This window comes from Pseudomonas sp. 1D4, from assembly GCF_001728925.1.
Taxonomy (GTDB): domain Bacteria; phylum Pseudomonadota; class Gammaproteobacteria; order Pseudomonadales; family Pseudomonadaceae; genus Metapseudomonas; species Metapseudomonas otitidis.
This window is the reverse complement of sequence record NZ_LXJQ01000031.1, coordinates 1-57,671: the sequence shown is the minus strand read 5'-3', so window position 1 is coordinate 57,671 and position 57,671 is coordinate 1. Positions and strand designations below refer to the sequence as shown.

General features: G+C 66.0%; 48 protein-coding genes, 2 tRNA genes and 2 pseudogenes (1 of these 52 running past the window's edge). 27 read left to right on the top strand and 25 right to left on the bottom strand.

Translation table 11 applies throughout. The annotated features are described in order from the left end of the window. The 3 genes from A7D27_RS16555 to A7D27_RS16545 all read right to left on the bottom strand — a co-directional run. Positions 1-23: the 5' end (the start) of an amino acid permease gene (locus tag A7D27_RS16555; protein WP_069562325.1), read on the bottom strand. The gene continues 1,363 nt to the left of window position 1, outside the view; 23 of the gene's 1,386 nt are visible here — the first part of the coding sequence; the start codon lies at positions 21-23; its stop codon lies beyond the left edge, outside the window. 91 nt (positions 24-114) lie between these two features. Then, positions 115-1,587 carry an aldehyde dehydrogenase family protein gene (locus tag A7D27_RS16550; protein WP_069562326.1) on the bottom strand — a complete coding sequence of 491 codons (1,473 nt, stop codon included), beginning with the start codon at positions 1,585-1,587 and terminating at the stop codon, positions 115-117. A 222-nt stretch (positions 1,588-1,809) separates the two neighbouring features. Continuing rightward, positions 1,810-2,316, bottom strand: coding sequence for an MFS transporter (locus A7D27_RS16545; RefSeq protein WP_139131182.1), 507 nt, complete (start codon positions 2,314-2,316; stop codon positions 1,810-1,812). A gap of 569 nt (positions 2,317-2,885) precedes the next feature. On the opposite strand from A7D27_RS16545, the gene A7D27_RS28380 reads away from it, so the two are divergent. Beyond that, the gene (locus A7D27_RS28380; RefSeq protein WP_165676019.1) at positions 2,886-3,023 is read left to right on the top strand and encodes a hypothetical protein; all 138 of its coding nucleotides are present in this window, start codon (positions 2,886-2,888) and stop codon (positions 3,021-3,023) included. A gap of 195 nt (positions 3,024-3,218) precedes the next feature. On the opposite strand, the gene A7D27_RS16535 is transcribed toward A7D27_RS28380, so the two are convergent. Together A7D27_RS16535 and A7D27_RS16530 are read right to left on the bottom strand one after the other, a co-directional pair. After that, positions 3,219-3,935 carry an SDR family oxidoreductase gene (locus A7D27_RS16535; protein ID WP_069562329.1) on the bottom strand — a complete coding sequence of 239 codons (717 nt, stop codon included), beginning with the start codon at positions 3,933-3,935 and terminating at the stop codon, positions 3,219-3,221. A 4-nt stretch (positions 3,936-3,939) separates the two neighbouring features. After that, on the bottom strand, positions 3,940-4,425 hold the full coding sequence (locus A7D27_RS16530; protein WP_069562330.1) for a DUF2165 family protein: 486 nt from the start codon (positions 4,423-4,425) through the stop codon (positions 3,940-3,942). 488 nt (positions 4,426-4,913) lie between these two features. On the opposite strand from A7D27_RS16530, the gene A7D27_RS16525 reads away from it, so the two are divergent. Then, positions 4,914-5,495: a plasmid pRiA4b ORF-3 family protein gene (locus tag A7D27_RS16525; RefSeq protein ID WP_069565473.1), complete on the top strand. Its 582-nt coding sequence runs from the start codon at positions 4,914-4,916 to the stop codon at positions 5,493-5,495. Between the two features lie 272 nt (positions 5,496-5,767). Here the strand turns inward: A7D27_RS16525 and A7D27_RS16520 are convergent. From A7D27_RS16520 to thrS, 9 genes are all read right to left on the bottom strand, one after another. After that, a tRNA-Pro gene (locus tag A7D27_RS16520) sits at positions 5,768-5,844 on the bottom strand. 84 nt (positions 5,845-5,928) lie between these two features. Further along, the gene (locus tag A7D27_RS16515) at positions 5,929-6,285 is read right to left on the bottom strand and encodes a MerR family transcriptional regulator (RefSeq protein WP_044401789.1); all 357 of its coding nucleotides are present in this window, start codon (positions 6,283-6,285) and stop codon (positions 5,929-5,931) included. Further along, complete coding sequence (gene ihfA, locus A7D27_RS16510; protein ID WP_044401787.1) at positions 6,266-6,568, bottom strand: integration host factor subunit alpha; 303 nt, start codon at positions 6,566-6,568, stop codon at positions 6,266-6,268. Before ihfA ends, A7D27_RS16515 begins: the two co-directional genes overlap by 20 nt. Before the next feature lie 3 nt (positions 6,569-6,571). Further along, positions 6,572-8,950, bottom strand: coding sequence for a phenylalanine--tRNA ligase subunit beta (gene pheT, locus A7D27_RS16505; protein WP_069565472.1), 2,379 nt, complete (start codon positions 8,948-8,950; stop codon positions 6,572-6,574). 37 nt (positions 8,951-8,987) lie between these two features. Next, the gene (gene pheS / locus A7D27_RS16500; protein ID WP_069562333.1) at positions 8,988-10,004 is read right to left on the bottom strand and encodes a phenylalanine--tRNA ligase subunit alpha; all 1,017 of its coding nucleotides are present in this window, start codon (positions 10,002-10,004) and stop codon (positions 8,988-8,990) included. Between the two features lie 93 nt (positions 10,005-10,097). Continuing rightward, positions 10,098-10,454 (bottom strand): 50S ribosomal protein L20, encoded by a 357-nt coding sequence (gene rplT, locus A7D27_RS27270; RefSeq protein ID WP_044874620.1) that lies wholly within the window; start codon positions 10,452-10,454, stop codon positions 10,098-10,100. Positions 10,455-10,480: 26 nt separating this feature from the next. After that, positions 10,481-10,675 (bottom strand): 50S ribosomal protein L35, encoded by a 195-nt coding sequence (gene rpmI, locus A7D27_RS16490; protein ID WP_044401775.1) that lies wholly within the window; start codon positions 10,673-10,675, stop codon positions 10,481-10,483. 61 nt (positions 10,676-10,736) lie between these two features. Further along, on the bottom strand, positions 10,737-11,288 hold the full coding sequence (gene infC, locus A7D27_RS16485; RefSeq protein ID WP_170832300.1) for a translation initiation factor IF-3: 552 nt from the start codon (positions 11,286-11,288) through the stop codon (positions 10,737-10,739). Continuing rightward, positions 11,288-13,210 carry a threonine--tRNA ligase gene (thrS, locus tag A7D27_RS16480; protein ID WP_069565471.1) on the bottom strand — a complete coding sequence of 641 codons (1,923 nt, stop codon included), beginning with the start codon at positions 13,208-13,210 and terminating at the stop codon, positions 11,288-11,290. Before thrS ends, infC begins: the two co-directional genes overlap by 1 nt. Positions 13,211-13,571: 361 nt before the next feature. Between thrS and A7D27_RS28375 the strand changes: the two genes are divergently transcribed. Continuing rightward, on the top strand, positions 13,572-13,733 hold the full coding sequence (locus A7D27_RS28375; protein ID WP_165665163.1) for a hypothetical protein: 162 nt from the start codon (positions 13,572-13,574) through the stop codon (positions 13,731-13,733). A 76-nt stretch (positions 13,734-13,809) separates the two neighbouring features. Here the strand turns inward: A7D27_RS28375 and A7D27_RS16475 are convergent. Beyond that, a tRNA-Val gene (locus A7D27_RS16475) sits at positions 13,810-13,886 on the bottom strand. Between the two features lie 183 nt (positions 13,887-14,069). Between A7D27_RS16475 and A7D27_RS16470 the strand changes: the two genes are divergently transcribed. Next, positions 14,070-15,353, top strand: coding sequence for an FAD-binding oxidoreductase (locus A7D27_RS16470; RefSeq protein WP_069562336.1), 1,284 nt, complete (start codon positions 14,070-14,072; stop codon positions 15,351-15,353). 61 nt (positions 15,354-15,414) lie between these two features. Here A7D27_RS16470 and A7D27_RS16465 read toward each other — a convergent pair whose 3' ends face one another. Next, positions 15,415-16,098, bottom strand: a complete 684-nt coding sequence (locus A7D27_RS16465) for a PA2778 family cysteine peptidase (protein WP_240924554.1) — start codon at positions 16,096-16,098, stop codon at positions 15,415-15,417. A 271-nt stretch (positions 16,099-16,369) separates the two neighbouring features. Between A7D27_RS16465 and A7D27_RS16460 the strand changes: the two genes are divergently transcribed. From A7D27_RS16460 to A7D27_RS27930, 6 genes and pseudogenes are all read left to right on the top strand, one after another. Beyond that, positions 16,370-16,639: a hypothetical protein gene (locus A7D27_RS16460; protein WP_069562337.1), complete on the top strand. Its 270-nt coding sequence runs from the start codon at positions 16,370-16,372 to the stop codon at positions 16,637-16,639. Between the two features lie 185 nt (positions 16,640-16,824). Next, positions 16,825-17,823, top strand: coding sequence for a GlxA family transcriptional regulator (locus tag A7D27_RS16455; RefSeq protein WP_069562338.1), 999 nt, complete (start codon positions 16,825-16,827; stop codon positions 17,821-17,823). Between the two features lie 14 nt (positions 17,824-17,837). Continuing rightward, positions 17,838-18,088: pseudogene (locus tag A7D27_RS16450) on the top strand (DUF1272 domain-containing protein). A 12-nt stretch (positions 18,089-18,100) separates the two neighbouring features. Continuing rightward, the gene (locus A7D27_RS16445) at positions 18,101-18,610 is read left to right on the top strand and encodes an HPP family protein (RefSeq protein ID WP_069562339.1); all 510 of its coding nucleotides are present in this window, start codon (positions 18,101-18,103) and stop codon (positions 18,608-18,610) included. Positions 18,611-18,618: 8 nt separating this feature from the next. Continuing rightward, entirely contained in the window at positions 18,619-19,785 is a 1,167-nt protein-coding gene (locus A7D27_RS16440; protein WP_069562340.1) for an MFS transporter, read from the top strand. Positions 19,786-19,869: 84 nt separating this feature from the next. Continuing rightward, entirely contained in the window at positions 19,870-20,253 is a 384-nt protein-coding gene (locus A7D27_RS27930) for a hypothetical protein (protein ID WP_139134112.1), read from the top strand. 28 nt (positions 20,254-20,281) lie between these two features. On the opposite strand, the gene nfuA is transcribed toward A7D27_RS27930, so the two are convergent. The 6 genes from nfuA to A7D27_RS16405 all read right to left on the bottom strand — a co-directional run bounded on the left by nfuA (position 20,282) and on the right by A7D27_RS16405 (position 28,585). Further along, the gene (gene nfuA, locus A7D27_RS16430; protein ID WP_069562342.1) at positions 20,282-20,866 is read right to left on the bottom strand and encodes a Fe-S biogenesis protein NfuA; all 585 of its coding nucleotides are present in this window, start codon (positions 20,864-20,866) and stop codon (positions 20,282-20,284) included. 147 nt (positions 20,867-21,013) lie between these two features. Beyond that, entirely contained in the window at positions 21,014-23,290 is a 2,277-nt protein-coding gene (locus tag A7D27_RS16425; protein WP_069565469.1) for a fatty acid cis/trans isomerase, read from the bottom strand. Between the two features lie 80 nt (positions 23,291-23,370). Beyond that, positions 23,371-25,521, bottom strand: a complete 2,151-nt coding sequence (locus A7D27_RS16420; protein WP_069565468.1) for an AAA family ATPase — start codon at positions 25,519-25,521, stop codon at positions 23,371-23,373. Beyond that, positions 25,506-26,717 carry a transcriptional regulator gene (locus tag A7D27_RS16415; RefSeq protein WP_069565467.1) on the bottom strand — a complete coding sequence of 404 codons (1,212 nt, stop codon included), beginning with the start codon at positions 26,715-26,717 and terminating at the stop codon, positions 25,506-25,508. Before A7D27_RS16415 ends, A7D27_RS16420 begins: the two co-directional genes overlap by 16 nt. 115 nt (positions 26,718-26,832) lie before the next feature. Then, a complete protein-coding gene (locus A7D27_RS16410; RefSeq protein ID WP_139131185.1) occupies positions 26,833-27,801 on the bottom strand; it encodes a hypothetical protein in 969 nt (322 codons plus the stop codon). 49 nt (positions 27,802-27,850) lie between these two features. Then, entirely contained in the window at positions 27,851-28,585 is a 735-nt protein-coding gene (locus A7D27_RS16405) for a hypothetical protein (RefSeq protein ID WP_069565466.1), read from the bottom strand. 309 nt (positions 28,586-28,894) lie between these two features. Here A7D27_RS16405 and A7D27_RS16400 point away from each other — a divergent pair, with 309 nt between their 5' ends. The 7 genes and pseudogenes from A7D27_RS16400 (at position 28,895) to A7D27_RS16375 (ending at position 37,491) form a co-directional block, all read left to right on the top strand. After that, complete coding sequence (locus A7D27_RS16400; RefSeq protein ID WP_069565465.1) at positions 28,895-29,404, top strand: hypothetical protein; 510 nt, start codon at positions 28,895-28,897, stop codon at positions 29,402-29,404. A gap of 12 nt (positions 29,405-29,416) precedes the next feature. Further along, complete coding sequence (locus tag A7D27_RS16395) at positions 29,417-29,890, top strand: hypothetical protein (RefSeq protein WP_069562349.1); 474 nt, start codon at positions 29,417-29,419, stop codon at positions 29,888-29,890. A gap of 217 nt (positions 29,891-30,107) precedes the next feature. Then, positions 30,108-33,830, top strand: coding sequence for a methionine synthase (gene metH / locus A7D27_RS16390; RefSeq protein ID WP_069562350.1), 3,723 nt, complete (start codon positions 30,108-30,110; stop codon positions 33,828-33,830). Between the two features lie 230 nt (positions 33,831-34,060). Next, a pseudogene (locus A7D27_RS29185) lies at positions 34,061-34,942 on the top strand (cache domain-containing protein); the annotation flags it as partial. Beyond that, positions 34,928-36,061, top strand: a complete 1,134-nt coding sequence (locus tag A7D27_RS29180; protein WP_371914821.1) for a methyl-accepting chemotaxis protein — start codon at positions 34,928-34,930, stop codon at positions 36,059-36,061. The pseudogene A7D27_RS29185 and the gene A7D27_RS29180, both read left to right, overlap by 15 nt. A 125-nt stretch (positions 36,062-36,186) precedes the next feature. Further along, entirely contained in the window at positions 36,187-37,227 is a 1,041-nt protein-coding gene (locus A7D27_RS16380) for an RNA methyltransferase (RefSeq protein ID WP_069565463.1), read from the top strand. A gap of 45 nt (positions 37,228-37,272) precedes the next feature. Beyond that, positions 37,273-37,491, top strand: coding sequence for a DUF2970 domain-containing protein (locus A7D27_RS16375; protein ID WP_069562353.1), 219 nt, complete (start codon positions 37,273-37,275; stop codon positions 37,489-37,491). Positions 37,492-37,494: 3 nt separating this feature from the next. Here A7D27_RS16375 and A7D27_RS16370 read toward each other — a convergent pair whose 3' ends face one another. Further along, positions 37,495-38,577, bottom strand: a complete 1,083-nt coding sequence (locus A7D27_RS16370; RefSeq protein WP_069565462.1) for an ABC transporter substrate-binding protein — start codon at positions 38,575-38,577, stop codon at positions 37,495-37,497. 387 nt (positions 38,578-38,964) lie between these two features. Between A7D27_RS16370 and A7D27_RS29175 the strand changes: the two genes are divergently transcribed. From A7D27_RS29175 to A7D27_RS16335, 7 genes are all read left to right on the top strand, one after another. Further along, complete coding sequence (locus tag A7D27_RS29175) at positions 38,965-42,675, top strand: DUF4132 domain-containing protein (RefSeq protein WP_069565461.1); 3,711 nt, start codon at positions 38,965-38,967, stop codon at positions 42,673-42,675. Continuing rightward, positions 42,669-43,766 carry an AAA family ATPase gene (locus A7D27_RS16360; RefSeq protein ID WP_069565460.1) on the top strand — a complete coding sequence of 366 codons (1,098 nt, stop codon included), beginning with the start codon at positions 42,669-42,671 and terminating at the stop codon, positions 43,764-43,766. Before A7D27_RS29175 ends, A7D27_RS16360 begins: the two co-directional genes overlap by 7 nt. A 3-nt stretch (positions 43,767-43,769) precedes the next feature. Then, the gene (locus A7D27_RS16355) at positions 43,770-46,235 is read left to right on the top strand and encodes a DUF5682 family protein (RefSeq protein ID WP_083265660.1); all 2,466 of its coding nucleotides are present in this window, start codon (positions 43,770-43,772) and stop codon (positions 46,233-46,235) included. Continuing rightward, entirely contained in the window at positions 46,228-47,352 is a 1,125-nt protein-coding gene (locus A7D27_RS16350) for a VWA domain-containing protein (RefSeq protein ID WP_069565459.1), read from the top strand. The genes A7D27_RS16355 and A7D27_RS16350 overlap by 8 nt, the downstream gene beginning before the upstream one ends. Then, on the top strand, positions 47,349-49,358 hold the full coding sequence (locus tag A7D27_RS16345; RefSeq protein ID WP_069562358.1) for an SWIM zinc finger family protein: 2,010 nt from the start codon (positions 47,349-47,351) through the stop codon (positions 49,356-49,358). Before A7D27_RS16350 ends, A7D27_RS16345 begins: the two co-directional genes overlap by 4 nt. 222 nt (positions 49,359-49,580) lie before the next feature. Beyond that, positions 49,581-51,239 carry a nitrite/sulfite reductase gene (locus tag A7D27_RS16340; protein WP_069565458.1) on the top strand — a complete coding sequence of 553 codons (1,659 nt, stop codon included), beginning with the start codon at positions 49,581-49,583 and terminating at the stop codon, positions 51,237-51,239. Continuing rightward, complete coding sequence (locus A7D27_RS16335; protein ID WP_069562360.1) at positions 51,223-51,720, top strand: DUF934 domain-containing protein; 498 nt, start codon at positions 51,223-51,225, stop codon at positions 51,718-51,720. Before A7D27_RS16340 ends, A7D27_RS16335 begins: the two co-directional genes overlap by 17 nt. Positions 51,721-51,821: 101 nt before the next feature. Here A7D27_RS16335 and cysS read toward each other — a convergent pair whose 3' ends face one another. Next, positions 51,822-53,207 carry a cysteine--tRNA ligase gene (gene cysS / locus A7D27_RS16330; RefSeq protein WP_069565457.1) on the bottom strand — a complete coding sequence of 462 codons (1,386 nt, stop codon included), beginning with the start codon at positions 53,205-53,207 and terminating at the stop codon, positions 51,822-51,824. Then, positions 53,207-54,877 carry a glutamine--tRNA ligase/YqeY domain fusion protein gene (locus A7D27_RS16325; RefSeq protein WP_069565456.1) on the bottom strand — a complete coding sequence of 557 codons (1,671 nt, stop codon included), beginning with the start codon at positions 54,875-54,877 and terminating at the stop codon, positions 53,207-53,209. Before A7D27_RS16325 ends, cysS begins: the two co-directional genes overlap by 1 nt. A 120-nt stretch (positions 54,878-54,997) precedes the next feature. On the opposite strand from A7D27_RS16325, the gene A7D27_RS16320 reads away from it, so the two are divergent. The 3 genes from A7D27_RS16320 (at position 54,998) to A7D27_RS16310 (ending at position 57,649) form a co-directional block, all read left to right on the top strand. After that, complete coding sequence (locus A7D27_RS16320; RefSeq protein WP_044401686.1) at positions 54,998-55,492, top strand: peptidylprolyl isomerase; 495 nt, start codon at positions 54,998-55,000, stop codon at positions 55,490-55,492. Beyond that, positions 55,489-56,211: a UDP-2,3-diacylglucosamine diphosphatase gene (gene lpxH / locus A7D27_RS16315; RefSeq protein WP_069565455.1), complete on the top strand. Its 723-nt coding sequence runs from the start codon at positions 55,489-55,491 to the stop codon at positions 56,209-56,211. The genes A7D27_RS16320 and lpxH overlap by 4 nt, the downstream gene beginning before the upstream one ends. Positions 56,212-56,311: 100 nt before the next feature. Beyond that, a complete protein-coding gene (locus A7D27_RS16310) occupies positions 56,312-57,649 on the top strand; it encodes an SPFH domain-containing protein (RefSeq protein ID WP_069565454.1) in 1,338 nt (445 codons plus the stop codon). The last annotated feature ends 22 nt before the right edge of the window (positions 57,650-57,671 follow it).

Here is a 57,671-nt window from a genome sequence, read left to right as displayed (position 1 = left end):
CGGCGCAGGGTGGAGTGCTCCATTTGCGTCGCCTCTCTTGTTGTTGTGATCGCTACACACCCGGGCCGCCATTGACGACTCCGTGCACGCAGGGCGTGCCGGCTCCCGACCGGCCTAGGACTGGCGCCACCTCCAGGGCTGCGCCCCCACGAAACGGGTCACCTGCTTGGGTGCCAGGTAGTTCTGCAGGCCCCAGGGGCCGCGCTGGCGACCATTGCCACTGAGCCGGTTACCGCCCCAGGGCGCCTGGATGAAGCCGGCATGGGCGCAGTTGAGCCAGACCACCCCGGCCCGCAGCCGCTGGCTCATCCAGTCCGCGCGAGCGGGGTCACCCGTGACGACCGCCGCCGCCAGCCCGTAGATGGTGTCGTTGGCCAGGGCCAGTGCCTCCTCCTCGTTGCGGAAGCGCTTCACACTCAACACCGGCCCCAGGCATTCGTGCCGCCACAGCGGGCTGGCCACATCCGGCTCGGCGAACACCGCCGGCTGGATGAAATAGCCACGCCCCAGGAGCGAGGGGCGCAGGCCGCCGTAGAGCAGGCGAGCGTCCTGCTGGCCCTGGGCAATGAGGCTGATCATCCGGTGCAGATGACGAAGCCCGGCCAAGGGCCCGATCTGCACGCCCGGCTCCATCCCCGGCCCCACACGCAGGGCCTGGGTGCGGGCCACCAGGCATTCCAGCAGCGGCTCGAACAGCGCCTCCTGCACCAGCAGCCGCGACAGTGCGCTGCTGGTCTGCCCCTGGTTCCAGAACGCGCCGTACAGGGCCCACTCCACGGCCGTCTCGATGTCGGCGTCGTCGAACACGATGAGCGAGGACTTGCCGCCCAGCTCCAGGCTCACCGGCTTGATGTCCGGCGCCGCACTGGCCATCACCTGGGCGCCGTTGGCCAGGCTGCCCGCGAATGTCACCTTGTCCACTTCCGGGTGCTGCACCAGTACGGGTCCCAACTCCGCGCCGTAACCCAGCAGTACGTTGAGCACGCCGGAAGGCAGCCCGGCCAGATCGGCTGAACGCGCCAGCTCCAGGGTGGAGAGCGGCGTCAGCGAGGACGGCTTGATCACGCAGGTTGCCCCTGCCGCCAGCGCCGGTGCCACGCACCAGGCCGCTGCCAACAGCGGGAAGGTGAAGGGGGTGAACAGCGCCACGACGCCTACCGGTTCGTGCATCACGCGGCACTCGAAACGTGGGTCGTCGATCTCCAGCGCCAAGCCCTGGCGCTCATCCAGCGCCCGCGCCAGGCCCGCGTAATAGCGGAAGCAGGCGGTGGCATCGACCACGTCCTGCAAGGCATCCGGGTAGGGCTTGCCGTGGTCCTGCACCTCCAGCAGGGCCAAGGCCTCGGCACGGGCAGCCAGGTCGTCGGCAATGCCGTCCAGCAGGGCGCCACGCTCGCGCCCGCTGGTGAAACGCCAGCGGCTGTCGAAGGCCCGCCGTGCGGCACATACGGCCTGGTCCACTTCTCGCGGGCCAGCCATCACCAGCGTCTGGATCGGTGCCTCCGTGGCCGGGTCCACGCTGGTGAAACGGCGGCAGGCAGCCGGAGCCAGCCAGCGGCCATCGATGTAGAGCATTCCCGTACCCATGGTTCTCCCTCGTCAATGCCGCCCATCCAGGGTGGCATACAAACCGCTGCACATATGCCACACCAGACCTGCACCTCTGGCGACGCTACCCCGCCGGCCCTATCGCCACCGTGCCGAGCGGCGAGGCGCAACACATCAAGGTCGCACCATTGCCAATGCCGCCGCGCGACGCGAGCCCATCACCCCGAGCGCCAGGCTGGCCACCAGCACCGGCACGACAATTCACAGGAAGAACCCCTGCAGGCTGCCCGTCCAGACGAACAGCCAAGCCCCCAGCATCGACCCGACGATGGACCCGGCCCGGCAGGCGGACAGCGCCCAGCTCACCCCCGTCACCCGCGCGCTGACCGAGTACAGGGGGGCGGCGACGATGCTCAGGTTGGCCAGCAGCCCGCTGAGCCCGAAGCCGGCGATGAACACCATCGCCATCAATTGCGTCGCGCTGCCCAGTTGGGTGCCGATCAGCCCCAGCGCCACGGCCGAGAACGCTGCCTGCAGCGGCAGCACCCAGCGTGGTCCTACCCGGTCCAGCAGCAGTGCCATGACGATGCTGCCCAGCACCCCGCCCATGGGAATCATCGACGCCACGTGAGCCGACTCGCTCGGTCCGTAGCCGCTGGAGCGCAGGATGGTGGGAAGCCAGTTGGTCAGCAGGTAGAACACGAACAAGCCGCAGAAGAAGGTCAGCCACAGCATCAATGTGCGCAGCGCCTGGCCCTCCTCGAACAAGGTGGAGACCGGCGAGCTCGGTTGTTCGGGCAGATCTCCTATCAGGTGAGCCGGGCACGGCAAGGGACACACTAACAACGCACGCGCACACAGCGGTACGACTTGGACAGTAGCCAGCTTCGGGCACCGCTGTAAGCCTTGCCTCGGCAGACCACACCGCGTTTCGCGCTAAGGCCACCAAAGGCGCACAGCAAGGCGCCGCCCCGTGCAAAGTGGGAATGGGGAGGACAATCGGAGCTGTAGAACCCGGTGCTGCCATGGCGCGGTAGGCACTGCATAGGTGTCGGGGCCGCAGGGCCGGATACCGGGAGTCGCCAACCCCTCCATCAGCCCATTGAGGAACAACCCCAGCAGTTGCACCTGGCTGGTGACTCTCAGGCTCTCGTGCTCGTGCAGGAACACCAACTGCTGATCCGGCGGCACCACTTCCATAAGCTACGTAGCCCAGCACGCAGCTGCGGCTCGTCAGCGGGGCGGGTGAGATCGATCACTTCCGCTAACAAGGGAAAGGACGGAACGGCTGCCTTCGTGCTTGAAATGCTGAGGCTCCGCGCCGACAAGAGCCTCATGTGGAAAGCACCCTCAACGAAGGCGATGCAGTCATCGTGGATTGCAGCATGAAAGTTTTTGCTGGAGACGGTGTCTACCTCGTCGCCTGGACCAACCGCACCGTCATGCGTCGTCTGCTTTTGGCAGGGAGTGAGTAACTGAAGCGCATCGCAGACAACACCAGGCACACGCCGAGGGCCAGGGCACTCGGGGACGTGATGGTGCACACCAAAGCCCTGGTGAACATGCGGCTGTAAGCGCTCTGAGCAAGACAACCTGGCCGGTAGGGTGGGCTTCAGCCCACCGGCAGCCATCGAACATCCGCCCGTGCCCCTCCAGCACCAGTACTCAGCTCAAAAACGTCCGTCCTCGATTGCCGGCAAGATCAGTTCCCGCACGAAGGAAGCCGCTGACAGCCGCAGCAGCGCGTTGACCATGGTGACCACATCGTGCACAGGCACTAGTTGCCCCTCCCCTCGCGCGGCCGCCTCTTCCATTGGCACAACCAGTGGGTCGTCAGTGTTCAGGTAACCCAACTGCAGCACCGTCACCGCCAGCCGCTGGTCGCGAAAGCCCTCGCGCAACGCATCGGCCATCCCGTTCAACGCGAACTTGGAGGCACCGAACGCTACCTCGGGCCGCCCGCTGCGGTGCAGGGCGGAGGTGGAGCCGGTGAGGATAAGCTGTGGCCTGGCAGAGCCGAGCAACCTTGGCACCAGGCGCTTGAGCAACAACAGCGTGGCGGTGATGTTCACTTCCACCAACCTCGCGAGCGTCTCATCGCTGTCGCTTAGAAAGTCGTACCCCTCGCTGAAGGCCTGTGGCTCCCAGATGCCGACGTTGCAGATCAACACATCGAGCTCCGCCGGTGCCTGAGCCTCAATAGGCACTACAGCAACCTTCGGCTCGGCCAGATCAGCCTCGATCCACTGGATGTCGACACCCGCGGCGACCGCCAGCCGCTCTGGCCGACTGCGCGACACGCCCACTATCCGGTCCCCCGCCTTGCCCAGCCCCTCCACCAATGCACGACCCAGGCCCCTGCTAGCGCCTATCACCATCATCTTCATAAGGTCAGCTCCAGCGCAGATTGAGCACGAGGAAGTTCAGCAATACCCAGATCACCAGCATCAGGTGCGTCAATTGCAGGCCCTCCTGGCGTATCCAGTAGGCGAACCAAAGCCCACCCAGCAGCATGGCGAAGAGCGACGCCAAGGCCATGCTCAGCGCCAGGTTCAACCAGGGTCGAGCGGCCTCCAGGCCACCGCCGAGCAATAGGAGATAGCACCCCAACCACACGGCGAGAACGGCTACCCCCTGCAGCCCCACAATCACCCCCAGCGCTAGGCGATGCAGCTTCGGCGAAACCAACGCCCGACTGAGCAAGGGGGTGTCGACCACCGGCGGCTGCCTCAAGGGCACCATCGACAGCGTCGCCCCGACCGCCTTCACCGAGCAGGCGAAACCGTGCAGGTTGTTGATCAGGGCAATGCTCAACCACAGCGCAACCCCAAGGAAGCACGTGGTTTGAAAGATCATCAATGAAGTCTGGGTGTCCATTCCGGGTCCTTGTAGGTTGCAAAAGACGCTTGCCGCACTCTGGGTGGCAGGCAAGAACAGGCAGGACGATAAAACCTCAAGTTAAGTTGAGGTCAAGAGCGAGCGAACAGGGAAAGTAGACCCGCCGGAGGTCCGACGAGCTATACGGCACATGGGGTGGGCTTCAGCCCAACAACAGCCATCAAACAGCCGCATACGCTCCTCAAGCACAAGCACCCAGCTCAAAGCGAACACCCCCAGGTTGCCCAACAGGACCCGTTCCCACACGAAGGACGCCGCCGACAGCCGTAGCAACGCGTCACCCCATCGCCCGGTATCAATCCCCCTCGCCTCGCATCCGAATGTGCAGGCCTTGCTTCCCAGAAAACCTTGCTTAAGCCCGTAGCCTGGTCGACATTCCCTAGTCTGCAATCAAGAGCGGCTCCCTGACGAGCCTCGGAACACGTACGGACAGCTCCTGCTCAAAGCCAGGGCAACAGGAAGAATGAATGGCAGCGACTCCATCGATGTATGTGCTGCATGTTCAGTTGGCTCCCCTGATGGTGCTTCCACCCGTCTGGCGGCGGCTGGCGGTAACGGGGGATTGTTCGCTGCGACGGCTGCACCACTTCATCCAGGCAGCATTCGGCTGGGAGAGCCGCCATCTGCATGAGTTCGCCAATGGCATCGACCACTACCTGCCACCTGACCCAGACATAGGACTGCCGGAAGCCGGAACAGCGGACGATCGCCGAGTGAAGGTGCGGCGTGCGCTTAAACCAGGGGACCGGATGCAGTACATCTACGACTTCGGGGATGAATGGCTGCATGTGATCGCAGTGGAATCTGTCCGGCCGTGCAAGGATACGGGGGCCTGGTGCGAGCTGCTGGACGGAGCCGGCGCATGTCCGCCGGAGGACGTAGGCGGGCCACATGGGTACATGGCGTTCTTGCAGAGCATCCACTCCCCCACCAGCCCTGCTGGTCGGGAGGCACTGGAGTGGGCGGGTGGCTCGTTCGATCCGGAGCTGTTCGATCTCCGGGCTGCGAAAGCAGCCGTGCAGCGGGTTTGTAATAATCAGTGGGGGTGATATTCGATCAAGCCGATGCAGCTGGGCTTGGGCTTATCTACAGAAGGCCATATAGATCCATCCACAGCGAAGACATAGGAGTCGTCGTGGCCGGCCGTATTAACCGGCCCCTGTACTTGATCTACCACACATGGGCTTACTTATCGTTAGCAGCGGACTTCACTAGCGCGAAGAGTTCTGCAACGCTACCTGTAATGCAAAGCTCCCTTGGTACAACAGACCAAACAAACGAAAAAGGCCCAAGTCTTTCGACTTGGGCCTTTCTCTAAATATGGTCGGGACGGAGTGATTCGAACACTCGACCCCTTGCACCCCATGCAAGTGCGCTACCAGGCTGCGCTACGCCCCGACATTTGTTGCTAGCTCCGTTACCGGAACGACGCGAACTATACTTTAAGCTTTTGAATTGTGGAAGGTTTTTTTTGGGTTTTTTTCACTTGCGCAGTACGACGAGGACGTCTTCAAGCTCGGCAATCATCTGCCGTATCAGCTGCTTGTACTGGGTAGTGTCATCCTTGGCTTCGTCACCGGAGAGACGCTGACGCGCTCCGCCGATGGTGAAGCCCTGATCGTACAACAGCGCCCGAATCTGCCGAATCATCAGCACATCCTGGCGCTGGTAGTAGCGGCGGTTACCCCGCCGCTTGACTGGGTTGAGCTGGGGGAATTCCTGCTCCCAGTAACGCAGCACATGGGGCTTGACTGCACAGAGCTCGCTGACCTCGCCAATGGTGAAATAACGCTTGCCAGGAATAGGTGGCAGTTCGTCGTTATGACTTGGTTCCAGCATAAGCTTCAACTCTGGCTTTCAGTTTTTGGCCCGGACGGAACGTCACGACACGGCGTGCCGTGATCGGGATTTCCTCGCCTGTCTTCGGATTGCGTCCGGGGCGCTGGCGTTTGTCGCGCAGGTCAAAGTTGCCGAAACCGGACAATTTCACCTGTTCGTTCTGCTCCAGCGCCTGACGGATTTCCTCGAAAAACAGTTCGACCAGTTCCTTGGCTTCCCGTTTGTTCAGGCCAAGCTCTTCATACAGACGTTCAGCCATCTCAGCTTTCGTCAGAGCCCCCATACGCTACTTCCTTAACGTGGCGTTGAACCTACCTTCCAGCGAGGTGACGATGTTCTGGGTTGTGGTGTTCACCTCATCGTCGTTAAGAGTGCGCGATGGATGTTGCCAGGTCAAGCCGACGGCCAGGCTTTTTCTAAGCGGATCAATACCTTTACCGTGATAGACGTCAAATAGCCTGAGGTCCGTCAACCACTCCCCAGCGGCTTCGCGAATCGTATTGAGGACGGCTTCAGCGGCAACTTCACGATCAACCAGAACGGCCAGATCACGACGCACTTCGGGGAAGCGCGACAGCTCGCTGAACATCGGCAGGCGTCCACTCATGACCTCAGCCAGCACGAGTTCGAAGAGGTAGACGGGCTGGTCAAGATCAAGGCTCTTGGCCAGTTCGGGGTGAATGGCGCCGAGGTAGCCAACCAGCTTGCCATCTCGTTCGATGCGAGCGGTTTGCCCCGGATGCAGCGCCGGGTGCTCGCCCGGCACGAAGCTGAATGCGCCCAACGCGCCCGCCGCCCCCAGCAGCGCCTCGACGTCGGCCTTGACGTCATAGAAATCCACACCTTCACGGCCATGGGCCCAGGCTTCCGGCAGGCGTTTGCCACAGACGACACCGGCAATCATCGCTTCCTGCTTCAGCCCTTCAAGCTGGCCGACGAAGCGAAGGCCACTTTCAAACAGGCGAACACGGCTCTGCTGACGGTTGAGGTTATGCTGCAGCGCCTTGACCAAGCCTGGCCACAGCGACGAGCGCATGGCAGCCATGTCATTGGAGATGGGGTTGGCCAGCATGAGCGGCTTGGCACCAGGATTGAACAGCTCGAACAATTTGGGATCGATGAAGCTGTAGGTGATCGCTTCCTGGTAGCCACGGGCAACCAGCAGGCGACGCAAGGCCGGCAGCTCGATTGCAGATTCGGCACGAGCGCGAGGCGCGAGGCGCGCTTGCGGGTAGCGAACCGGCAGGCGGTTGTAGCCATAGAGGCGACCAAGCTCTTCGATCAGGTCCACTTCCAGGCTGATGTCGAAGCGGTGACTGGGCACCGCGACCTTCCACTGACCCGGCGCAACGGAGGTGACGCCCAGACCCAGTGCGGTAAGCAAGCGCTCGACCTCGGCGGCATCCATCTCCATGCCCAGCATCTGGGCAATACGCTCGGCGCGCAGGATGACAGGGGCAACGCTCGGGAGATCTGCCTGACTTACAGCCTCGATGATCGGGCCAGCTTCGCCACCCACAATCTCCAGCAGCAGTGCTGTGGCGCGCTCCATGGCCTGGCGAGCAAGCTGCCAGTCCACACCACGCTCGAAGCGATGCGAGGAGTCGGTGTGCAGGCCATAGGAGCGGGCCTTGCCAGCAACGGCGATGGTGTCGAAGAAAGCAGCCTCGAGGAACAGGTCGCGGGTCTTGTCGCTGACGCCGCTGTGCTCGCCCCCCATTACCCCTGCGATAGCCAGGGCACGGCTGTGGTCGGCGATGACGAGGGTGTCACCACGCAGGCTGACCTCCTGGCCATCGAGCAGGACGAGCTTCTCTCCCTCCTCCGCCATGCGCACGCGGATGCCGCCATTGATTTCGGCAAGATCGAACGCGTGCATCGGCTGACCGAGCTCGAGCATCACGTAGTTGGTGATATCGACGGCTGCATCAATGCTGCGCACGTCCGCCCGGCGAAGGCGCTCGACCATCCACAACGGAGTGGGCTTGGAGAGGTCGACATTGCGCACCACCCGACCGAGATAGCGAGGGCAAGCCTTCGGTGCCAGCACGTCCACCGGGCGAACTTCGTCGTGAGTCGGTGCGACCGGGCTGACCGCGACAGGAGTGACAGGTGCCGCGTACAGCGCGCCCACTTCACGGGCCAGACCCGACATGTTGAGGCAATCGCCACGGTTAGGCGTGAGGCCCAGCTCGATGACTACATCATCCAGACCGAGGTAGACCCGGATGTCTTGCCCAACCGGCGCATCGGCAGCCAGTTCCATCAGGCCGGCGTTCTCGTCGCTGATCTGCAGCTCACTGGCAGAGCAGAGCATGCCGAAGGATTCGACGCCGCGAAGCTTGGCTTTCTTGATCTTGAAGTCGCCTGGAAGCTCGGCACCGATCATGGCGAAGGGGATCTTCAGGCCGGGACGCACGTTGGGCGCACCGCACACCACCTGGAAGGTCTCGCTGCCATTGCTGACCTGGCATACACGCAGCTTGTCGGCATCAGGATGTTGCTCGGTGCTGAGCACCTCGCCCACCACAACGCCACTGAACGCACCGGCAACAGGTGTGACGCTGTCCACTTCCAGGCCGGCCATCGACAGACGAGCCACCAGCTCGTCGCGGGATACCTGCGGGCTTACCCAGCTCCGCAGCCACTGTTCACTGAATTTCATCCTGCTCTCCTGAGGAATTCGTTACGTGGACTACGACCTAGCGGAATTGCGCGAGGAAGCGCAGGTCGTTGTCGAAGAACAGGCGCAAATCGTTGACGCCATAACGCAGCATGGCCAAACGCTCGACGCCCATGCCGAAGGCAAAACCCTGATATTTCTCGGGATCGATTCCAGACATGCGCAGAACATTGGGGTGGACCATGCCGCAACCCATCACTTCCAGCCAGCCGGTCTGCTTGCAGACGCGGCAGCCCTTGCCGGAACACATGACGCACTGCATGTCGACTTCGGCGGACGGCTCGGTGAAGGGGAAGAACGAGGGGCGGAAACGCACGCCCAGGTCCTTCTCGAAGAAGACACGGAGGAACTCCTCGATGGTGCCTTTCAGGTCAGCGAAGCTGATGCCTTCATCGACCAGCAGGCCTTCGACCTGGTGGAACATCGGCGAATGCGTGATATCCGAGTCACAGCGGTATACGCGGCCGGGACAGACGATGCGGATCGGCGGCTGCTGGGACTCCATGGTGCGCACCTGGACCGGGGAGGTGTGGGTGCGCAGCAACATATTGGCGTTGAAATAGAAGGTGTCGTGCATCGCCCGGGCAGGATGGTGGCCGGGAATGTTGAGCGCTTCGAAGTTGTGATAGTCGTCTTCGACCTCCGGGCCTTCGGCAATGCCGTAGCCGATGCGGGTGAAGAATTGCTCGACGCGCTCGAGAGTACGGGTAACCGGATGCAGGCCGCCAGATACCTGGCCGCGCCCCGGAAGGGTGACATCGATCCGCTCGGCCGCGAGCTTGGCTGCCAATACAGCTTGCTCAAGCGAGTCCTTGCGGGCATTGAGGGCGTCCTGGACGCGCTCTTTGGCGGCATTGATCAGCGCACCGACCTTGGGCCGCTCGTCTGCAGGCAGGTCACCCAGGGTCTTCATCACCTGGGTCAGCTCGCCTTTCTTGCCGAGGTACTGAACGCGAATCTGTTCGAGAGCATTCACGTCTTCGGTTTGTTGCACGGCCTCAAGCGCTTGAGAGACCAGCGCATCCAGATTTTCCATTTACTGACTCCAGATACGAAATAGGGGAAGAGCCAAGGCCCTTCCCCTATTGGTGACGTTCAGCACCGGGATGGCCCGGTGATTGTCGGGGACTTAAGCCAGAACGGCCTTAGCTTTCTCGACAATCGCAGCAAACGCCGCTTTTTCGTTCACTGCCAGATCGGCCAGAACCTTGCGGTCGATCTCGATGGCCGCTTTTTTCAGGCCAGCGATCAGACGGCTGTAGGACAGACCGTTCTGACGAGCACCAGCGTTGATACGAGCGATCCACAGAGCGCGGAACTGACGCTTGCGCTGACGGCGGTCACGGTAGGCGTACTGGCCTGCCTTGATTACCGCTTGCTTGGCAACGCGGAACACGCGAGAGCGAGCACCGTAGTAGCCTTTGGCGAGTTTCAGAATTTTTTTGTGACGAGCACGAGCGATAACGCCACGCTTAACACGAGCCATGAGTGTATTCCTCTAGTCTTGACCGATTAACGAACGCGCAGCATGCGCTCGACTTTTGCTTTGTCCGACGGATGCATCAGTTCGCTACCGCGAAGTTGACGCTTACGCTTGGTGGACATCTTGGTCAGGATGTGGCTCTTGAAAGCGTGCTTGTGCTTGTAGCCGGAAGCGGTCTTGAGGAAACGCTTGGCTGCACCGCTCTTGGTTTTCATCTTTGGCATGTTCGGATACTCCGCATTGAGTGATTACGCATAACCGCAAGGCCTGCCAGTGCCCTGGTGGTTACTTTTTCTTTTTGGGAGCGATGACCATCATCAGCTGGCGTCCTTCCAGCTTGGGATGCTGTTCGACGGTTCCGATTTCAGCGAGGTCGGTTTCGACCCGCTTCAGCAGTTCCATACCCAGCTCCTGGTGAGCCATCTCACGGCCGCGGAATCGAAGCGATACCTTGGCCTTGTCCCCATCATTAAGGAAACGTACCAGGTTGCGTAGTTTTACCTGGTAATCCCCTTCTTCCGTCCCTGGACGAAACTTGATCTCTTTGATCTGTTGCTGGTGCTGATTCTTCTTGGCTGCAGCGGCCTGCTTCTTCTTCTCGAAGAGGTGCTTGCCGTAGTCCATGATCCGGCAGACAGGCGGTACCGCATCTGCCGAGATCTCTACGAGGTCCAGCTTTGCTTCATCAGCAGCGCGAAGCGCTTCATCGATCGAGACGACGCCAATTTGCTGGCCGTCTGCACCAATAAGTCGCACCTCTCGAGCCGTGATGTTCTCGTTGATCGGGGCCTTGGGTGCAGCTCGTTTATCTTGTCTCATTTCACGCTTAATAGTGATTACTCCGATTCTTGGCGACCACGCCGGGAAACCGTCTGCGCGAGCGTGGTGACGAATTGCTCGAGGGGCATGGACCCCAGATCGACGCCTTCACGGGTGCGCACAGCAACGGATCGTGTCTCAACTTCTCTATCTCCGATAACCAGGAGGTAGGGAACCTTGAGCAAAGTATGCTCGCGGATTTTAAAGCCGATTTTTTCGTTTCTCAAGTCGGACTTGGCACGGAACCCGCTTTGGTTGAGAGTCTTTTCGACCTCAAGGGCAAAATCCGCCTGTTTGTCGGTGATATTCATGATCACCGCCTGAGTCGGCGCCAGCCAGGCCGGGAACGACCCTGCATAGTGTTCGATGAGCATGCCGATGAAGCGCTCGAAGGACCCCAGGATCGCGCGATGCAGCATGACCGGGCGCTTGCGGTTGTTATCTTCGGCGATATAGCTGGCATCCAGGCGCTCGGGCAGGTTCGGATCGTACTGCAGGGTACCGCACTGCCAGTTACGGCCCAGGCAGTCCTTGAGGGTGAACTCGATCTTCGGACCGTAGAAGGCCCCCTCGCCCGGCTGGTACTCCCAAGCCAGGCCCGACTCGTTCAGCGCGTCAGCCAGAGCCCCCTCAGCCCGATCCCACAACTCCTCGGACCCCACGCGCTTGGCCGGGCGGGTCGAGAGTTTCATGGAAATATCACTGAAGCCGAAGTCGGAATAGACCTGCAAGGTGAGCTTGATGAAGTCCGCAGCCTCCTTCTTCACCTGCTCTTCGGTGCAGAAGATGTGGGCGTCGTCCTGGGTAAAGCCGCGCACGCGCATGATGCCGTGCAGCGCGCCCGACGGCTCGTTGCGGTGGCAGGCACCGAACTCGGCCAGGCGCAGCGGGAGATCGCGGTAGGACTTCAACCCCTGGTTGAAGATCTGCACGTGGCACGGGCAGTTCATCGGCTTCACGGCATAGTCGCGACTCTCGGACGCGGTGGTGAACATGTTCTCGGCGTAGTTGGACCAGTGACCGGAGCGCTCCCACAGGATGCGATCGACCACCTGGGGCGTCCGCACCTCGACATAGCCGTGCTCACGCTGAACCTGACGCATGTACTGCTCAAGCACCTGATAGACGGTCCAGCCATTGGGGTGCCAGAACACCATGCCCGGCGCTTCTTCCTGGAGATGGAAGAGATCCAGCTGCTTGCCGATACGGCGGTGATCCCGCTTCTCGGCCTCTTCGATGCGCTGGACATAGGCAGCCAGCTGCTTCTTGTCGGCCCAGGCAGTGCCATAGACACGCTGCAGCTGCTCGTTCTTGGAGTCACCGCGCCAGTAGGCACCCGAAATCTTGGTGAGTTTGAAGGCCTTGAGGAAACGCGTGTTCGGCACGTGCGGGCCACGGCACATGTCCACGTACTCCTCATGGAAGTAGAGGCCCATGGCCTTCTCGTCTGGCATGTCATCGACCAGGCGCAGCTTGTACTCCTCGCCTCGTGCCTTGAAGGTCTCGATCACCTCCGCACGCGGCGTCACCTTCTTGATGACGTCGTAATCCTTGTCGATCAGCTCAGCCATGCGCTTCTCGATGGCCGCCATGTCGTCCGGCGTGAAAGGGCGCTCGAACGCGATGTCGTAATAGAAGCCTTCGTCAATCACCGGCCCAATGACCATCTTGGCGCTGGGATAGAGCTGCTTGACCGCATGCCCGACCAGGTGAGCACAGGAGTGACGGATGATCTCCAGCCCCTCCTCGTCCTTCGGCGTGATGATTTGCAGGGTGGCGTCGACTTCGATCAGGTCACAAGCATCGACCAACTTGCCGTTGACACGACCTGCCAGCGTGGCCTTGGCCAGGCCAGCACCGATGGACTGAGCCACCTCGAGCACGGAAACGGGTTTATCGAACGAACGCTGACTGCCGTCGGGAAGAGTAATGATGGGCATGGCGCCTCCTCTCCTAGTGGTGACCTCTACCAAAGGCCACATGGGTTGGGATGAGCCAGTAAATGATCCGGCGGTATGCCTGCCACACGATGACAGAGCCCTTTCAGGCCAACCTGACCGAACCAGAGTCACTGGAGGTGTTTCGGGGAACGCGAATGCTTCCAGAAACACAGCACAGTGACAAGCAGGAATTGGTCCTCACAGAGCATTTACCCAGCGGCACCTCATGCAGACCCGCCGCCCATCCGCAACTCACACCAGAACGAGACACAGATCACACAAATCCCGCACCACGACCTGACAGGCCACACACCCACCATATGCTCAATCAAGTCATCCGCCACTCTCGGGAGGGCGCACAATGAAAGAGCAACGGAGATACCTCGCACTGCGTGCGCATATTGACGAACTGATCCAGAGCGGTGGCCGAATCCTCAGCCGAGAGCCACTTACCCTCAAGGCGAACGGCAATCTTTATACGATTGCCCACGGCATGCTGATCAGCCATATCGCGGCCGCCTGAAGTGTGACCACAAAGCCAAAAACAAAAAGGGCGATCCTTTCGGATCGCCCTTTTTGCTAAGCCTCTCGGCTGTATTTGGTAGGCACAATTGGACTCGAACCAACGACCCCCACCATGTCAAGGTGGTGCTCTAACCAACTGAGCTATGTGCCTTCGATGGGTGCGCATTCTACGGGGTTAAATTTTGGTGTCAACAACTTTTTTAGCTAACTGACTGAAAAAGTGGAGCTTTTACTGTTCAGCCCCTCGTCAATTATCTTGCACGGAGGCTAGCCGGCCATTTTCAACTCGGGTAGCATCCCGCCATCCGTAAAAAATAAAAAACAGAGATTCAAGATGACGCACACTCCCTACCCTCAATCCTATTACGCCGCCTCCGCCAACCCGGTTCCAGCCCGTCCGGAACTGGAAGGCGAGACGCAGACCGACGTCTGCATCATCGGCGCGGGCTATACCGGCCTTTCCACCGCCCTCTTCCTGCTGGAGAACGGCTTCAAGGTCACCGTCGTGGAAGCGGCCAAGGTCGGCTTCGGCGCATCGGGACGCAACGGCGGCCAGATCGTCAACAGCTACAGCCGTGACATCGATGTCATCGAACGCACCGTCGGCCCCAAGCAGGCCCAACTGCTTGGCCAGATGGCGTTTGAAGGCGGACGCATCATTCGCGAGCGCATCGCCAAGTACGACATCAAATGTGACCTGAAGGACGGTGGCGTGTTCGCCGCCTTTACCGCCAAGCAGATGGGCCACCTGGAATCCCAGAAGAAGCTCTGGGAGCGCTACGGCCACACCCAGCTGGAACTGCTGGACGCCAAGCGCATCCGCGAAGTGGTGGCGAGTGAGAACTATATTGGCGGCATGCTCGACATGAGCGGCGGCCACATCCACCCGCTGAACCTGGCCCTCGGCGAGGCGGCGGCGGTGGAGTCCCTGGGCGGCGTGATCCACGAGCAAAGCCCCGCGATCCGCGTCGAGCGTGGCGACAACCCGGTGGTCTATACCCCCAAGGGGTCGGTAAAGGCCAAGTTCGTCGTCGTCGCCGGCAACGCCTACCTGGGCAACCTGTTGCCGGAACTGATGGCCAAATCGATGCCGTGCGGCACCCAGGTGATCACCACCGAGCCGCTTTCGGACGAAATGGCCCGCAGCCTGCTACCCCAGGATTACTGTGTGGAAGACTGCAACTACCTGCTGGACTACTTCCGCCTCTCTGGCGACAACCGCCTGATCTACGGCGGTGGCGTGGTCTACGGTGCGCGCGATCCGTCGAACATCGAAGCCATCATCCGCCCGAAGATGCTCAAGACCTTCCCGCAACTGAAGAACGTGAAGATCGACTTCGCCTGGACCGGCAACTTCCTGCTGACCCTGTCCCGCCTGCCCCAGGTGGGTCGTCTTGGCGACAACATCTACTACTCCCAGGGCTGCAGTGGCCACGGCGTCACCTACACCCACCTCGCCGGCAAGGTGCTGGCCGAGGCGCTGCGCGGCCAGGCCGAGCGTTTCGACGCCTTCGCCAGCCTGCCGCACTACCCGTTCCCCGGCGGCCACCTGTTCCAGGTACCGTTCAGCGCCCTCGGCGCCTGGTACTACAGCCTGCGCGACAAGCTGGGCTTCTGATGCTCCATCCTTGAATGAAAACGGCGCCACAGGGCGCCGTTTTCATTGGGACGATGCATATTCAGCGCACCTGTTTCCTCGCCATGTCCGCCGCATCCACCTGACCCGCAGCCTCCAGCGCATCCGCCGCCTCCCGCCAGCGAGCCACGTCGGCAGCCACCGGCAGCACGTTGGGCGCCTGCAGCAGCACGGCCCACTGCCCAGCCGCCGCCCAGTCTGCCGCGAACTCGGCAAACCCGACCTGGGCCCGACGATCACCGGCCAACCGCAACAGCACCACCTCACGCTCCCGGTCGAACCCGACCAGCACCGCATAACGCCACGACGGCAGCCAACCATAGCCCTGGCGCACATGCACCAGCACCGGATTGCCGGCCGCCACCTGGACCAGCAGGTCCTCCAGACGCTTATCGAGCGGGTACACCAACAGACCATGCTGGTGGGCGACGACAGGAATCCTCTGGGCAAGCGACGCCTCGGCTTCAGGCAACTGCAACGCCTTCTCCACCATCCCTGGCGTCACCGTTTCTCCCTGAAAACCAAACAGCGCAGCCAGGGAAGCCGGCGCACTCTGGAAGGTCTGCTGGGGGAAGAACGGCACGCTGCTCAGCTCCACCACCATCGGCAGCGCTCGAACGCGTGGATCATCGGCGGGATCATGTCCCGCACAGGCTGCCAGCAGGACGGGGACGAAACAGGCCATCACGACCTGGCGGGAACAGACAACGAATCGGGAACGGAGCAAGGAACCCACCTTGAAAGCAACCGGGACAAGGCCCGCATCATAGCGCCCCGTGCCCGCCGGAAACCCATGCTTTCCAATCCCTCCCCCTCTGCCAGATGACAGAAATGCGACGCGCGCACAGCGCACCATTCATCCTGGCGACAAATTCTTTCCAAAGCGCGACTGGCTGTGACTTATAGCGGGGAATCAGCCATCCATATCCACGACAGCGCCCAGCCACACTGGCAGCGGGCAAGTCAACCCTTGGGCACAATATGGAGAGAATCCCCCAATGAACGCTCCGCTCCGCGTCAACGAAGCCTTGATCATCGCCGGCCGCGCCTTTCAACCCTTCCAGTGCGTCGCCTGGGCACCCCAGGATGGCAATGGCGAACTCAGCATCAGCGTGATCGACCGCACCAGCACCCGCCTGCTGGGCCGCTCGAAGCTCAGCACCAGCACCTACACCGACCCGGCCCAACTGGCCAGCGTCCTCAAGCAGTCCCGCGAGGAGCTGTCGCGCCAGGGCTACCGCCTCGACCCGTGGAATATGCCGGAGTAACCCTCTTCCGCGCCGTGCCCACTGCGCCGGCGAGCCGCCCACACGGCTCGCCGCTGACCTGATTCCCCCTCTACCTCCCCCCCTCTTTCCCAAGCAGCGGATTGGCAAGATCCGTGGGCTTGTTGTCGTTGTCGCCAAGACCTCCGACCTCCACACTGATGGCGTCCCCCTCTGAAGCGAACGCCATGGACACCCCACTGACCATCGCCTGCCTGGCTTTCCCCGATGTGATGAGCCTCGACGTGACCGGCCCTCTGCAGGTGTTCGCGTCCGCCAATGTCGAGCGAGAGCGCCAGGGCCTGCCCGCGCTCTACCGCATCCTCCTGCTCGGCCTGGAGGCTGGGCCGGTGCGCACCTCAGCCGGATTTGCCCTGCTGGCGGAGCAGGCCTGCAGCAACTGCCCGGCGGAAACCCTCGACACCTTGCTCATCCCGGGCGGTTTCGGCGTTGAGCCGCTGCGCAGCCACACGCCCCTCCTTGACTGGCTGCGTGATGCCGAACCCAAGGTCCGCCGCCTCGGCTCGATCTGCTCCGGTGCACTCATTCTTGCGGCCGCCGGCCTGCTGGACGGCCGGGCCGCCACCACCCACTGGTCCGACGTCGACACACTGCGCTGCCATACAGCCGTGGACGTGCAGGGCGACCGCCTGCACACCTTCGACGCCAGCGGCCGCGACGGCGATCCCCATGTTTTCACCTCGGCCGGGGTCACCGCCGGCATCGACCTGGCCCTCGCCCTGGTGGAAGCCGACCTCGGCCGCTCCATCGCACTGGCAGTCGCCCGGCGCCTGGTGCTCTTCCTGCGGCGCCCCGGCGGCCAGGCGCAGTTCAGCCCGCTGCTGGCACCGGACCCGCACCGCACATCACGCCTCGCCGCCCTGCTGGAATGGATCCCCCTCCACCTCGGCGAGGACCTCAGCCTCGACACCCTCGCCAGCCAGGCGAACCTGTCGCCACGCACCCTCTCCCGACTCTTCAGCCAGGAGCTGGGCATGGGGCCCGGCCAGTACGTCGAGCGTGTGCGCCTGGAGGCTGCACGCACCCTGCTGCAGGACGCCCAGGCATCCATCTCGACCGTCTCCCGCCTCACCGGCTTCGGTCACCCCGAGAACCTGCGCCGCACCTTCCACAAACACCTGTCCATCAGCCCCCAGGAATACGCCGAGCGCTTCGGCCGCTCCTGACCCGGAGAACCGCGATGCTCGAACTGCGCCCCAACGACAAGGACCTGCCGCCAGCCGCCAGCCGCCAGCCGCCACCGACGCCATGATCTGCTCCTTCGAATGCACCTTCTGCCGTGACTGCGCCGAAGGCCACCTGGACGGGCGCTGCCCCAACTGCGCCGGCACGCTGGTGAACCGCCCCATACGGCCCAACGCGAAGCTGGCGGCCAATCCACCGTCCACCCAACGCATCCACCACCCCGATGGCTGCCTGAAGCGCGCCTAAGCTGGAGTCACCATGCTCGAATTCGCCAAGAAACTCCGGGGCGACGCCGCCGCCCTGCCCCCTCGCCCCGCCTCGCGCCAGGTGATCCTCGCCTGGCTCGGCGGCGTGCTGGCCATTGCCGGCATCGCCGGCCTGGGCGACGCCCTCACCCTCAGCCTGCTGCTGGGCTCCTTCGGCGCCTCCTGCGTACTGGTCTTCGGCTTCCCCGACGTCCCCTTCTCGCAGCCACGCAACGTGGTGCTCGGCCACGTCCTCAGCAGCCTGGTAGGCCTGGGATTCCTGGCCCTCTGCGGGCCCCACTGGTGGGCCATTGCCCTGGCCGTCGGCAGTGCCATCGCCCTGATGATGGTGACCCGCACCGTGCACCCACCGGCCGGCTCCAACCCGGTGATCATCTTCCTGCTTCAACCCGGCTGGGACTTTCTGCTCTACCCCACTCTCAGCGGCGCGCTGCTTCTGGTCCTCGTCGCCCTGCTCTACAACAACGTGAGCCGCGAGGCCCGCTACCCCAAATACTGGTAGGCCATCGCATGCCCCTTCTGCTGAGCAACCCCGGAATCCGCCTGCTGTTCGCCTGCCAAGCGCTGTACTGGAGCTGCTCGCTGATCGGCATCACCCTCACCGCGCTGATCGGCCTCCAACTCGCGCCGGCCAACGCCCTCGCCACCCTGCCGCTGGCACTGCTGGTGCTGGGCAACTTGCTCGCCGTGCAGCCGCTGTCGGTGTTCATGCAACGCCACGGCCGCCGCCCGGGCCTGATGCTTGGAGCGGCCGGGGGCATCCTCGGCGGCCTGGTCAGCGCCCTGGGGGTCTGGCTCGGCGACTTCAGCCTGCTGTGCCTGGGCGCCCTGCCCATCGGTGCCTACCAGGCCTCGGCGATGTACTACCGCTTCGCCGCTCAGGAAGCGGTCCTGCCGGAGCAGAAGAGCCGTGCCACCGCCTACGTGATCGGCGGCGGCATCTGCGCCGCCCTGCTGGCACCCAGCCTGGCGCTGTGGTCGCGCAACGCCCTGCCGACACCCTTCGTCGGCGCCTACCTCGCCATCGCGGCACTGGCCGCGCTCGCCCTGCTGCTGCTTCATCGCCTGCGTGAAGGCGATGCACCCCCTGCCCCACGAACCGGCTGGGCCTCGACACGCGCACTGCTGGCCCGCCCCTTGGTGCGCGCAGCCATCGCCACCACCGCCATCGGGCACGGCTTGATGATCCTGGTGATGAACGCCACGCCCCTGGCCATGAGCCTGTGCGGGCTGTCGATCGAAGAAGGCTCGGAAGTGATCCGCTGGCACGTCCTGGGCATGTTCCTCCCGGCGTTCGCCGCCGGCCCTCTGGTGGACCGCTTCGGCAGCCGCCAGGTGGCACGGCTCGGCATCCTGCTGCTGGCGATCAGCGCAACCACCGCCCTCACGGGCCTGGCACGCAGCCATTTCCTGGTCAGCTCGATGTGCCTCGGCCTGGGGTGGAACCTCATGCTAGTCGCCGGCACCACCCTGCTTGCGGAAGGCCACGACAGTGCCGAGCGGGGCCAGGCCCAGGCCCTGATGGAGCTGAGCAACAGCCTGGTGGCAGCCTGCGCGTCCTTCGCCTCCGGCGCCCTCATCACCGGCCTGGGTTGGGCCGCCGTGAACCTCGGCATGCTGCCGCTGCTGGTCATCGCCTTGCTGGCAGCCGGCGTTCGCCCGCACAAGGCGCACTGAGCACCGCCGTCTTGCTCGCCGGCCGGCCTGCCAGCGGCTAGAGTTGCCCGCTACCGGCCCACCCCAACCACAAGGCCCAGCACGATGTCGAAGCCGATACCCAACCCGCCCGATGCCTCCAGCTCCACCGAAACGGCGGCGCTCGAACTCCCACTGCTGGGCATCGACCTGTCCAGCCCCGTCTCGGGCGAGCCGGTCTGGGGGACGATCAGCGCGCCGGTGGCTGTGCCATCGCCTGATGTCAAAGGCAACGACACAAGCCGCACGTACAGCGTCGAATACAGCATGGATGTGCGCACTCACCGGACACCGACGCCCGAGGGCCTGCAGCGCGTTCTGGACATCCTCGGCCACGCCATCGCCCCTCGTGCCGTCTCACGCGCTGGCGACAACCACGCCGGGCCCGACGAGGCAGCAGCCTCGACTGCAATTGCCCCCAATCCCGAGAACGAAAAAGGCAGCCCGTAGGCTGCCTCTCTCTGCTTCACGCAACGCCTTAGTAGTAGGCGTTCTCGCGGTTGCTGTGGTCAGTGACGTCACGCACGCCCTTGAGCTCGGGGATGCGCTCCATCAGGGTCTTCTCGACACCGTCCTTCAGCGTCATGTCGACCATGCCGCAGCCCTGGCAGCCGCCGCCGAAACGCAGCACGGCGATGCCTTCCTCGACCACATCCACCAAGCTCACCTGGCCGCCGTGGCTGGCCAGGCCGGGGTTGATCTCGGTCTGCAGGTAGTAGTCGATGCGTTCGTTGAGCGGGCTGTCCTCGTTGACCATCGGCACCTTGGCGTTCGGCGCCTTGATGGTCAGTTGACCCCCCATGCGGTCGGTCGCGTAGTCCACTACCGCGTCTTCGAGGAAGGGCTCGCTGACAGCATCGATCCACGCCGTGAAGGACGCCAGGGCCAGGGGCATATCCTCGGGCTTCTGCTCGCTGGGCTTGCAGTAGGCGATGCACGTCTCGGCGTACTGGGTGCCGGGCTGGGTGATGAAGATACGGATACCGATGCCGGGGGTGTTCTGCTTCGACAGCAGGTCAGCCAGATAATCCTGGGCTGCCTGGGTAATGGTGATGGCGCTCATGGCAACTCCTCGCGAACATGGCGCGCAGTGTACGCCAATCCGGTCCGACGGATAAAGTCCCAGTAATTTAGTAGGAATTATTCCCGATTAGCTCAGCCCGGGCTCCAGACAGCGCTCTTCCCGGTGGAAAGAGCGCTGCAGCGCGCCTCAGAGGTTCTGGTAGCGGTTCATGTCCAGCACGCCCGCCTCCACCGGCTCGGTCTCGCGGATGTAGGCCGACAGGTCATGGAAGTAGAACCAGAACTGCGGATGACTACGGCGGATGCCCCAGCGCTCCACCACCTTGTCGAAGGCTGCCGTGTCCTTCACCCGCCCCAGGGCGGTGACGAAGTCCGGCACCTCGTCGGCGCGCAGAGCGAAGATGAAGTTCGGGTAGCTGGTGAGCACGCCCGGGTAGATGGTCAGGGTGTCCAGGCCGGGCTGGTAACGGAGCTGCTCGCCCATCATGAAGGCCACGTTGCTGTGGGCGCGGTTGCGCAGCACGCTGTAGACCTCGCGCTTGCCGTTGGGCAGCTCCACCCTCAGCAAGGTCGCCTCGGGCAACTGCTCGATCACCCGCAGCCCTGCCGCCGGGCGACTGACCAATTGGCTCAGCGTCTGCTCGGCGTTCTGTAACGCCGGGTCAATGCCCGGGCGGTAGCAGTTCGCGGTGCAGCGGTTGATCGGGTCCGGCCGGGCGTTGAGCCCCTCGAAGCGCTTGACCAGCTCAGCGGCAAAGGCGCCCTTGGCACCCTCCACCGGCAGGAACAGCCCGGTCGGGGTGTCGTTGTCGATGGACTCGTAGTCCAGCCACATCTTCAGTTTGCCGCTGTTCTGGTACCAGTCATCCAGCAGCCCATCCCGCGATGCTGCCGGCATCAGGCGCAGGAAGTTAACCTCCGCGCCGTTGCGGATCAGGTCGAAATAGAGCCGGGTCTGCGCCTGGTGGGAGACATTGCCGAACACGTCGAAGTTGACCACCAACTGGTAGTAGGTGCGCTCCAGCAGCGGGTAGTCCATCAGCCACATCGTCTGCGGCACCTGTCCGATCAGCCCCTTGCGCACCGACGCGCTGTCGAACTGGCGGTAGATCGACAGCAGCGCATTGTCGTTGCCCGCCCATATGTCGTTCCAGGTGGGTGGCGGAGCCGCCGCATAGGCTTCCTGGCGCAGGCTCTCGTAGGCGTTGCGCTTGTCCCGGTAGCTCAACCACAGGCCCAGCAGACTGCCGATGTCGTCGAACTGCCCCGGCATCGCCAACAGCGGCGTGGCCTGGCCCCGGTAAGCGGCATCGGTGACGTACAGGTCGTGCGCCGGGTCCTGGAACATCGCCCAGAAGTTGTCACGGATCACGTCCGTGGCGATCTGCCCCCGGCACACCGGGCCGCGGATGAAGGTGCGAACGAAGTACTCCGCGTCATCCAGCATGAACTGGTAGCGAGCCCGTGCCGGAATCGCCTCGAAGGTCTCGAACGGATTGGCACGGCGCTGAGCCCCGTAGCCCGGCACCTTGTCGGTGTTCCAGTTGCTGGAGAAAAACAGCTCGCGGACCCGCTTCATCTTCTCCGCGCTCAGCGGGTAGGTGATGTGGGTCTTGTGGACGATGGCCCCCTGGATCGGCCACATCCGGTAGTAGAAGGTGGTGCCGGGGTCATCGTTCGGCCGGCGGGTGGCAATGGGGTCGATGGGCTGGCCACTGGGCGTGCGCGAGCGCACCAACTGGAAGAAGTGGCCACTGCGCCCACCATCGAAATACAGGTGCGCCAGGAACAGGTGCTCGAACAACCAGCGCCCCACCAGCACCTCACGGGCGCCTGGGGCATTGAGCAGCGCCTCCCACTGTGCCACCTGGGCCGCCTCACTGGGCGTCGGCAGCGGTGCCAGCTCCTCCACCGGTGCCCCGGCGCCCAACCAGCGCTGGAGGGTCTGGTACTCCTGCACATCCAGCCCGGTCACCGCGAAGGGCATGCCGGCATGGGCGTAACGCCGCACATAGTCGTCGAACTCGGCAGGCGTCGGGCACTGGTTCTGCCGGTTGATACCGATGTCCAGGTCCTCCGGCAGCTTCGCATTGGGTGTGGGCGGGTTGCTCTGGCCCAGCTCCAGCATGCGGGCCATCAGGGCGGCCTGGCTCCCCTGGCCGTTGAGCACCGAGTAAAAATCCTTCTGCCGCCAGGCCGCCTCACCGTGCGCGTCGAAATAGAGGCGCGTGGTGGGCTGGGCTCTTGTCCGCGTGCCGTCATAGACCGGCTGCTTGGTGGCCCCGCGGACGGCACCTTCTGCACTGCCCAGGTTCAACTGGCAGGGCGAGTCATAGCAGGCATGGCAGGCCACACACTTCTTCTCGAAGATGGGCTGCACATCACGGGTGTAGGACACCGATGCAGCCTGCACCCCAGAGCCTGCGCAGAGCAGGAACACGAACGACAACAGGCGATGGCGCATGACCTCATCCTTGAACGAAGCGAAACGGAAAGCGGGGATTCTACCGGCCCCGCCCCCGTCGCGCAGCGACAAAGGCCCGCTCAGACGGGTTGCAGCACCAGCGCCTGCAGCTCCTGATCCAGCAGCACACGCGCCTCATCGGCGTCGAACTGGAGGGCCAGCAGCGGCACGGCAAACCCGTAGGCCCCCGCCTCGCGCTGCAGCACATAAGCCAGCAACAGGCGCGAAAGTGAACGCTGCAATTCATCCGCCTCGATCCGAACGCCACGCCCCCGGAAGAGTTCCACCAGGTCAGCCAGACGAACCGCACCGCTGCTGGCCACCCGGTAGACCAGAATCCGGTCCAGACGGCAGGCGCGCTCGTCGTGGCTGAGCCGCCCCCAACCTGCCAGCGCCTCACGAACAGCCTGGGAGGCAAAGGCCGCCTGCACATGCCGACGCTCGATGGCACGCTCGCCCGGCTGCAGGGCCTCCAGACACTCCTGGCAGAGAATCGCCACCAGGTTGGCCCGGCGCCCACTGGCTTCCACCAGGTCCTCGATGAGCGAATCACTGGCAAACCCCAGCCGTAACAGCTCCAGCGGCACCCGAGCCAGCTCCCGGCACGCCTCCACTTCCAGCGCCCCCACCGTCAGCACCTCGCCGAAGTTGCGCAGCGGCGACTGGTAGTCCAGCACGGCCGTGGCGTAGAGGTCCCAGAAGCCGGCGAGCATGAACCAGCAGCGCCCCTCCTCGCTCAGCGCCCGCAGGGTGGAAAGCTGCCCATAACCGCGCTGCGCCTCGTCCCGGAAGAACAGGTCCGCCTCGTCGATCAGCAGGAACAGCCGCTTGCCCACGCACTGCGCAGCCAGGTGCTCCACCACCTGCTCCAGCGCCGTTTCGGCAGGCAGCTCGAACTGCAGGGCCAGGCGCGGCGCCAGGCGGTGATCACGCAATGAAACGTAATGGCAGGCCAGGTGAGGATGGTCCTGCAAGCGGCGCTGCACGGCCTTCAGCAGGCTGCTCTTGCCCAGTTGCCGGCCGCCCACCACCAGGTAGTTGGCCGGCTCCCGGTTGAGCACGCGGGCCAGCATCTGTGCCCGGCCGAAAAACGAGCCCTGACGCACCACACCCCCACGGGTCTGGTAGGGCGAGATGCGCGTCACCCGCAGTTGGGCCGCCAGCAAGCGCAGCAGCACCTCGATGGGCCGCGCCGCCAGCAACAGCTCGGTCTGCGCGGCCCCATCCACCAGCACCAGCAGGTTGGCGGGATCGGCGCAATGGTCCCGCAGGGCCTCGCCTGCCTCCTCGCGCACCACCAGCATCACGTCGAGCCCGGTCTGCTGGGCGCGCAGGTGCTGCAGCAGCAACTCGTCGGCCAGCCCCGGCTCCGGCAGGTAGACCAGGCAGCGGTCCATGGACACCGGCAACTCGCCCTTGAACAGCCACTCCCCCATCACCCCCGGGAGGCTCCAGCCGCTGCTCGGCCGGTACTCCGCTCCCAGGCGCAAGGCCAGGGCACCCAGGCGCTGCGAGGCCGTGCCCCGCGCATAGGTCAGGGCCTGCCGCCAGCGACCGGCATTGGTTCCGGCTGCCATCAGCGTCGACTCTCGGCGCCCCAGCAGGCCCAGCAGACGGTCCAACCGAAGCAGTTGCCCCACCGGCAGGCGCAGCAGCCGGGACGGCTGCATCTGCACCGGCATCAACAGCGGGTGGCGGAGCAGCAACAACAGCGTCGCAATAGCGAACAGCACACCGCAGGCGACCACCACCGCGTGCAGGGTATCGATAATGGGGACCCGCGCCTTGTCCGCCTCCTGGCAGTTCAGGGGCAGATAGCCCTGGGGGAACGGCGGGTTGCCCGGTCGGCAACTGGACATGTTCAGTTGCCGGTCGAAGTCGAGAATCATCTGCGTGCCCGCCAGGGTGCCCAGCTCGTCCTGATCCACCACCGTCACCACCAGGCGATAGGGCGCAGGCGACTCGATACGCACGCTGCTGCGGTTCGCCGGGAGCAGGTAGGGCGTGATGTCTGCCGGCCAGTCCCCTTCGATCTGCTGGACATCCATCAGCTTGCGGCGCACGTCCATCACATCGCCCCAGACCCGGTCCATGGCATTGATCGCCAGCACACGGCCCCGACTGAACGGATTGAGGTGAGGGGTCAGCACCAGACTGCCCAGGAACAGCGTGGCCAAGGCCACCAGTACCAGCCGAACGGCACCCGGGCGACGGATCAGCGCCCGGAGCATGCGTCGATCACCTTCAGCCCGGCCTCGCGGATCACACTGGAGCGCCACTGCAGGCGCGCCCCCGCCTCGGTTTCCTGGGCCGTGATCAGGTTGTTCCAGAACAGCCGACGCAACTCAGCATCGGCCAGGTATGGATGAGCCCGCCCCAGGTCATCAGCCTGCAGGCGCTCCTGCAGGCGAGCGCGCGCCGATGGCTCCTCTGCCAACGGCAGGAAGGCCTGCCAGAGCCGCTCGCTGCCCATCAACTGGTGGTTAAGGGTTTCAGCCGAGGGGCCCTCTCCGGGATCGGCCAGGGCCTGCAACCCCTCCTCCACCAGCGCCGGGTGCCCACCGGTGGTTTCCAGCAGCACACCCAGCGCAGCCGGATCGAAGGGGCGGCCCGGCCAGCGCTGCAGGGCCAGGGCTTCCAGGTCGCCAGGGCCGATTTCCGGCCAATGCACCACTTGGGCAATGTTCAGCAACGACAGGTCGCCGCTGCGGTACTTCAGGTCCGCCAGGGCCTCGCCACCACAGAGCAGCAGGTGCAACTGACCGCCATGCATCTCGCTGAGGCTGCGCAGGATGCCGGCGAGGGTCTCGCGCAGGGCCTCAGTGCCCTGCTCGAAACGACTGACCAGACAGAACAGCCGCTCGCCATTGAGCAAGCGGCGTTCCAGCGCAGCCTCGAACTCATAGTCGGAGCCCACCTCGGCAAACCCGCACTGCCGACCGATGGCCGAGAAATAGTCGGCACTGGCCGTGCTGGTGCTGAATGGCGGCTGTACGTGCAGCACCGCCGCCTCGCCGTACAGGGCCCGTGCCCGCGCCAGCAGGGCCTGGCGGAACGGCGGCTGCCCCCAGTGGGCCTGGGACAGGAGCATGAGAATGGGGAACGGCGCCAGCCGCCCCAGCCGCTCGAAAAGCCCCTCGATGAAACCCGCAAAAGGGCCACCACCGGACACTTCCTGCTGCAACGGAAACTCCTGCTCGAAACCCGCCGCTTCGAACAGGCGATTGGTCTCGGCCTCGGTCAAACGCAGGTAGCGGGCGCAGGCCAGCAGACGGTCACGGGACTTGGGGTTGGGCAGAGACAGCCCGTTGCGCCAGTTGTTGACCGCCTCGCGGCTGAGGCCGATCTCGGTGGCGACACCGGCCGCGCTGGCACGAATGCGCCGCATGTAGAGGGTGAGCAACTGGGAAAACAGCGGGTTCTGCATCGGTCGATCCAGGCGAAACGCCCCGCATGGCGGAGCAGGAAAAGGCCCGCCAAAGGGCGGGCCAGAGGAATCCAGGGGGACGGCAGGGGGCATGAGCCGCCCCCTGCGCTCAGGCTCAGCTGTAGCTGACACCCAGGTTGAAGGCGATGTGCTCGAGTGCAGCCTTTTCCTGCTTGCTGATCTTGCTACCAAAGCCCAGGAAGCCGCCGGCCGACGCGGCCACGGCCTTGCCCAGCGCCACCAGGGTCTCGCAGTAGATTCGCGCATCGTCAGCCGCCACACGGGCCTGGAGGATCGCACGGACGCGCCCCAGCTCTGCCGAATAGTCCATCGACGTGCTCACCAGTTCCTGCAACAGAGCAGGGGCGTTGCCGACGACGTTGGTGGCCACCCGCGAGAACAAGGGGCTGCCCGAACCGGCCAGGGCCACCAGTTGCTTCATGAAGGCCTCCACCTCCTTCTTGTCGAACTTGCCATCGGAAGCCGCCACCAGCAGGAACACCAGCACCGGTGAACGGCACAGGGCATGGAACTCCTCGGCACTGAAGTCGGTATTTTCCTGCCCTGCGGAGCCGGAACTCTCGCCAGCCTGTTCGACGTAGTGGGCGTTCCACAGCGCCCAGCCCTGCTCGTGGCGCTCCATGCCACTGAAGAACACCTGGCCCAGTGTCTTGATCTCATCCGCGGAAAAGCCCGCCTCCTCCAGGACCTCGGGTTTGTGCACGGCGAAACCCGAGGCGTGGCTGGCATTGCGATAAGGCAGCAACCACTGGAAGCGCCGCCCACGGTCGGAGGCAAAGCGCACATCGGCGATCAGGCAATCGGTCTTGCCCGTGGGCAGGGTCACCATGCCGTCGCGGATGAACACCGCGCCCAGGGTGTCGCCGTCCAGTTCGCTGATACGGGCCTCGCCGGCCTGCATGGCTTCTGCCGAGCTGCCCATCGCCAGACGCACCATCCGGGAGCTCTGGTCCACCCCGAGGTAACCGACGATGGGGATGAGCATCTCCCCGTCCGAAACGCTCTGCACTGCATGACCGGCGAAGAATCCAGCCATCTCCATCACTTTTCTTGCGTGTTCCATCCGTTGGCGTCCTTGTTCGAGTCGGCGGCCCTGCGGCCACCTGAGGGGGTCATTGAAGAGGAAAGACACAGAGGCCCAGGGCCTCGGGCAGGAAGTCCCGCACATCCTGCAGCACCTTGTCGTCCAGTGCGTGAAGCAGTAGCGAGGTGCCAGCATCAATCTGCAGTACCAGCGCCCGCTTTGTGAAGAGCAGGAAAAGGCTTTCGTGATCCATGTCGATAATCGAGGATGCCAGGCGCTCCTCATCCGTCAGCGGCGGGTTGATGTAGCCCATGCCCAGGCTGGTGTAGGTCCCCACCAGGTTGTTCCAGACCAGCTTGGCCAGCGCCGGGTGTCCAGCCAGCCCGAAGTACTCGGTGCCCTCGAAGGTCGGGTTGGCAAGGATGATTTCGCCGCCATCGGCCAGCGCTGCGATCAGCTCCAGATCCTGAGTCGCCCGCTCCTCGATCATCCGCACGATGGGCGTGCCCTGGTAGCTGGCTGCCTCCGCAGCGGCGGGACTGCTGAGGTAGGCCCGCTGGTAGAAGTCCACCAGCATCGACACCTGGGCGTCATCGGCACGGGCCAGGCGGCAGGAACTGAGCGTGGCATCCCGTCCCTTGCAGGCCAGGCCCGCAAAATCCACTCCACACCAGGATCGGATCGAATGGGGCAGGTCCCTGGACTCCAGACCGACCAGTTCGGCCTCGTGCAGGCGGCGGGCCGGCATGCGGTCCGAGACGTAGTCGAAGTCAGCGTTGACGATCACCAGCAGTTGGCGGATCAGTTCGTTGCGCAGGCTCATGGAGGCTCCCGTTTCCCTGGATTGATGAAAAGACGGGCCCAGTATTCCGCGCCCCGCACGACGAGGCAGTCCCGGAGTTGTCAGGCCTGCCGGGCGCCGGTTGACACGCCGTCAAGTGGAGCCCGGGAGGCCCTCGCATCCGTGAACCGCGTCATTTTCCGTACATGGCGTCAGGCGTATCCTTCGCGCCACGCCGGACCATCAGGGACAGTCGGCGCAGCCACAGGGACGTCGACAGGCACAGCGCCCGCTCGCCACCCGGCCGCACCCCGAGGGTCGCCCCCATCGCATGCTCCACAGGAGATCGTCATGAAAGCCCTCGCCGGTGGCCTTGCCGCCCTGTTCCTCTGTGCCTGCACCCAGGCCGCCGACTGCGGTTTCACGCCGCTCCCCCTCAGTGCCAATGCTGAAGCGCCGAACGTGTTCGTCGGCAAGGGCCAGCGCCTGGAAGTCAGCTTCACCAACGAAAACCCTGAGATCAAAGAGCCGGACGCCTTCCCCGAGCCCCCCGTGGTGCTGCATGACACCGCCAGCGGCAAGCGCTGCAACATCGAGGATGGCGGCATCTGGGCCCGTGAGCCGCTGTACCTGAGCCGCGACGAGAAGCGCCTGGTGACCTTCGAGTACAGCGGCTCCAACGCCGACCTGGTGGCCTACGACACCGCCACCTGCAAGGTGGTCCACCGCCTGGAGATCTCCGGCAAGCGCGCCGCCGTGGTGGGCGAGCAGTTGGTGCTGGGCAGCCAGTGCGACGGTGACTCGCTCGGCAGTTGCAAGAAACAGGCGCGCCAACCCGTCCAACCGTTCTGCAAACCCTGATAGGGAACGTCAATGAGCCTCGACACCTGCATCGTCAACGCCTGCAAGGCCGCCTGGGATGAAAGCTTCATCGCCGGTACCAAGAACAAGGACAACTGCTCCGGCTTCCTCCAGTCGGTTGCCGCTGCCCTCAACGTGCCGATCCCCGCCGGCAACGCCAACGACATCATGACCGGCCTGCCCCAGGCCAGCGGCTGGAAGGAGCTGAAGAGCGGTGCGGAAGCGGCCCAGAAGGCCTCCCAGGGCTGGCTCGTGATCGCCGGTCTGAAAGGCAGCGACCACAGCCCAGCACGCTTCAGCGGTCACGTCGCCGTGGTCATCGGCGGCACCCTGTACCACGGGAAGTACCCGCGCTGCTGGTGCGGCAGCACCGCAGGCCCGGTGGGCCAGAGCCAGGGCGTGCGCTCGGTCGGCGAGGTGTGGAACCGCACCGACCGCGACCTGGTGAAGTACTTCGTGTACGAAACCGCCAGCTGCGCCAAGTAAGCCCGCCACGCCGTGGATGATCCCCCCTCATCCACGGCGCCCGCCTTCCGGGCCGTTTCCGGCTCTCCCCCGCTGTACCCCGCACACCTCGCCAGTCGCCAGCGCACAGCCCGGCTCGAACATGAGCCAAATTCATGTTCCCGGTGGCACAGGCCGTAAACCCCTCATCTTTGCTATGATCGGCGCCCTTTTTTTCGCCCAGCCAGACAGGTCACTCATGTCCAGCACGCTCACCGATCGTGGCGCACGCCTCAACGCCCTCCAGCAAGCCCTCAAGGAACGCATCCTGATCCTCGATGGCGGCATGGGCACCATGATCCAGGGCTACAAGCTGCAGGAGGAGGACTACCGCGGCGCGCGCTTCGCCGACTGGCCCAGCGACGTGAAGGGCAACAACGACCTGCTGCTGCTGAGCCAGCCGCAGGTGATCGCCGAGATCGAACGCGCCTATCTGGATGCCGGCGCCGACATCCTCGAGACCAACACCTTCAACGCCACCCGCGTGTCCCAGGCCGACTACGGCATGGAAGCGCTGGTATACGAGCTGAACGTCGCCGGTGCCCGCGTGGCCCGCCAGGTGGCCGATGCCAAGACCCTGGAGACCCCGGACCGCCCGCGCTTCGTCGCCGGCGTCCTCGGCCCCACCAGCCGCACCTGCTCCATCTCCCCGGACGTGAACAACCCCGGCTACCGCAACGTCACCTTCGACGAGCTGGTGGAGAACTACACCGAGGCGACCCGTGGGCTGATCGAGGGCGGCGCCGACCTGATCCTGATCGAGACCATCTTCGACACCCTCAACGCCAAGGCGGCGATATTCGCCGTGCAGCAGGTGTTCGAGGAGGACGGCGTCGAACTGCCGATCATGATCTCCGGCACCATCACCGATGCCTCCGGCCGCACCCTCTCCGGGCAGACCACCGAAGCGTTCTGGAACTCGGTGCGCCACGCCAGGCCGATCTCCGTGGGCCTGAACTGCGCCCTCGGCGCCAAGGAACTGCGCCCCTACCTGGCGGAGCTGGCAGCCAAGGCCGAGACCCACGTCTCCGCCCACCCCAACGCCGGCCTGCCCAACGCCTTCGGCGAATACGACGAGACCCCGGCGGAAATGGCCGCCGTGGTGGAAGAGTTCGCCGCCAGCGGCCTGCTGAACATCGTCGGCGGCTGCTGCGGCACCACCCCGCCGCACATCCAGGCCATCGCCGAAGCCGTGGCCAAGCACAAGCCCCGCGCCCTGCCGGACATTCCCAAAGCCTGCCGCCTGTCAGGCCTGGAGCCCTTCACCATCGATCGCAACTCGCTGTTCGTGAACGTCGGCGAGCGCACCAACATCACCGGCAGTGCCAAGTTCGCCCGCCTGATCCGCGAGGAGAACTACACCGAAGCCCTCGAAGTCGCCCTGCAGCAGGTGGAAGCCGGCGCCCAGGTGATCGACATCAACATGGACGAGGGCATGCTCGACTCGAAGGCGGCCATGGTCACCTTCCTCAACCTGATCGCCGGCGAGCCCGACATCTCCCGCGTGCCGATCATGATCGACTCCTCCAAGTGGGAAGTGATCGAAGCCGGCCTCAAGTGCATCCAGGGCAAGGGCATCGTCAACTCCATCTCCATGAAGGAAGGCGTCGAGCAATTCAAGCACCACGCCCGCCTGTGCAAGCGCTACGGCGCCGCCGTGGTGGTGATGGCCTTCGACGAGGTCGGCCAGGCCGACACCGCCGCACGCAAGAAGGAAATCTGCAAGCGCAGCTACGACATCCTCGTCAATGAAGTGGGCTTCCCCCCGGAAGACATCATCTTCGACCCGAACATCTTCGCCGTCGCCACCGGCATCGAAGAGCACAACAACTACGCCGTCGACTTCATCGAGGCCTGCGCCTACATACGCGACGAGTTGCCCCATGCACTCTCCTCCGGCGGCGTCTCCAACGTCTCGTTCTCCTTCCGTGGCAACAACCCGGTGCGCGAGGCCATCCACTCGGTCTTCCTCTACCACGCCATCCGCAACGGCCTGAGCATGGGCATCGTCAACGCCGGCCAGTTGGAGATCTACGACGAGATCCCTGCAGAGCTGCGCGAGAAGGTCGAAGACGTGGTGCTCAACCGCCACGAAGGCAGCACCGAGGCCCTGCTGGCCATCGCCGAGAACTACCGGGGCGGCGGCGCCGTCAAGGAAGCCGAAGACGAGGAATGGCGCAGCTACCCGGTGACCAAGCGCCTGGAACACGCCCTGGTCAAGGGCATCACCGCCTTCATCGTCGAAGACACCGAGGAGTGCCGCCAGCAGTGCGCGCGCCCCATCGAAGTGATCGAAGGCCCGTTGATGGCCGGCATGAACGTGGTCGGCGACCTGTTCGGCGCCGGCAAGATGTTCCTGCCCCAGGTGGTCAAGTCCGCCCGCGTGATGAAGCAGGCCGTGGCCCACCTGATTCCCTTCATCGAAGCCGAAAAGGGCGACAAGCCCGAGGCCAAGGGCAAGATCCTCATGGCCACCGTCAAGGGCGACGTGCACGACATCGGCAAGAACATCGTCGGCGTGGTGCTCGGCTGCAACGGCTACGACATCGTCGACCTCGGCGTGATGGTCCCGGCGGAGAAGATCCTGCAGACCGCCATCGCCGAGAAGTGCGACATCATCGGCCTCTCCGGGCTGATCACCCCCTCCCTCGACGAGATGGTCCATGTCGCCCGGGAAATGCAGCGCCAGGGCTTCCAGCTGCCGCTGATGATCGGCGGCGCCACCACCTCCAAGGCCCACACGGCGGTGAAGATCGAGCCGCAGTACAGCAACGACGCCGTGGTCTACGTCACCGACGCCTCCCGCGCCGTGGGCGTGGCCACCAGCCTGCTGTCCAAGGAGCTCAAGCCTGAGTTCGTCGAGAAGACCCGCGTCGACTACGCCGAAGTCCGCGAACGCACCGCCAACCGCGCTGCCCGCACCGAGCGCCTGGCCTACGCCGACGCCATCGCCAACAAGCCGGCCTTCGACTGGACCGACTACCGCGCACCCAAGCCCAGCTTCACCGGGGTGCGCGTGCTGGAAGACATCGACCTCGCGGTACTGGCCGAGTACATCGACTGGACGCCCTTCTTCATCTCCTGGGACCTGGCCGGCAAATACCCGCGCATCCTCACCGACGACGTGGTGGGCGAAGCCGCCACCGCGCTGTTCGCCGACGCCCAGGCCATGCTGAAGTCGCTGATCGAGCAGAAACTGATCAAGGCCCGCGCGGTGTTCGGCTTCTGGCCCGCCAACCAGATCAACCACGACGACATCGAAGTGCGCAACGAACACGGCAAGCCGCTGGCCGTCCTGCACCACCTGCGCCAGCAGACCATCAAGCCCGATGGCAAGCCGAACCTCAGCCTGGCCGACTTCGTCGCACCGAAGGAGAGCGGCGTCACCGACTACGTCGGCGGCTTCATCACCACCGCCGGCATCGGCGCCGAGGAGCTGGCCAAGCAGTACGAAGCCAAGGGCGACGACTACAACGCCATCATGGTCAAGGCCCTCGCCGACCGCCTGGCCGAAGCCTGCGCCGAGTGGCTGCACGAGCGCGTGCGCAAGGAACACTGGGGCTACGCCGCCGATGAGCAACTGGACAACGAAGCCCTGATCAAGGAGCAGTACAAGGGCATCCGCCCTGCCCCCGGCTACCCGGCCTGCCCGGACCACACCGAGAAGGCCACCCTGTTCCGCCTGCTGGACCCGACCGCCGAGTTCGGCAAGCCCGGCCAGAGCGGCGTGTTCCTCACCGAGCACTTCGCCATGTTCCCGGCTGCCGCCGTGTCCGGCTGGTACTTCGCCCACCCCGATGCACAGTATTTCGCCGTCGGCAAGGTCGAGCGCGACCAGATCGAGCAGTACAGCAAGCGCAAGGGCCAGGAGCAGACAGTCAGCGAACGCTGGCTCGCGCCCAACCTGGGCTACGACAGCTGAGCCTTCGGCAGGGCGCCCAGCGGCGCCCTGCCTTCATTCTGTCCCCCTCTCTGCTCCCCCTGCCTCGCCTCCTCGCGACCGTCCGTCCCTTCGGACTGGAGGAGTTTCCGAAAACGCCGATAGTCAGAGCAGGCGGGCCTGCTGGCCAGGCATTGCGTTTGCATGCTGATCTGAGCGGCCCCGGGAGCCCTACAGCTCCCCTTCGAGACCGGGAAACGAGGAGTACCTGCATGTCGCTGTTGCCTGATCGTATTTCCACCCGCCTGACCCTGGGCGCCATCCTCCTGCTGCTGTTGACCGCCCTCGCGGTGTTCGCCGTGATGGTGCTGCGTGGCCAGCCCCGCGTCGTCGCCGAGAGCAACGCCCTGATCGAACAGACCGGCAGCGCCATCGTGCGCCAGCTCGGCCTGCAGCTCGCCGGCATCCAGGGCCTCACGGTGAGCATGGCCCACCTGGCCCAGACCCTGCCCCGTGACGAGGCGCTCTACCGCACCACCTACCCCCCCCTGATCGACAACAGTGGCGACGCCGCCATCGCCGGCGGCGGTGTCTGGCCGGAACCCAATGCCTTCACCAGCGGCACCGAGCGCCGCAGCTTCTTCTGGGCGCGCAACGCCAACGGAGCCTTGGACTACTCCGACGACTACAACAAGCCCGACGGCCCCGGCTACCACAACGACGCCTGGTACACCGGCGCCCGTAATGCGGCCGGCGACGCCTGTGTCTGGTCCGAGGCCTACCAGGACCCGGTCAGCAAGGTGCCGATGGTCACCTGCAGCGTGCCCTACCAGTTGCAGGGCCGCTTTGCCGGGGTCAGCACCATCGACCTGCGCCTGGACGACCTCGCTCGTTTCCTCAAGGAACAGGGCACTGTCACCGGCGGCTACGCCTTCGCCCTGGACCAGGCCGGCAACGTCCTGTTCTTCCCCCTCGGCCAGGATGTGACCATGCAGAAGTTCGACGACCTGGTCGCCCGCGAGGCCTGGCTCGCGCCGCTGCTGGAGACCCGCCGCAAGGCCGCCGCCGACGGCCATGCCAGCGTCCGACTGGACGAGGACACCGTGCTCGGCACCGCCGTCCAGGCCAACCTGTTCCGCATGCCGCAAACCGGCTGGATAGTCGGGCTGGTCACTCCCCAGGCCCGTGTCACCGGCCTGGCCCACGCACTGACCTATGAGTTGCTGGCCTTCCTCCTGCCGCTGCTCAGCCTGCTGCTGCTGTTCGTCTGGCTGGCCGGGCGCAAGCTGCTGGAACAGATCGGCGAGACCACCGCGCAGATCCAGGCCCTCGGCAATGGCCAGTCCGGCCAGGGCGGTGCCCTCAGCGTGCTGCGCAACGACGAGATCGGCCAACTGCGCCAGGCGGTCAACCAGTACGCCGGACGCCTGCAGGGCATGCTGCAGAGCATCGCCAGCGAGTCCCAGCGCCTGCGTGACGAGGCCAGCAGCCTCGGCCGCCTGAGCAGCGCCCTGCTGCAACGGGCCGAACAGCAGCGCCAGGAGAACACCCAACTGGCCACCGCCATCACCCAGATGTCGTCCAGCGCCCATGAAGTGGCACAGAACACCAACGACTGCGCCGACACTGCCCAACGCTCCCAGAGCGTGGTGCGCCAGGGCCAGGACAAGGTGGCCGCCAACAGCCGCGCCATCCAGGCCCTGGCCGGCGAGATGGCCAGTGCTGCTGCCGTGATCGCTCAACTGGAGCAGGACAGCCAGCAGGTCGGCGCCGTTCTGGACGTGATCAAGGCCATCTCCGAGCAGACCAACCTGCTGGCACTCAACGCCGCCATCGAGGCTGCCCGGGCCGGCGAGCAGGGCCGGGGCTTCGCCGTGGTGGCCGACGAAGTGCGCTCCCTGGCTGGCAAGACCCAGAGCTCGGCCAACGAGATCAGCGGCATGATCGCCAACCTCCAGCAGGCCTCGCGCCAGGCGGTGCAGGCCATGCAGGCCGGCGAAGCCCGCACCCGCCACGCCGTGGAGGAGGCAGAGGGCGCCGCCAGCAGCCTGTCGGCCACGGTGCAGAGCTTCGACGACATCTCCCAGCGCGCCCAGCAGATTGCCGTCGCCGCGCAACAGCAGAGCCACGTCACCCAGGAAATCAACGAACTGGCCGTGCGCATCCACTCTGCCAGCGAGGAGAACGCCCGCGACGCCGTGGACCTCGACGCCCTCGGGCACTCCGTGCAGGATGCCGCCAGTCGCCTGGCCGAGCTGAGTCGCGGTCGCTGAAACCGCGACGCCGCTCACCGAAGGAAACGGGAGCCTGCCTGCTCCCGCTTCCCTCTCCACCGCCGGGCGTCGAGATCCCGGCGCCCCTACTTAAGCGCCCACACCGGTGGTAGGATGCGCGCCCCATGCGTATCCACGACCTCGACCAACAGCTCGCCGCCCTCGGCGCCAAGCCCATTCACCGGGATCGGATGCTGCGCGCCTGGCTGCAGGGCAAACCCCTGGACAGCGGCCGCCCGCGCCAGCAGGCCGACGACTTCCTGCCGCTGCGGGTGCGCGAAGCCCTGCCTGCCCTCACCGAGACCCTCGACGGCCTGGTACGTCTGCGCTCCGAGCACCCCGGTGGCGACGGCTCGGCCCGCCTGCTGGTGGGCCTGGGCGACGGGCAGATGGTGGAGAGCGTATTGCTGCCCCGAGACGGCCTGTGCGTCTCCAGCCAAGTGGGGTGCGCCGTGGGCTGCGTGTTCTGCATGACCGGCAAGAGCGGCCTGCTGCGCCAGGTCTCCAGCCTGGAGATCGTCGCCCAGGTGGTGCTCGCGCGGCGCTATCGCCGGGTCAAGAAGGTGGTGTTCATGGGCATGGGCGAGCCGGCCCACAACCTCGACAACGTGCTGGAAGCCATCGATCTGCTCGGCACCCTCGGCGACATCGGCCACAAGAACCTGGTGTTCTCCACCGTCGGTGATCCCCGCGTGTTCGAGCGCCTGCCGCACCTGCGGGTCAAGCCCGCCCTCGCCTTGTCACTGCACAGCAGCAAGGCCGACGTGCGCGAACGGTTGCTGCCGAAAGCCCCGCGCATCACCCCGGACGAACTGGTGGAACTGGGCGAGGCCTACGCCCGCCAGGTCGGCTACCCCATCCAGTACCAGTGGACCCTGCTCGAAGGCATCAACGACAGCCTGGAAGAGGCCGAAGGCATCCTGCGCCTGCTCAAGGGCAAGTACGCGGTGATGAACCTGATCCCCTACAACAGCCTGGAAGTTGACGACTACAGCCGTCCCAGCGGCGAGCGCATCGTCGAACTGGTGCACTACCTGCACCGCAACGGTGTACTGACCAAGGTACGCAACTCCGCTGGCCAGGACGTGGAAGGCGGTTGCGGCCAACTGCGCGCCCGTGCCGTAGAGCGGGTCAACACCCGGCGGCTGCACTCACCCGCCTCCTGAAGCAAATCCACGGAAAGCACCTACGCTTGCAGCAGGAGGTGCCCCATGGACGACCCACAGCAAGACCGCCCACTGACCTTCCGCGAAATGCTCCACAGCGTCGCGGCAGCCGCATTCGGCGTACAAAGCGGCAAGAACCGGAGCCGTGACTTCAGCCGGGGCAAGCCCAGCCACTTCATCCTGCTGGGCGTGCTGTTCACCCTGGTGTTCGCGCTGATGCTGTTCGGCGTGGTGAAGCTGGTGCTGCACCTCGCCGGGCTCTGAGGCTCAGTCGAGCAACGGCTTCATGGTGAACCGGTAGACCCGCAGCCCGGGGTTGTAGAGGGCGCTGTAAGTGCGGAAATCCAGGCCCAGTTCCTTGCTCGACATGCGCGCCAGCAGGCGCCGGGCGTGCTCGACGTCCAACTGCATGTAGACGTTGGCTTGCAGGTCCTTGCCGCCACGCAGGACGAAATCCTGCCCGACATCGTAATCGTGCAGCAGCACCATGGCCCAGCCACCAAGGGTGAAATGGCCGCCCACCAGGTCATCGATGTAACCATCGATGGTCGCCTGGAGCACCTCGGGCGAGCTGTTGAGCACAGCGAAGTGCAGGTCGTGCCCCGGCTTTCGTCCCAGCTCCCGCGCCGCCTGCATGGTGCCCAGGGCCATCTGGTCATCCGCCACCCACACCGCATGGGTCTGCGGGTAGCGCCGCAGCAACTGCAACGCCTGCTGGTAGGCGCGATCGCGGCTCCACTGGGCGTACACGAGCTGGCGCAGGCGCACCTTGGGGTACTCCTCCAGCGCCCGCTGCAGACCTTCCTCGCGGCGCTGCGCCGCCGGGGTCTGCTTGATACCGGAGAAGGCGAGCATCTCTAAGGGCTGGTCCGGCTCACGGCTGCGCTGGCCATCGATCAGCGCACGGGCCAACAGGTAGCCGGCCACTTCCTCGTTGGCCACCAGGCTGCCAATCCAGTTCGAGTAACGCTCGCGGGGGCCGCCGACCATCCTCTGCTGGTCGTCGGTCAGGCTGCTGTTGATGGCGAACAGCTTCACCGGGCTGCCCTGGAACAGGCGCAGGATCTCCGGCCCCATGTACTGCTCGTTGGTGAACACCAGGTAATCAGGCGGCGCGGCCTCTTCCCTTATCTGCCGGGCCTGCTCCAGGGTGCGGCTGGAGTCATAGTCCCCATAGAGCACCTTCAGCGGCATGCCCAGGCGCTGGGCGGCGGCGTTCATGAAGGCGACATGAGACTGCCAGAAGGGCTCGGCGCTGTTGCCGGGGCAAAGGAAAACCACCGAAGCGCCATGGGCCAGCGCGCTGCAGCAGAGGCAAAGCCCAATCAGGAGAATACGCAGGAGAGGCATCGGGACATGGACTCGATTCGAAGCCCGCGCAGTATAACGACGCCCTGCGCAGGGCCCCGGTTCCGCACGTCCAATGGCCGACGGGGGATTACTGGTGGCTGACCCAGAACACCGCCGTGGCGACCACGATCAGGATGAGACAGAAAATCGCGACAGCATCGATACCGCTGTCCGGGCTGGAGTCTTCGGTGTGGTCGTTCATGGCAACCCCTTCTGGTGGTGATGGACAGGCACGCATCAGCAGTTAAGACCAGGCCCGGCACGGCCTCAAGGCAGGCCGTCGGAAGGAAAACTTGCGCCAACCAGCAAACCCTGCGCACGAGCAGGCGAGCGACCGGCCCGATGTTTTAACATCGGCGCCTCGCATCCCAAGGACAGGCCCCTCCCATGCTGCAGACACTGCTGGAAAAGCTCGGCATCACCGCCCCCACCACCCCCTTCGCCAAGCACGTCGCCGAAAGCCTCGAAGTGCTGGACATCCTGGCGCCGGGCCTGGCCGCACGGGCCGCCGCCTTCGTCCTCAGCGGGCGGGAGGAACAGGTCCTCGCCGAGCTGTCCCGGCTCAATGGCGAAGAGGCCACCGTCCTCCTCGACCAGCCCGCCACCGTCGGCTGGTGGTACCCCTCGGGCAACCTGCGCAACGACGCCCAGAAGCACAAGAAGCGCATCAACGCCGCGACCAATGCACGCACGCGCCTCTACGTGATCGGTGCCGAACCCGATGTCGTCGCCCTGGCCCGTTTCGGCAAGGTGCTGGCCGCCGCCTGCCAGGGCGTCAACATCACCCGCATCGCCCAGGTGCCCGACTGGTTCATCTACCTGGTGGTCGACGCCCTGCACACCACCCGCAAGGACTTCGGCAGCAAGATCAGCAGCGACCTGCGCCAGCACTGGACCCTCGACCTGCTCACGCGCCTGCTGGCGGTGGACGACCTGCCCGGCGGCGACGCCCTGCTGCTGGTGCTGGACCGCCGCGACCTCGGCGACTACCACTGGCGCGACCTCAACGCCCTGCTGCGCCTGCCCGACCTGGCCGACCACCTGCTGCAGCACCCCGACGCCACCCGCGCCCTGCCTGCCCGCCTCTCGGCCAGCGGCAACCTGTCCCTGGTGGGCCTGATCGGCCCCCACCCGCGCCTGGCCGCGGCCTACGCCGACATCCTCGTGCGTCTCGCGGTGAACAGCGCCAAGACCGTGCGTGCCGCCGCCGGCCCGCATGTGGAGACCCTGCCCCAGGACGTCAAGCTGGAACAGCTCGGCCTCCTGCTGGCAACCGGCAGCAGCAGCGAACGCACCCTGGCCGCCGACCTCCTCGCCCGCAGCGGTGAGGGCGCACGGGCGATTCTCCAGGCGCGCCTGGCCGAGGAAACCTCCAAGCCCGTGCAGCAGGCCCTGGCCAGCGCCATGGCCCGTCTGGACAGCCAGTCCAGCGCCGAGGAACAGGTGCTGCCGGAGGCCGGTGACTACGAGCGCTGCCCCGACGTGGAACTGGGAGCCGCCACCCTCGACCTGCTGCGCCGCAACCTCACCGAACTGCTGGAGGAGAGCCGCCTCGCCGCCGAGGAAGAGATCCGCAGCAACCTGGAGCACAAGCGCAAGTGGGACTGGCAGCAGAAGGCCTACAAGAAGCTCAAGGCCCTGACCGACAAGGACCTGCAGGCCGCCCTCGACTTCCTCAACGGCCAGGGCCGCAAGCTCTCCGACGGCCTTGAGGACGTGCTCGCCTACCGTGGCCGCCTGGCCGCCAGCGCCGACGTCAACCTGCTGCACGCCCTGCGGGTGACCCGCCGCCGCTACTTCAACGCCTACCAACTCATGCAATGGCTCAAGGGCGACGCCCTGCGCCGTCTCGACCTGCGCACCCTGGCCGACGCCCTGCGCCGCTGCGGCAGCGAAGAGCCGGAACGCGAGACCGCCGGCCTTTGCTTCGGCTGGAACTCGCCGCTGGCCCAGCTCGACCCCGATCGCGTCTGGCCGTTCTTCGCCGAGCACCCGCAGTTCCTCGAAGAGGCCTTCGGCCTGCGCCCCAACCATGGCCGCACCGAGTTCGACGTGCCCACCGCCCTCAGCCTGCTGGAGCGCTTCCCGGTGCTGCCGAAACGGCTGATCCCGGTGCTGCTGGAACTGGCCCTGGGCGCCAGCAAGACCAACCGCAGCGAAGCCCAGCGCCTGCTGGAAACCCTGCCCGACATCGCCGAGCGCGCCATCGAGGCCCTGGGCTCCAGCAAGCAGGAGATCCGCACCCTCGCCGCCGAATGGCTGCAACGCCTGGGCCGCCCCGAAGCCGTCCCCGCGCTCAAGGCCGCCCTGGCCAAGGAGAAGCGCGAGACCGTGCGCGCCGCCCTGCTCACCGCCCTGGAAGCCTTGGGCGACGACATCAGCGGTCACCTCGCACCCGCCGTACTGCTCGCTGAAGCGCGTAAGGGCCTGCAGGGCAAGGCCCCGGCCAGCCTGGCCTGGCTCGACCTGGACCGGCTGCCCGCCTGCCAGTGGCTGGACGGCAGCGCAGTGGAGCCGGAGATCGTGCGCTGGTGGGTGGTGCTCGCCTGCAAGCTCAAGGAGCCGGCCGGCAACGCCCTGCTCAACCGCTACCTGGAGCTGCTGGCCCCGGCCAGCCGGGCAGCGTTGGGCAAGGCCCTGCTGCTGGGCTTCATCGCCCAGGACACCCGCCACCCGAGCCAGGAGGAAGCCATCGCCCACGCCCAGGCCAACCTCGCCCAGCGCATGCAGAGCTACCAGGCCTGGGCCAAGTGGTCCCCCGAGTACGCCGACATCACCCAGGAGCAGGCCTTCGAGATCCTCAAGCGCGAGCACCTGTCCATCTACCTGGGCAGCGCCATCGCCGACAAGGGCATCCTCGCCCTCACCTGGGCCATGGCCGGCCACGAACTGGTCAGCCTGCTGCAGGCCTACATGCGCGACCACTACCAGCGCCGCGCCCAGGTCGAGGCCCTGCTCAGCGCCGCCGCCAACAGCAACGACCCGCTGGTGATCCAACTGCTGCTGGCCGTCGCCCGCCGCCACCGCACCGCCTCGGTCCAGGCCCTGGCCCGCGTGCTGGTGGAGCAGATCGCCCAGCGCAATGGCTGGAGCGCCGACGAACTGGCCGACCGCACCATCCCCAGCGCCGGCTTCGACGAACAGGGCGTGCTCAACCTGCAGTACGGCGAGCGCCTGTTCACCGCGCGCCTGGACGGTGCCCTCAAGCTGGAGCTGCGCAACCCCGACGACAAGGTGGTCAAGGCCCTGCCCGAGCCGCGCAAGAGCGACGACCCGGCGCTGATCAAGGAAGCCAAGACCCAGCTCTCCACCAGCAAGAAGGAGCTCAAGCAGGTCATCGAACTGCAGACCCAGCGCCTCTACGAAGCCATGTGCGCCGAGCGCCTGTGGCCTGCCGGCGAGTGGCGTGAATACCTGCAGCGCCACCCGGTGGTCACCCACCTGGTGCAGCGCCTGGTCTGGGCCGAAGTGGCCGAGGACGGCGCCCTGCGCCTGTTCCGCCCCACCGAGGACGGCAGCCTGATCGACCTCGACGACGACGAGGTCGAGCTGGACGAAGCCCGCCGCGTGCGCCTGGCCCATGCCGCCCTGGTGGACACCGACACCGCCAAGGCCTGGACCGCCCACTTCAAGGACTACAAGGTCAAACCGCTGTTCGCCCAGATGAGCCGCATGCTGCCCGAGCCCACCGCCAGCGGGGCGTCGGAGCAGGACGAAGGCAGCGGCGAACGCATCGCCGACCGCCTCGGCTGGCTCAGCGACACCTTCACCCTGCGCGGCACCCTCACCAAGCTCGGCTACCAGCGCGCCGCCGCCGAGGACGGGGGCTTCTTCGACCACTACTTCAAGGAGTTCTCCAGCCTGGGCCTGCGGGTGTGCATCGGCTTCACCGGCAACTGCCTGCCCGAGGAGAACGTCCCCGCCGCGCTCACCCACCTCAGCTACGAACGCATGGCCCAGCGCTGGTCCACCGGCGAGAGCCTGCCCCTGGCGGAGATCCCGCCCGTGCTGCTGGCCGAGACCTACGCCGACTACCGCGCCGCCGCCGACGCCTGCGTCGGCTTCGATCCCCAGTGGAAGAAGAAGACACCATGGTAAGCACCGCCCTGCGCCACAGCGCCGAACACCTGCATGCCGACGAATTGGTGCGCCTGACCGAAGCCGACCAGCAGGCCGGCGCCGACCTGCCCCCGGGCTGGCTGCGCTCGCCGCGTTCGGTGCGCCGCTTCATCCTCGGTGACGACGCCCTGGGCATCAGCCGCAAGTTCTACGGCGACGACGCCCTGGTTGACCGCGCCATCGTCACCCTGCTCGGCCGCCAGGGGCTGATGCTGGTGGGCGAGCCGGGCACCGCCAAGTCGATGCTCTCCGAGCTGTTGGCCGCCGCCATCAGCGGCGACTCCACCCTCACCATCCAGGGCACCGCCGGCACCACCGAGGACCACATCAAGTACTCCTGGAACTACGCCCTGCTGCTGGCCGAGGGGCCGACCCCGCGCGCCCTGGTGCCCTCACCGCTGCACCAGGGCATGCAGACCGGCAAGCTGGTGCGCTTCGAGGAGATCACCCGTTGCCCGCCGGAGATCCAGGACGTGCTCGTCTCCCTGCTCTCCGAGAAGCAGATGATGATCCCCGAGCTGGGCGAAGGTGGTCGCCTGCTGGCCCGCCCCGGCTTCAACCTGATCGCCACCGCCAACCTGCGTGACCGCGGCGTGCACGAGATGTCCGCCGCCCTCAAGCGCCGTTTCAACTTCGAGACGGTGCGCCCCATCGCCGACAGCGAATTCGAAGTGGAGCTGGTGATGCGCCAGCTGCAGCGCGAGCTGGGCGAGCAGGCCGGCAAGGTCGCCGTCGAGCGGGACGTCATCACCCTGCTGGTCACCGTGTTCCAGGAGCTGCGCCAGGGCAGCACCCGCGAAGGCACGGCGATCAAGGCCCCGGAAGCGGTGATGTCCACCGCCGAAGCGGTCAGCGTCGCCTACGCCGCCGCCCTGGAGGCCCGCTACCTGGGCGACGGCCGCCTGACCGCCGCCGAGCTGGCGCGCCAACTGCTCGGCGTGGTGTTCAAGGACAGCCAGGACGACGCCCGCCGCCTGCGCCACTACCTGGACAGCGTGGTGCGCGAGCGCGCCCGCCGCGACGACCACTGGAAGCGTTTCTTCGATGCCAGCAAGGGCCTGTGGGACTGAACCATGGCAGAGGCCTTCGCCAGCGACCCGCGCCTGCCCGAACGGCTGCAGGCCGCCGCCCGTGAGCGCGCGGCCCTGGCCCAGGCCGGCATTCACCTGGTGCCGGTGCGCCACCACAGCCCGGCCTGCGCCTTCGCCCTGCGCCAGCAACTCCAGGCCCTGCAGCCGGCGGCCATCCTGATCGAGGGGCCGGCGGACTTCGACCGGCTCATCCCCGACCTGCTGGACTCCCGCAGCCGGCCGCCCCTGGCGATCCTCTCCCAGCACCGCCGGCCCGACGCCGAGGGCGAGCCGGCGCTGCGCTCGGCCTTCTTCCCCTTCTGCGACTACTCGCCGGAATGGCAGGCCCTGCAGGACGGCCAGCGCCTGGGGGCGCAACTGGCCTTCATCGACCTGCCCTGGGCCCGCCAGCATGACGAGGAGCAGGCCGCCGACCAGCAGCGCAGCCTGATGGCCGAGCGCTACCTGGCCCACAGCCGCTACCTCGCCGCCCTGGCCCGTGAGGCCCACTGCCGGGACCACGACGAACTCTGGGAGCACCTGTTCGAGCTGCGCCCCCGCGCGGCGCTGGCCGACTGGCAGCGGCTGTTCGACGACGCCTTCGCCTGGTGCGCCATGGCGCGGCTGGACTACGAGGACGACGTGCTCGCCGCCGAGGGCTCCCTGGCCCGCGAAGCCCACATGCTCGGCTGCATCCGCGACTGGCGTGGCCGGGTGGACGGCCCGCTGGTGGTGGTCACCGGCGGCTTCCACACCCTGGCGCTGGTGGAGGCCCTGGCCGCCGGCACCCCGGCACCGGCCAGACCCGCCGACCCGGAGGACAGCCAGGCCTGGCTGATCCGCTACAGCTTCGACCGCCTCGACGCCCTCAACGGCTACGCCTCCGGCATGCCCTCCCCGGCCTATTACCAGCAGGTCTGGGACGCGCTGCAGGGCGAAGAGGACGACGCCCTCGCCCGCCAGCGCATCGCCACCCGCCTGCTCAGTGGCATCGCCGCCGAAACCCGCGAGCAGCGCCTGGCCGATGCCCTGACCTTCGCCAGCGTGAGCAACGCCGCCGAACAGGCCGCCGGCCTCGCCCGGCTGCGCCAGCACCCCGGCCCAGGGCGCTACGACCTGCTCGACGCGGTGCACGCCTGCTTCGTCAAGGGCAGCCTGGACGAGGGCCAGGACGGCCTGCTGCGGGCCGTGCAGCGCCACCTGGGCGGCAACCGCCTGGGCGACGTGCCGCCCTCGACCCAGGCCCCGCCCCTGGTGGAAGAAGCCCGTCGGCTGGCCCTCGCCCACCGCCTGGACCTCAGCGACAGCCTGGCCCGGCGCACCCGGCTGGACCTCTACCGCAAGCCCCGTCACCGTGCCCGCAGCCGCTTCCTGCACCTCATGGCCTACCTGGACAGCGGCCTGGCCCGGCATCAGGGCGGACCGGACTTCGTCAACGGCAGCGGCCTCGACCTGCTCTTCGAGGAATGGGAGTACGCCTGGTCGCCGCTGGTGGAAGCCAACCTCATCGAACGGGCCGAACAAGGCAGCCACCTGCGCGACATCGCCCTGCGCCGCCTGCTGGACGAGGAGCGCGCGCTGCTGGGCCAGGGCCAGGGCCGCAGCGCCGGCCGCGTGGCGCAACTGGTGGCCCGTGCCGGGCTGATCGGCCTGGGCGAGCAGTTGCCGAGGCTGTTCCAGCGCCTGGCCGAACACCTGGACGAAGACCCCGAGCTGGCCTCGGTGGTCGCCTGCGGCCAGCGCCTGCTGCACCTCTGGCGCGGCCGCGAACTGCTCGGGCTGGAGGAGCAACCGCAACTGCCGGCGCTGCTGCAGCGCATCGTGCCGGCGGCGCTGTTCCTGGTACCGGGCCTGGCCCTCTGCGCCCCCGAGCAGGAAGGCGCCGCCGTGGATGCCCTGCTGGCCCTGCGCGAATTCATCCGCCTGGGCAGCGGCCTGGTGGGCCTTGATGGCCAGGACGAAGCCCTGCAGGGCGCCCTGGCCAATCTCCGCGACGAGGCGCCGCCCACCCTGGCCGGCGCCCTGGACGCGCTGCGCTACCTGGACGATCTCGATGACGAGGCCCGCCTGGCCGAAGCCCTGGGCCGCCGCTTCGGCCCAGGCGCCGACAGCGAGGACGCCGTGCGCTACCTCGGCGGGCTGCTGCAGGCCGCACCGGAGCTGATCCTGCGGGTCGAACACCTGGGCCAGGCACTCAACACTCTGGTGGCCGGCTGGGACGAGGCCACCTTCGTCCGCCACCTGCCCGACCTGCGCCTGACCTTCACCCGCCTCAAGCCCCAGGAGACCGGGCGTCTGGCCAGCCAATTGGCCGCGCTGAACGGCCTGGGCGACAGCGCCCTGGACAGCGCGCACCACGAACTGGACAGCCACGACCTGCTCGCCGGCGCCGCCCTGCATCTGGCGCTCGGGCGCTCGCTGGCGCGCGACGGCCTGCTCGACTGGGCCACGGAAGCCGACCATGACTGACCTGGAAACCGCCCGCCGCTGGCGCCTGATCCTCGGCCGCTACGCCGACCGCGCCCTCGACCAGGCCGCCCTGAACCCCACCGACGCGCGGCTGGAGAAGACCCTCGACTACCTCTACAACCGCGAGTACCAGCGCCGCGGCCATGTCCAGGGCGGGCGCGGCGGCTCCCTCGACGACAGCCAGCTGACCGCCCTCAACTGGCTGGAGCAGGCCCGCAGCCTGTTCCCCCGCTCCACCTTCGAGCGCCTGCAGACCCAGGCCATCGAGCGCTACGCCATCAGTGCCCTGCTCACCGATCCGGCCAGCCTCGCCAGCCTGGAACCCAGCCCGGCCCTGGCCAAGGCGCTGCTCAGCGTGCGCGGCCGCCTCAGCGCCGACACCCGCGACGCGGTACGCCACCTGATCGCCAAGGTGGTGGAAGAGATTCTCCAGCGCCTGCGCAGCCGCTTCACCAACGCCCTCAACGGCCGGCGCAACCGCTTCCGCCGCTCGCCGATCCGCCACGCGCAGAACTTCGACTGGCGCGCCACCATCGCCGCCAACCTCAAGCACTACGACCCGGAGCGCAAACAGCTGCTGATCGAATCGCCGCGCTTCAACGCCCGCGTCCGCCGACAGCTGCCCTGGGACGTGATCCTCTGCGTCGACCAGAGCGGCTCGATGCTCGACTCGGTGATGTACAGCGCCATCTGCGCCAGCATCCTCGCCACCCTGCCCAGCGTGCGGGTACGCCTGGTGCTGTTCGACACCCAGGTGGTGGACCTCAGCCACCTCGCCCACGACCCGGTGGAGGTGCTGCTGACCGTGCAGCTGGGCGGCGGCACCGACATCGGCAAGGCCCTGCGCTACTGCGAGCAACTGGTGGATACGCCCCAGCGCACCGTGCTGGCGCTGATCAGCGACTTCGAAGAAGGCGCCGCCATCGGCCCGCTGCTGGCCTGCGTCTCGCGGCTGAACGAGGCCCGCGTGCGCCTGCTCGGCCTGGCGGCCCTGGATGATGCCGCCCGGCCGGTCTACGACCCATCCATGGGCCAGCGCCTGGCGGATCGGGGCATGCGGATCGCCGCGTTGACCCCGGAGCACTTCGCCGAATGGCTGGCGGAGGTGATGCAATGAGCGCCTGGCTGGCCCGCTACCGGGCCTACGACGACGCCGCCCTGGAAACCCTGGCCAATGCCGGCCTGCTGCGCCGCGCCAGCAAGGACGTGGAGGCCGGCAAGCTGGCCTGGGGCGAGCGCACCGACGCACACGGGCTGATCGAGACGGACGGCCAGACCGTGCGCCTGGACGCCGGCGGCGTGGAGGCAGCGCGCTGCACCTGTCCGGCCAGCGGCTGCTGCAAGCACATCCTCGCCGCCGTGTTGTGGCTGCGCAGCGAAGCCCCCGACGCGGTCCCAGGCACGGAGCAGCCCGATCCCGATGCCGCCCGGGTGGAAGCCCTGGCGCTGGACCCGGCGCAGTTGCAGAAGCTCGCCGGCAAGGTGGCCACCCGTCGCGCCCGGCAATGGATCGAGACCCTCGGCACGCCCCGGGTGAGCAACCACGGCCTGCGCCTGGCCATCGCCTTCGACGGCCTGGAGGGCGAAGTCAGCTACCTGGCGGGGGCGGGCTTCGAAGGGATGCTCTCCGAGGCGCGGGACAGCGAACGCAAGGCCCTGCACCTGGCCGCCCTCGCCGGGCTCTTCCAGGCCCACAGCCAACCCTGGGCCTGGACCACCGAAAGCGCCCCCGCCGACACCACGCGGGACGGCCTGGGCGAGGCCGAGCGCGAGCTGCTGGCCTCGGTGCAGCAACTGCTGCACGAGCTGCTGGGCCAGGGGCTGTCCCACGTCAGCCGGGCCAGCGCCCTGCAGCTGCGCCTGCTCAACCTCGGCGCCCGCACCGAAGGGCTGCCGCGCCTGGCCGGCCACCTGCGCACCCTAGGCGGGCAGATCACCCGCCTGGCCGAGCGCGACGACCACAGCAGCGAGCGGGAGGCACTGGTGCAGATGGCCCGCGTCCACGCCCTCTGCCAGGCCCTTCTGCGTTCAGACAGCGAACGCCTACCCCAGCTGCGCGGCCGCCTTCGACGCGATTACCAGGCCGGTGAAACCCTCGACCTGCTGCCCCTGGGCGGCCACTGGTGGACCAGTGCCGGCGGCGCCCGCGGCCTGAGCCTGGCCTTCTGGGACCTCAACGACGGCCAGGTGCTGGAAACCACCCTGGCCCGCCCCGATGGCAGCGACCCCGGCTTCCGCCGCGACGCGGTCTGGGCCCAGCAGGCACTGTGGCGCAGCACGCCCGAGCTGCTGTGCCGTGCGCCCTTGCAGCTGGAAGGGCCGCGCCTGGCCGAGGATGGCCGGCTGGCCCCCGGCGGCGGCATTGCGCGTCCCCAGGACGGCTGGCCAGCGGATGACCCGCGCCTGCTCGACCTCGGCCTGGCGGACTGGGAACAGCTGGGCCTGGCCCTGGAAGACAGCGCCGCCCTCGCCAGCGAGCCGCCGACCCGGCTGCTGCTGCGCCCCGCCCGCTGCCACGAAGCAAGCCTGGACGAAGCCCGGCAGGTGCTGACCTGGCCGCTGGAGGACAGCAACGGCCGCACCCTGCTGCTGGAGCTGCCCTGCACCGCCGAGCGCCGCGAACGCCTGGACAACCTGGAACGGGCGCAGAAGGCCCTGGACGACATCCGTGCCGTGCTGGTGCGGCCCTGGCTGGACGGTCGCCGCCGCTGCCTGGAGCCCCTTGCGCTGCTGGTGGCCGATCACGGCCGGCTGCGCTGCCTGTCGCTGGACTTCGAATCCCTGGTGCGTGGCGGGTTGAGCCGCAACCGCCGACTGTTCGAGCGCATCCAGCGCCTGCTCAGCCGCCCCGACCGCGCCGTGCCGGCGGTGGAGCCGCCGAGCCTCGCCGGACGGCTGGTGGAGCCGGCCCTGGACGTGCTGGAAAGCCTGGCCAGCAGCGGTCGCCAGCAGCCCTCTGCCCATCACCGGGAGGTGCTGCGGACCCAGCAGGCGCTGGCCGACGCAGCGGGGGTGGCGGTGCTGGCGCAGGCGTTGGGGCACCTGGCGGAGTCGCCCAGGGTCTCGACCGAGGCGCTGCTGCGGGGGACGCACCTGATGAGCCGCCTGCTGGCCCTGGGCTGACGCCGGGCCAGTCGAGAAGCATTCTCGACGCCCGCCAGCCGGGGCCTCCAGCCGCACGGGGAAGGTTATGCTCGCACCCACGCTTATGCGATCAGGTTCTTTACATATACTCAAACATCACTTTTGCGCATAACCATGAGCTGGTATCTTCCACCGGCTCCGCAGGGGGTGCGCGGCCGTGCGCGCAGAATTGCTGTAAGCAGCCTGACAACAGGACCATTCATGTACGTATACGACGAGTACGATCAACGCATCGTAGAGGACCGCGTCAAGCAGTTCCGCGATCAGACCCGCCGCTACCTGGCCGGGGAACTCTCGGGCGAGGAATTCCGTCCCCTGCGTCTGCAGAACGGCCTCTATATCCAGCGCTACGCCCCCATGCTGCGGGTTGCCGTGCCCTATGGCCTGCTGTCGTCCACCCAGGTGCGCAAGCTGGCGCAGATCGCTCGCGACTACGACAAGGGCTACGCCCACATCAGCACCCGCCAGAACGTCCAGTTCAACTGGCCGGAGCTGGAGGACGTGCCGGAGATCCTCGCCGAGCTGGCCACCGTGCAGATGCATGCGATCCAGACCAGCGGCAACTGCATCCGCAACACCACCACCGACCAGTTCGCCGGCGTCGCCCGTGACGAGCTGGTGGACCCGCGCCCCTGGTGCGAGATCATCCGCCAGTGGTCCACCTTCCACCCCGAGTTCTCCCACCTGCCGCGCAAGTTCAAGATCGCCGTGAACGGCGCCGTGGGCGACCGCGCCGCCATCGAGGTGCACGACATCGGCCTGGAAGCGGTGAATAACGAGGCCGGTGAGTTGGGCTTCCGCGTCTCCGTCGGCGGCGGCCTGGGCCGTACCCCGATCGTCGGCAGTTTCATCAACGAATTCCTGCCCTGGCAGCACCTGCTGAGCTACCTGGACGCCATCCTGCGCGTCTACAACCGCTACGGCCGCCGGGACAACAAGTACAAGGCGCGCATCAAGATCCTGGTCAAGGCGCTGACCCCCGAGGTGTTCGCCGAGCGCGTCAACGCCGAATGGGCGCACCTGAAGGATGGCCCCACCACCCTGACCCAGGCGGAAGTCGATCGCGTCGCCAGGCATTTCGTCGACCCGGCCTACAAGGCCCTGGAGGACCAGGACGCCGCCCTCGCCGCCCTGGACGCCGAACACCCGGGCTTCGCCCGCTGGCGCCAGCGCAACACCTTCGCCCACAAGAAGCCGGGCTACGTGGCCGTGACCCTGTCGCTGAAGCCCACCGGCGTGGCCCCGGGCGACGTAACCGACAAGCAGTTGGACGCCATTGCCGACCTGGCCGACCGCTACGCCTTCGGTGAGGTGCGCAACAGCCACAACCAGAACGTGATCCTGGCGGACGTGGAGCAGGCGCAACTGTTCACCCTGTGGAACGAACTGCGCGAGCAGGGTTTCGCCACACCCAACGTGGGCCTGCTCACCGACATCATCTGCTGCCCGGGCGGTGACTACTGCTCCCTGGCCAACGCCAAGTCGATCCCGGTGGCCGAAGCCATCCAGCGCCGCTTCGATGACCTGGACTACCTGTTCGACATCGGCAACCTGGACCTGAACATCTCCGGCTGCATGAACGCCTGCGGCCACCACCACGTCGGCCACATCGGCATCCTCGGCGTGGACAAGAAGGGCCAGGAGTTCTACCAGGTGTCACTGGGTGGCAGCGCTGGCCGCGACGCCAGCCTGGCGCAGATCCTCGGCCCTTCCTTCGCCCAGGAGGAAATGGCCGACGTGATCGAGAAGATCATCCAGGTCTACGTCGAGCGCCGCACCGAGGAGGAGCCTTTCCTCGACACCTTCCGCCGCATCGGCATCGACCCGTTCAAGGAGCGCGTATATGCAGCGAATCATTAAGAACGGCCAGATCATCGACGAGACCTGGCACCTGCTGCCGAAGGACGCAACCCTCGATGGGCTGTCCAACTGCGACGACCTGATCGTGCCCCTGGCCCTCTGGGTCGAGCACAGCCACGCCCTCAAGGCCCGCGATGGCGGCCTGGGCGTGTGGCTGGATGCCGGCGAGGAGATCGAGGAGATCGCCGATGACCTTTCGCACTTCCAGGTCATCGCGCTGAATTTCCCGGCCTTCACCGATGGCCGCCACTCCTCCACCGCCTACCTGCTGCGCCAGCGCTACGGCTACCAGGGTGAGGTCCGTGCCATAGGCGACGTGCTGCGCGACCAGTTGTTCGCCCTCAAGCGCTGCGGTTTCGATGCCTTCGCCCTGCGCGAGGACAAGGACCCGCACGACGCGCTGAAGGCGTTCGAGGACTTCAGCGAGGTCTACCAGGCCTCCGCCGACCAGCCGCTGCCGCTGTTCCGCCGCCGCGCCTGATTCTCCAGGCAACGGGCAAAAGAAAACCGGGACCTTCGCAGGTCCCGGTTTTTTATGGCGCTTCGATAGGGCGTTGTCCGCAACGCCCCGTCGGTTAGCTGTTATTCCGCCAGGCGCCAGGTGGTGCCGCCCTTGCCATCCTCCAACACCACGCCCATGGCGGTGAGCTGGTCGCGGATGCGGTCGGACTCGGCCCAGTTCTTCTCCGCACGCGCGGTGAGGCGCGCCTGGATCAGCCCTTCGACCTCGGCGGCGTCCACCTTGCCGGTGGCACCGGCCTGGAGGAACGCATCCGGCTCCAACTGCAGCAGGCCGAGCAGGCCACCCAGGGCCTTCATGCGTGCCGCCAGGGCGGCTGCGGTGCTCGGGTCGCTGTCACGCAGGCGGTTCACCTCGCGGGCCATCTCGAACAGGGTGGCGACGGCTTCGGGGCTGTTGAAGTCATCGTCCATGGCCGCGCCGAAGCGCTCGACGAAGGCTTCGCCACCTGCCGCCTCGACGACCGGCAGGCCGCGCAGGGCGGTGTAGAAGCGTTCCAGGGCGCCCTTGGCTTCCTTGAGGTTGTCCTCGGAGTAGTTGATCGGGCTGCGGTAGTGGCTGGACACCAGCAGGTAGCGCACCACCTCGGGGTGGTACTTCTCCAGCACCTCGCGAATGGTGAAGAAGTTGCCCAGGGACTTGGACATCTTCTCGCCATCCACACGGACCGCGCCTGCGTGCATCCAGGCCTTGGCGTAGAGCTTGCCGGTGGCGGCCTCGCTCTGGGCGATCTCGTTCTCGTGGTGGGGGAACACCAGGTCCGGGCCGCCACCGTGGATGTCGAAGGTCTCGCCCAGGCAGCAGGTGGACATCACCGAGCACTCGATGTGCCAGCCAGGACGGCCAGAGCCCCAGGGGGATTCCCAGCTCGGCTCGCCGGGCTTGGCGCCCTTCCAGAGGACGAAGTCCAGCGGGTCTTCCTTGGATTCGTCGACCTCGATGCGCGCGCCGATCTTCAGCTCGTCGATGCGACGGCGGGAGAGCTTGCCGTAGCCCTCGAACTTGCCGACGCGGTAGTAGACGTCGCCATTGCCGGGGGCGTAGGCGAAGCCCTTGTCGATGAGGGTCTGGATCATCTGGTGCATGCCGGCGATGTGGCCGGTGGCACGGGGCTCGATGTCCGGACGCAGCACGGAGAGGCGCGCCTCGTCTTCGTGCATGGCGGCGATCATGCGGTCCACCAGCGCTTCGAACGGCTCGCCGTTCTCCTGGGCGCGTTTGATGATCTTGTCGTCGATGTCGGTGATGTTGCGCACGTAGGTCACGTCATAACCGCGCTCGCGCAGCCAGCGGGTGACCACGTCGAAGGCGACCATCACCCGGGCATGGCCGATGTGGCAGTAGTCGTACACGGTCATGCCGCACACGTACATGCGCACGCTGTTGCCTTCCAGGGGCTGGAAGACTTCCTTGGCCTTGGTGAGGGTGTTGTAGATCGTCAGCGCCATCACTGCCCCCAGGAGTCACGCAGGGTGACAGTGCGGTTGAACACCGGCTGGCCGGGCCTGGAGTCCTTGAGGTCGGCGACGAAGTAGCCTTCGCGCTCGAACTGGAAGCGCTCCTCGGGCTGAGCCTGGGCCAGGGACGGCTCGGCACGGCAACCGGTGAGCACCACCAGCGAACCGGGATTGATGTTGTCGAGGAAGCTGCCGCCTTCTTCCGACTTCTCGGGGTTGGCCGAGCGGAACAGGCGGTCGTACAGGCGCACTTCGCACTCCAGGCTGCCTTCCACCGGCACCCAGTGGATCACGCCCTTGACCTTGCGCCCTTCGGGGTTCTTGCCGAGGGTGTTCGCGTCGTAGGAGCAGCGCAGTTCGACGATAGTGCCGTCGGCGTCCTTGATGGCTTCGTCGGCACGGATCACGTAGCTGCCGCGCAGGCGCACTTCGCCACCGGGTACCAGGCGCTTGAAGCCGGCAGGCGGGACTTCCTCGAAGTCGCTGGCGTCGATGTAGATCTCGCGGGCGAAGGGCAGCGTGCGCACGCCCATGTCTTCCTTCGGGTGGCGCGGCAGTTCGAGCTGCTCGACCTGGCCTTCCGGGTAGTTGGTGATGACCACCTTGAGCGGCTTGAGCACGCACATGGCGCGGGCGGCGGTAGCGTCTAGGTGATCACGGATGCTGAATTCCAGCATGCCGATGTCCACCACGCCGCTGGCACGGTTGACGCCGATCATCTCGCAGAAATTGCGCAGCGATTCGGGGGTGTAGCCCCGGCGGCGGTAGCCGGACAGGGTGGACATGCGCGGGTCGTCCCAGCCGCTGACGTGCCCTTCGTCCACCAGTTGCTTGAGCTTGCGCTTGCTGGTGATGGTGTAGTTCAGGTTCAGGCGCGAGAACTCGTACTGGCGCGGCTGTGCCGGCACCGGCAGGTTGGCCAGGAACCATTCGTAGAGCGGGCGATGGTCCTCGAACTCCAGGGTGCAGATGGAGTGGGTGATGCCCTCGATGGCGTCCGACTGACCGTGGGTGAAGTCGTAGCTGGGGTAGATGCACCACTTGTCGCCGGTCTGGTGGTGATGGGCGTGACGGATGCGGTAGAGGATCGGGTCGCGCAGGTTGATGTTCGGCGAGGCCATGTCGATCTTGGCACGCAGAGAACGGGCGCCGTCCGGGAACTCGCCGGCCTTCATGCGGGCGAACAGGTCCAGGTTCTCCTCGACGGAGCGGTCGCGGAACGGGCTGTTCTTGCCCGGCTCATGCAGGCTGCCGCGGTACTCGCGCATTTCCTCGGGGGTGAGGTCGCAGACGAAGGCCTTGCCGGCCTTGATCAGTTCGACGGCCCAGGCGTGCAACTGGTCAAAATAATCCGAGGCATAGCGGACCTTGCCCGCCCACTGGAAGCCCAGCCACTTCACATCACGCTCGATGGCGTCGATGTATTCCTGGTCTTCCTTGGCCGGGTTGGTGTCGTCGAAGCGCAGATGACAGTCGCCGCCGAATTCCTGGGCCAGGCCGAAGTTCAGGCAGATCGACTTGGCATGGCCGATGTGCAGGTAGCCGTTGGGTTCCGGGGGGAAGCGGGTGACGATCTTCGCGTGCTTGCCGGCGTCCAGGTCGGCCTGGACGATGGGGCGAAGGAAGTTCGTGGCGACGACGGGGGTCTCTGGCTTGCTCATGGTGTCCTTAAGATCATGCTTTGCGGCTCAGGGTAGGCCGGCCAAATCAAAGCGCTTATCATACCGAAGCTGTCAACCCCCTGACAGGCCTTCGGATTTCACGTTCAGAGCGAATTGCCCATGATCAAGCTGCACACCAACCACGGCGTCATCACCCTGGAACTCTTCGAGGACAAAGCGCCTGAAACCACCGCCAACTTCAAGGAATACGTAAAGGCCGGCCACTACGACGGCACCGTGTTCCACCGCGTCATCTCCAACTTCATGATCCAGGGCGGCGGCTTCGAGCCCGGCATGAAGCAGAAATCCACCCGCGCACCGATCAAGAACGAGGCCAACAACGGCCTGTCGAACAAGGTCGGCACCATCGCCATGGCCCGCACCATGGACCCGCACTCCGCCTCCGCGCAGTTCTTCATCAACGTTTCCGACAACGACTTCCTCGACCACAGCGCCCCCACCACCCAGGGCTGGGGCTACGCAGTGTTCGGCCAGGTGACCGAAGGCATGGACGTGGTCAACGCAATCAAGGGCGTGGCCACCACCATGAAGGCTGGCCATCAGGACGTCCCGGTCGAAGACGTGATCATCGAGAAGGCCGAGATCGTCGAGTGATCCTGCTGATCTCCGACCTGCATCTCGAAGAGGAACGCCCGGACATCACCCGGGCGTTTCTTCGTTTCCTCGACACCCGCGCCCGCCAGGCCGAAGCGCTGTACATCCTCGGCGACTTCTTCGAAGCCTGGATCGGCGACGACGCCATGACCCCCTACCAGCACACCATCGCCCGCGCCCTGCGGCAGGTGGCTGACGGCGGCACGCGGCTGTTCCTGATGCACGGCAACCGCGACTTCCTCGTCGGCGAGCGATTCTGCCGCGAGGCCGGCTGCACCCTGCTGAACGACCCGGCCCAGACTGAACTGGCGGGCCACCCGGTGCTGTTGATGCACGGCGACAGCCTGTGCACCCGCGACGAGGCGTACATGCGCCTGCGCCGCATCCTGCGTCACCCGCTGACCCTCTTCGTCCTGCGCCACCTGCCCCTGCGCGTGCGCCACCGCCTGGCCCGCAAGCTGCGCAGCGAGAGCCGCGCCCAAACCCGGCAGAAGGCCTACGACATCGTCGATGTCACCCCCGAGGAAGTCACCCGGGTGATGATCGATGCCAAAGTACCCACGCTCATCCACGGCCATACCCATCGACCAGCGGTACACATCCTGGAAATCGACGGGCAACCGGCACAGCGCATCGTACTGGGAGATTGGGATCGCCAGGGCTGGGCGCTGGAAGTGGACGCTGACGGTTTTCGCCAAGCGCCATTCGTCTTCGACTGACCCCTGCAGCGAGAACCTGCCCGCAGCCCGCGTGAGCGTAGCTTGACGAGGCGGCATGCGACCTCCAGCATGCCGTGTCCCAAACCGTCAAGGAGCGACCATGCAGTTCGCGAACGCCCCCTACATCAAGTACCTGGTCGGTGGCGCTGCCGCTGCCGGCCTCGGTTTCGTCCTGTTCAACGGCATTTTCTTCTATAACGAAGCCGGCTTCGCCACCCACGTGCGGACCATATTCGGCGAGGAGAAAGTAGTGGACGACGTCGGCTACGCCACCAAATGGTTCGGCCGCGCCACCCCCTGGAAGAAGGCTCTGAGCGTGCAGTCGGTGCTCACCGAAGCGCTTAACCAGATCGACGAGAACAGCGACAACGACTCCCTCGGCGCCACCATCGAAGCCTTCCCCATCGTCTTCCTCGGCAACGTCGACGCCAAGGTGGAATCCTCCGCGCGCTTCCGCCTGCCGGGCGATGAGCAGTTCCTGAAGATCGCCCAGGAGTATCGCAACCCCGAGAACTTCATCCGCACGGCCCTGGTTCCGGCCATCAAGGAGACCCTGCAGGCCACTGCATCCCTGATGACCGCCGACGACTTCTATGCCGGTGCCCGCAGCGAATTCGCCGCCGAGTTCGAAAACCAGCTCAACGATGGCCTCTATCTGATCAAGCGCAAGGAAGTGCGCGGCCCGCGCGGCGCCATGCCCCACCAGACGGCCATCCTTCAGGCCGGTACCGAGCAGGGCACCTTCGGCGACAACAACGCCAGCCAGTTCGTCACCGAGAAGGTGATCGACTCCAAGGGCATCCCGGTGCGCAAGCAGCAGCAGTTCCGCAAGTACGGCGTGGAAGTGGTGGAGGCGCGCATCACCAACGTCGACCCCAACCCGCAGTACAAGCAGCGCATGGTCAAGGTCCAGCAGGCACTGGCCGAACTGGCCGTGGCACGCCAGAACCGCTTGAAGGAAGAGGAAGAGAAGCTGCTGGTCACCGCCCGCGGTGAAAAGGAAGTGGAAGCCCGCCGCCAGGAAACCCTCCGCGACCAAATCGAACGCACCACCCAGGCCGAGACCGAGAAGCAACTGGCGATCATCAACGCCGAACGCGAGAAAGGCCGCGCCGAGATCGAGAAACAGACCGCCGAGCTGCTGCGCGACAAGGCCAGCATCACCGCCCAGGCCACCAAGATCACCGCCGACGCCGAGGCCTATGCACGCGAGGCCGTGATCAAAGCGGACGGCGCGCTGCAGCCCAAGCTCGACGCGCTGATCGCCATCAACAAGGTGTGGGCCGAGGCCGCTGCTCAGGCACCGGTGCCCAGCGTGATGATGGGTGCCAACCAGAACGGCGCCACCAGCCGTCAGGACGAGATCGGCCAGCTCATGGGCGTTCTCGCCACCAAGGCCGCCCGCGACCTGGCACTGGACCTGAAAGTGAAGGACTGACCAGGCACAGCCCACAAAAAAA

Bases quoted from the DNA above. Each gene is read 5' to 3' on its own strand.
- A7D27_RS16530 (WP_069562330.1), bottom strand. From the start codon at position 4,425: ATGGACACCCAGACTTCATTGATGATCTTTCAAACCACGTGCTTCCTT.
- A7D27_RS16405 (WP_069565466.1), bottom strand. From the start codon at position 28,585: ATGAGCCTGCGCAACGAACTGATCCGCCAACTGCTGGTGATCGTCAAC.
- A7D27_RS16470 (WP_069562336.1), top strand. From the start codon at position 14,070: ATGACGCACACTCCCTACCCTCAATCCTATTACGCCGCCTCCGCCAAC.
- A7D27_RS16445 (WP_069562339.1), top strand. From the start codon at position 18,101: ATGCTCGAATTCGCCAAGAAACTCCGGGGCGACGCCGCCGCCCTGCCC.
- A7D27_RS16375 (WP_069562353.1), top strand. From the start codon at position 37,273: ATGGACGACCCACAGCAAGACCGCCCACTGACCTTCCGCGAAATGCTC.
- nfuA (WP_069562342.1), bottom strand. From the start codon at position 20,866: ATGAGCGCCATCACCATTACCCAGGCAGCCCAGGATTATCTGGCTGAC.
- A7D27_RS16455 (WP_069562338.1), top strand. From the start codon at position 16,825: ATGGACACCCCACTGACCATCGCCTGCCTGGCTTTCCCCGATGTGATG.
- pheT (WP_069565472.1), bottom strand. From the start codon at position 8,950: ATGAAATTCAGTGAACAGTGGCTGCGGAGCTGGGTAAGCCCGCAGGTA.
- A7D27_RS16320 (WP_044401686.1), top strand. From the start codon at position 54,998: ATGATCAAGCTGCACACCAACCACGGCGTCATCACCCTGGAACTCTTC.
- A7D27_RS16325 (WP_069565456.1), bottom strand. From the start codon at position 54,877: ATGAGCAAGCCAGAGACCCCCGTCGTCGCCACGAACTTCCTTCGCCCC.
- A7D27_RS16355 (WP_083265660.1), top strand. From the start codon at position 43,770: ATGGCAGAGGCCTTCGCCAGCGACCCGCGCCTGCCCGAACGGCTGCAG.
- A7D27_RS16340 (WP_069565458.1), top strand. From the start codon at position 49,581: ATGTACGTATACGACGAGTACGATCAACGCATCGTAGAGGACCGCGTC.
- pheS (WP_069562333.1), bottom strand. From the start codon at position 10,004: ATGGAAAATCTGGATGCGCTGGTCTCTCAAGCGCTTGAGGCCGTGCAA.
- A7D27_RS16395 (WP_069562349.1), top strand. From the start codon at position 29,417: ATGAGCCTCGACACCTGCATCGTCAACGCCTGCAAGGCCGCCTGGGAT.
- A7D27_RS16350 (WP_069565459.1), top strand. From the start codon at position 46,228: ATGACTGACCTGGAAACCGCCCGCCGCTGGCGCCTGATCCTCGGCCGC.
- A7D27_RS16440 (WP_069562340.1), top strand. From the start codon at position 18,619: ATGCCCCTTCTGCTGAGCAACCCCGGAATCCGCCTGCTGTTCGCCTGC.
- A7D27_RS16380 (WP_069565463.1), top strand. From the start codon at position 36,187: ATGCGTATCCACGACCTCGACCAACAGCTCGCCGCCCTCGGCGCCAAG.
- rplT (WP_044874620.1), bottom strand. From the start codon at position 10,454: ATGGCTCGTGTTAAGCGTGGCGTTATCGCTCGTGCTCGTCACAAAAAA.
- A7D27_RS16400 (WP_069565465.1), top strand. From the start codon at position 28,895: ATGAAAGCCCTCGCCGGTGGCCTTGCCGCCCTGTTCCTCTGTGCCTGC.
- cysS (WP_069565457.1), bottom strand. From the start codon at position 53,207: ATGGCGCTGACGATCTACAACACCCTCACCAAGGCCAAGGAAGTCTTC.
- A7D27_RS16525 (WP_069565473.1), top strand. From the start codon at position 4,914: ATGGCAGCGACTCCATCGATGTATGTGCTGCATGTTCAGTTGGCTCCC.
- A7D27_RS29175 (WP_069565461.1), top strand. From the start codon at position 38,965: ATGCTGCAGACACTGCTGGAAAAGCTCGGCATCACCGCCCCCACCACC.
- A7D27_RS16535 (WP_069562329.1), bottom strand. From the start codon at position 3,935: ATGAAGATGATGGTGATAGGCGCTAGCAGGGGCCTGGGTCGTGCATTG.
- A7D27_RS16515 (WP_044401789.1), bottom strand. From the start codon at position 6,285: ATGCTGGAACCAAGTCATAACGACGAACTGCCACCTATTCCTGGCAAG.
- metH (WP_069562350.1), top strand. From the start codon at position 30,108: ATGTCCAGCACGCTCACCGATCGTGGCGCACGCCTCAACGCCCTCCAG.
- ihfA (WP_044401787.1), bottom strand. From the start codon at position 6,568: ATGGGGGCTCTGACGAAAGCTGAGATGGCTGAACGTCTGTATGAAGAG.
- A7D27_RS29180 (WP_371914821.1), top strand. From the start codon at position 34,928: ATGCCGCAAACCGGCTGGATAGTCGGGCTGGTCACTCCCCAGGCCCGT.
- A7D27_RS28375 (WP_165665163.1), top strand. From the start codon at position 13,572: ATGAAAGAGCAACGGAGATACCTCGCACTGCGTGCGCATATTGACGAA.
- A7D27_RS16550 (WP_069562326.1), bottom strand. From the start codon at position 1,587: ATGGGTACGGGAATGCTCTACATCGATGGCCGCTGGCTGGCTCCGGCT.
- A7D27_RS27930 (WP_139134112.1), top strand. From the start codon at position 19,870: ATGTCGAAGCCGATACCCAACCCGCCCGATGCCTCCAGCTCCACCGAA.
- A7D27_RS16410 (WP_139131185.1), bottom strand. From the start codon at position 27,801: ATGGAACACGCAAGAAAAGTGATGGAGATGGCTGGATTCTTCGCCGGT.
- A7D27_RS16370 (WP_069565462.1), bottom strand. From the start codon at position 38,577: ATGCCTCTCCTGCGTATTCTCCTGATTGGGCTTTGCCTCTGCTGCAGC.
- A7D27_RS16345 (WP_069562358.1), top strand. From the start codon at position 47,349: ATGAGCGCCTGGCTGGCCCGCTACCGGGCCTACGACGACGCCGCCCTG.
- rpmI (WP_044401775.1), bottom strand. From the start codon at position 10,675: ATGCCAAAGATGAAAACCAAGAGCGGTGCAGCCAAGCGTTTCCTCAAG.
- A7D27_RS16420 (WP_069565468.1), bottom strand. From the start codon at position 25,521: ATGCTCCGGGCGCTGATCCGTCGCCCGGGTGCCGTTCGGCTGGTACTG.
- A7D27_RS16415 (WP_069565467.1), bottom strand. From the start codon at position 26,717: ATGCAGAACCCGCTGTTTTCCCAGTTGCTCACCCTCTACATGCGGCGC.
- A7D27_RS16460 (WP_069562337.1), top strand. From the start codon at position 16,370: ATGAACGCTCCGCTCCGCGTCAACGAAGCCTTGATCATCGCCGGCCGC.
- A7D27_RS16360 (WP_069565460.1), top strand. From the start codon at position 42,669: ATGGTAAGCACCGCCCTGCGCCACAGCGCCGAACACCTGCATGCCGAC.
- A7D27_RS16310 (WP_069565454.1), top strand. From the start codon at position 56,312: ATGCAGTTCGCGAACGCCCCCTACATCAAGTACCTGGTCGGTGGCGCT.
- A7D27_RS16335 (WP_069562360.1), top strand. From the start codon at position 51,223: ATGCAGCGAATCATTAAGAACGGCCAGATCATCGACGAGACCTGGCAC.
- thrS (WP_069565471.1), bottom strand. From the start codon at position 13,210: ATGCCCATCATTACTCTTCCCGACGGCAGTCAGCGTTCGTTCGATAAA.
- A7D27_RS16425 (WP_069565469.1), bottom strand. From the start codon at position 23,290: ATGCGCCATCGCCTGTTGTCGTTCGTGTTCCTGCTCTGCGCAGGCTCT.